55 protein-coding genes and 1 pseudogene (1 of these 56 running past the window's edge) are annotated in these 57,017 nt (G+C 62.9%); 31 read left to right on the top strand and 25 right to left on the bottom strand.

All coding sequences use genetic code 11. The annotated features are described in order from the left end of the window. The 4 genes from ACV4UY_RS05115 to ACV4UY_RS05100 all read right to left on the bottom strand — a co-directional run. On the bottom strand, window positions 1-167 hold the beginning of the coding sequence (locus ACV4UY_RS05115; protein ID WP_491606573.1) for an O-acetyl-ADP-ribose deacetylase. 358 nt of this gene lie to the left of the window's left edge; 167 of the gene's 525 nt are visible here — the first part of the coding sequence; it begins with the start codon at window positions 165-167; its stop codon lies off the left edge, out of view. Between the two features lie 4 nt (window positions 168-171). Further along, on the bottom strand, window positions 172-696 hold the full coding sequence (mobB, locus tag ACV4UY_RS05110) for a molybdopterin-guanine dinucleotide biosynthesis protein B (protein WP_491606572.1): 525 nt from the start codon (window positions 694-696) through the stop codon (window positions 172-174). A gap of 4 nt (window positions 697-700) precedes the next feature. Beyond that, window positions 701-952, bottom strand: coding sequence for a molybdopterin converting factor subunit 1 (gene moaD, locus ACV4UY_RS05105; protein ID WP_491606571.1), 252 nt, complete (start codon window positions 950-952; stop codon window positions 701-703). Window positions 953-1,122: 170 nt separating this feature from the next. Next, on the bottom strand, window positions 1,123-1,722 hold the full coding sequence (locus ACV4UY_RS05100; protein WP_491606570.1) for a hypothetical protein: 600 nt from the start codon (window positions 1,720-1,722) through the stop codon (window positions 1,123-1,125). Window positions 1,723-2,342: 620 nt separating this feature from the next. On the opposite strand from ACV4UY_RS05100, the gene ACV4UY_RS05095 reads away from it, so the two are divergent. The 19 genes from ACV4UY_RS05095 (at window position 2,343) to ACV4UY_RS05005 (ending at window position 21,891) form a co-directional block, all read left to right on the top strand. Beyond that, the gene (locus tag ACV4UY_RS05095) at window positions 2,343-3,182 is read left to right on the top strand and encodes a TIGR00282 family metallophosphoesterase (RefSeq protein WP_491606569.1); all 840 of its coding nucleotides are present in this window, start codon (window positions 2,343-2,345) and stop codon (window positions 3,180-3,182) included. 29 nt (window positions 3,183-3,211) lie between these two features. After that, window positions 3,212-3,937 (top strand): phosphoribosylaminoimidazolesuccinocarboxamide synthase, encoded by a 726-nt coding sequence (purC, locus tag ACV4UY_RS05090; RefSeq protein WP_491606568.1) that lies wholly within the window; start codon window positions 3,212-3,214, stop codon window positions 3,935-3,937. Then, a complete protein-coding gene (purL, locus tag ACV4UY_RS05085; protein WP_491606567.1) occupies window positions 3,934-7,767 on the top strand; it encodes a phosphoribosylformylglycinamidine synthase in 3,834 nt (1,277 codons plus the stop codon). The genes purC and purL overlap by 4 nt, the downstream gene beginning before the upstream one ends. A gap of 28 nt (window positions 7,768-7,795) precedes the next feature. Continuing rightward, window positions 7,796-8,419, top strand: coding sequence for a hypothetical protein (locus tag ACV4UY_RS05080; RefSeq protein WP_491606566.1), 624 nt, complete (start codon window positions 7,796-7,798; stop codon window positions 8,417-8,419). Next, window positions 8,416-9,003, top strand: coding sequence for a Maf family protein (locus ACV4UY_RS05075; RefSeq protein WP_491606565.1), 588 nt, complete (start codon window positions 8,416-8,418; stop codon window positions 9,001-9,003). Before ACV4UY_RS05080 ends, ACV4UY_RS05075 begins: the two co-directional genes overlap by 4 nt. Continuing rightward, the gene (locus ACV4UY_RS05070) at window positions 9,000-10,976 is read left to right on the top strand and encodes a sensor histidine kinase (protein ID WP_491606564.1); all 1,977 of its coding nucleotides are present in this window, start codon (window positions 9,000-9,002) and stop codon (window positions 10,974-10,976) included. The genes ACV4UY_RS05075 and ACV4UY_RS05070 overlap by 4 nt, the downstream gene beginning before the upstream one ends. Window positions 10,977-11,001: 25 nt before the next feature. Next, window positions 11,002-12,024 (top strand): DUF3369 domain-containing protein, encoded by a 1,023-nt coding sequence (locus ACV4UY_RS05065; protein WP_491606563.1) that lies wholly within the window; start codon window positions 11,002-11,004, stop codon window positions 12,022-12,024. Between the two features lie 51 nt (window positions 12,025-12,075). Further along, window positions 12,076-12,915, top strand: coding sequence for a sulfurtransferase (locus ACV4UY_RS05060; protein WP_491606562.1), 840 nt, complete (start codon window positions 12,076-12,078; stop codon window positions 12,913-12,915). A 20-nt stretch (window positions 12,916-12,935) separates the two neighbouring features. Then, complete coding sequence (ffh, locus tag ACV4UY_RS05055; protein ID WP_491606561.1) at window positions 12,936-14,387, top strand: signal recognition particle protein; 1,452 nt, start codon at window positions 12,936-12,938, stop codon at window positions 14,385-14,387. A gap of 61 nt (window positions 14,388-14,448) precedes the next feature. Then, window positions 14,449-14,571 carry a hypothetical protein gene (locus ACV4UY_RS05050; protein ID WP_491606560.1) on the top strand — a complete coding sequence of 41 codons (123 nt, stop codon included), beginning with the start codon at window positions 14,449-14,451 and terminating at the stop codon, window positions 14,569-14,571. A gap of 147 nt (window positions 14,572-14,718) precedes the next feature. Next, window positions 14,719-15,831 (top strand): FtsH protease activity modulator HflK, encoded by a 1,113-nt coding sequence (gene hflK, locus ACV4UY_RS05045; RefSeq protein ID WP_491606559.1) that lies wholly within the window; start codon window positions 14,719-14,721, stop codon window positions 15,829-15,831. Next, window positions 15,828-16,703 carry a protease modulator HflC gene (gene hflC, locus ACV4UY_RS05040; RefSeq protein ID WP_491606558.1) on the top strand — a complete coding sequence of 292 codons (876 nt, stop codon included), beginning with the start codon at window positions 15,828-15,830 and terminating at the stop codon, window positions 16,701-16,703. Before hflK ends, hflC begins: the two co-directional genes overlap by 4 nt. 115 nt (window positions 16,704-16,818) lie before the next feature. Continuing rightward, window positions 16,819-17,004, top strand: a complete 186-nt coding sequence (locus tag ACV4UY_RS05035) for a DUF2065 domain-containing protein (protein WP_491606557.1) — start codon at window positions 16,819-16,821, stop codon at window positions 17,002-17,004. 5 nt (window positions 17,005-17,009) lie between these two features. After that, on the top strand, window positions 17,010-17,633 hold the full coding sequence (locus ACV4UY_RS05030; protein WP_491606556.1) for a DUF177 domain-containing protein: 624 nt from the start codon (window positions 17,010-17,012) through the stop codon (window positions 17,631-17,633). A gap of 78 nt (window positions 17,634-17,711) precedes the next feature. Then, complete coding sequence (gene rpmF, locus ACV4UY_RS05025; RefSeq protein ID WP_420905418.1) at window positions 17,712-17,891, top strand: 50S ribosomal protein L32; 180 nt, start codon at window positions 17,712-17,714, stop codon at window positions 17,889-17,891. Between the two features lie 37 nt (window positions 17,892-17,928). Next, window positions 17,929-18,975 carry a phosphate acyltransferase PlsX gene (gene plsX / locus ACV4UY_RS05020; RefSeq protein ID WP_491606555.1) on the top strand — a complete coding sequence of 349 codons (1,047 nt, stop codon included), beginning with the start codon at window positions 17,929-17,931 and terminating at the stop codon, window positions 18,973-18,975. Beyond that, on the top strand, window positions 18,963-19,946 hold the full coding sequence (locus ACV4UY_RS05015; RefSeq protein WP_491606554.1) for a beta-ketoacyl-ACP synthase III: 984 nt from the start codon (window positions 18,963-18,965) through the stop codon (window positions 19,944-19,946). The genes plsX and ACV4UY_RS05015 overlap by 13 nt, the downstream gene beginning before the upstream one ends. Window positions 19,947-20,013: 67 nt before the next feature. Then, the gene (locus ACV4UY_RS05010; RefSeq protein ID WP_491606553.1) at window positions 20,014-20,868 is read left to right on the top strand and encodes a formyltetrahydrofolate deformylase; all 855 of its coding nucleotides are present in this window, start codon (window positions 20,014-20,016) and stop codon (window positions 20,866-20,868) included. A 33-nt stretch (window positions 20,869-20,901) separates the two neighbouring features. Then, window positions 20,902-21,891 (top strand): ketopantoate reductase family protein, encoded by a 990-nt coding sequence (locus tag ACV4UY_RS05005; protein WP_491606552.1) that lies wholly within the window; start codon window positions 20,902-20,904, stop codon window positions 21,889-21,891. Window positions 21,892-21,906: 15 nt separating this feature from the next. On the opposite strand, the gene ACV4UY_RS05000 is transcribed toward ACV4UY_RS05005, so the two are convergent. The 8 genes from ACV4UY_RS05000 to ACV4UY_RS04965 all read right to left on the bottom strand — a co-directional run bounded on the left by ACV4UY_RS05000 (window position 21,907) and on the right by ACV4UY_RS04965 (window position 28,193). Further along, window positions 21,907-22,050, bottom strand: a complete 144-nt coding sequence (locus ACV4UY_RS05000) for a hypothetical protein (protein WP_491606551.1) — start codon at window positions 22,048-22,050, stop codon at window positions 21,907-21,909. A 345-nt stretch (window positions 22,051-22,395) separates the two neighbouring features. Beyond that, complete coding sequence (locus tag ACV4UY_RS04995; protein WP_491606550.1) at window positions 22,396-22,809, bottom strand: hypothetical protein; 414 nt, start codon at window positions 22,807-22,809, stop codon at window positions 22,396-22,398. A 29-nt stretch (window positions 22,810-22,838) separates the two neighbouring features. Continuing rightward, a complete protein-coding gene (locus tag ACV4UY_RS04990; RefSeq protein WP_491606549.1) occupies window positions 22,839-23,567 on the bottom strand; it encodes a flagellar motor protein MotB in 729 nt (242 codons plus the stop codon). Window positions 23,568-23,611: 44 nt separating this feature from the next. Then, on the bottom strand, window positions 23,612-24,367 hold the full coding sequence (locus tag ACV4UY_RS04985) for a motility protein A (protein ID WP_491606548.1): 756 nt from the start codon (window positions 24,365-24,367) through the stop codon (window positions 23,612-23,614). 276 nt (window positions 24,368-24,643) lie between these two features. After that, window positions 24,644-26,323, bottom strand: coding sequence for a glutamine--tRNA ligase/YqeY domain fusion protein (locus tag ACV4UY_RS04980; protein ID WP_491606547.1), 1,680 nt, complete (start codon window positions 26,321-26,323; stop codon window positions 24,644-24,646). A gap of 69 nt (window positions 26,324-26,392) precedes the next feature. Then, complete coding sequence (locus tag ACV4UY_RS04975; protein ID WP_491606546.1) at window positions 26,393-26,776, bottom strand: hypothetical protein; 384 nt, start codon at window positions 26,774-26,776, stop codon at window positions 26,393-26,395. Between the two features lie 75 nt (window positions 26,777-26,851). Continuing rightward, a complete protein-coding gene (locus ACV4UY_RS04970; RefSeq protein ID WP_491606545.1) occupies window positions 26,852-27,163 on the bottom strand; it encodes an EscU/YscU/HrcU family type III secretion system export apparatus switch protein in 312 nt (103 codons plus the stop codon). Window positions 27,164-27,176: 13 nt separating this feature from the next. Further along, a complete protein-coding gene (locus ACV4UY_RS04965; RefSeq protein WP_491606544.1) occupies window positions 27,177-28,193 on the bottom strand; it encodes a CorA family divalent cation transporter in 1,017 nt (338 codons plus the stop codon). A gap of 464 nt (window positions 28,194-28,657) precedes the next feature. Here ACV4UY_RS04965 and ACV4UY_RS04960 point away from each other — a divergent pair, with 464 nt between their 5' ends. From ACV4UY_RS04960 to ACV4UY_RS04950, 3 genes are all read left to right on the top strand, one after another. After that, complete coding sequence (locus ACV4UY_RS04960; protein WP_491606543.1) at window positions 28,658-29,095, top strand: type IV pilin protein; 438 nt, start codon at window positions 28,658-28,660, stop codon at window positions 29,093-29,095. Between the two features lie 98 nt (window positions 29,096-29,193). Beyond that, window positions 29,194-31,023: a magnesium transporter gene (gene mgtE / locus ACV4UY_RS04955; protein ID WP_491606542.1), complete on the top strand. Its 1,830-nt coding sequence runs from the start codon at window positions 29,194-29,196 to the stop codon at window positions 31,021-31,023. Window positions 31,024-31,086: 63 nt separating this feature from the next. After that, window positions 31,087-32,085: a CorA family divalent cation transporter gene (locus tag ACV4UY_RS04950; RefSeq protein ID WP_491606541.1), complete on the top strand. Its 999-nt coding sequence runs from the start codon at window positions 31,087-31,089 to the stop codon at window positions 32,083-32,085. A 198-nt stretch (window positions 32,086-32,283) separates the two neighbouring features. Here ACV4UY_RS04950 and mgtE (ACV4UY_RS04945) read toward each other — a convergent pair whose 3' ends face one another. Continuing rightward, window positions 32,284-33,681, bottom strand: a complete 1,398-nt coding sequence (mgtE, locus tag ACV4UY_RS04945; RefSeq protein WP_491606540.1) for a magnesium transporter — start codon at window positions 33,679-33,681, stop codon at window positions 32,284-32,286. Between the two features lie 63 nt (window positions 33,682-33,744). Next, on the bottom strand, window positions 33,745-35,142 hold the full coding sequence (gene mgtE, locus ACV4UY_RS04940; protein ID WP_491606539.1) for a magnesium transporter: 1,398 nt from the start codon (window positions 35,140-35,142) through the stop codon (window positions 33,745-33,747). Between the two features lie 629 nt (window positions 35,143-35,771). Here mgtE (ACV4UY_RS04940) and ACV4UY_RS04935 point away from each other — a divergent pair. Further along, the gene (locus ACV4UY_RS04935) at window positions 35,772-36,623 is read left to right on the top strand and encodes a universal stress protein (protein WP_491606538.1); all 852 of its coding nucleotides are present in this window, start codon (window positions 35,772-35,774) and stop codon (window positions 36,621-36,623) included. A 263-nt stretch (window positions 36,624-36,886) separates the two neighbouring features. Here ACV4UY_RS04935 and ACV4UY_RS04930 read toward each other — a convergent pair whose 3' ends face one another. From ACV4UY_RS04930 to flhA, 6 genes are all read right to left on the bottom strand, one after another. After that, window positions 36,887-38,038 (bottom strand): flagellar hook-length control protein FliK, encoded by a 1,152-nt coding sequence (locus ACV4UY_RS04930; RefSeq protein ID WP_491606537.1) that lies wholly within the window; start codon window positions 38,036-38,038, stop codon window positions 36,887-36,889. Window positions 38,039-38,155: 117 nt separating this feature from the next. Next, a complete protein-coding gene (locus tag ACV4UY_RS04925; protein WP_491606536.1) occupies window positions 38,156-38,656 on the bottom strand; it encodes a hypothetical protein in 501 nt (166 codons plus the stop codon). After that, window positions 38,653-39,447 (bottom strand): FliA/WhiG family RNA polymerase sigma factor, encoded by a 795-nt coding sequence (locus ACV4UY_RS04920; RefSeq protein WP_491606535.1) that lies wholly within the window; start codon window positions 39,445-39,447, stop codon window positions 38,653-38,655. The genes ACV4UY_RS04925 and ACV4UY_RS04920 overlap by 4 nt, the downstream gene beginning before the upstream one ends. A 5-nt stretch (window positions 39,448-39,452) precedes the next feature. Further along, window positions 39,453-40,403, bottom strand: a complete 951-nt coding sequence (locus ACV4UY_RS04915; RefSeq protein WP_491606534.1) for a MinD/ParA family protein — start codon at window positions 40,401-40,403, stop codon at window positions 39,453-39,455. Between the two features lie 133 nt (window positions 40,404-40,536). Then, a complete protein-coding gene (gene flhF, locus ACV4UY_RS04910; protein ID WP_491606533.1) occupies window positions 40,537-41,736 on the bottom strand; it encodes a flagellar biosynthesis GTPase FlhF in 1,200 nt (399 codons plus the stop codon). 42 nt (window positions 41,737-41,778) lie between these two features. Further along, on the bottom strand, window positions 41,779-43,854 hold the full coding sequence (gene flhA, locus ACV4UY_RS04905; RefSeq protein ID WP_491606532.1) for a flagellar biosynthesis protein FlhA: 2,076 nt from the start codon (window positions 43,852-43,854) through the stop codon (window positions 41,779-41,781). A gap of 228 nt (window positions 43,855-44,082) precedes the next feature. On the opposite strand from flhA, the gene metX reads away from it, so the two are divergent. The 4 genes from metX (at window position 44,083) to ACV4UY_RS04885 (ending at window position 48,438) form a co-directional block, all read left to right on the top strand. Further along, entirely contained in the window at window positions 44,083-45,270 is a 1,188-nt protein-coding gene (gene metX / locus ACV4UY_RS04900) for a homoserine O-acetyltransferase MetX (protein ID WP_491606531.1), read from the top strand. Between the two features lie 22 nt (window positions 45,271-45,292). Continuing rightward, complete coding sequence (locus ACV4UY_RS04895) at window positions 45,293-45,886, top strand: TetR/AcrR family transcriptional regulator (RefSeq protein WP_491606530.1); 594 nt, start codon at window positions 45,293-45,295, stop codon at window positions 45,884-45,886. Between the two features lie 72 nt (window positions 45,887-45,958). After that, the gene (locus ACV4UY_RS04890) at window positions 45,959-47,947 is read left to right on the top strand and encodes a monovalent cation:proton antiporter family protein (RefSeq protein WP_491606529.1); all 1,989 of its coding nucleotides are present in this window, start codon (window positions 45,959-45,961) and stop codon (window positions 47,945-47,947) included. Continuing rightward, a complete protein-coding gene (locus tag ACV4UY_RS04885; protein ID WP_491606528.1) occupies window positions 47,935-48,438 on the top strand; it encodes a DUF3124 domain-containing protein in 504 nt (167 codons plus the stop codon). The genes ACV4UY_RS04890 and ACV4UY_RS04885 overlap by 13 nt, the downstream gene beginning before the upstream one ends. Before the next feature lie 133 nt (window positions 48,439-48,571). Here ACV4UY_RS04885 and ACV4UY_RS04880 read toward each other — a convergent pair whose 3' ends face one another. From ACV4UY_RS04880 to ACV4UY_RS04870, 3 genes are all read right to left on the bottom strand, one after another. After that, window positions 48,572-49,318 (bottom strand): class I SAM-dependent methyltransferase, encoded by a 747-nt coding sequence (locus ACV4UY_RS04880; protein ID WP_491606527.1) that lies wholly within the window; start codon window positions 49,316-49,318, stop codon window positions 48,572-48,574. A 53-nt stretch (window positions 49,319-49,371) separates the two neighbouring features. Continuing rightward, the gene (gene xerD / locus ACV4UY_RS04875) at window positions 49,372-50,283 is read right to left on the bottom strand and encodes a site-specific tyrosine recombinase XerD (protein WP_491606526.1); all 912 of its coding nucleotides are present in this window, start codon (window positions 50,281-50,283) and stop codon (window positions 49,372-49,374) included. 108 nt (window positions 50,284-50,391) lie between these two features. After that, a complete protein-coding gene (locus ACV4UY_RS04870) occupies window positions 50,392-51,144 on the bottom strand; it encodes a class I SAM-dependent methyltransferase (RefSeq protein ID WP_491606525.1) in 753 nt (250 codons plus the stop codon). A 79-nt stretch (window positions 51,145-51,223) separates the two neighbouring features. Here ACV4UY_RS04870 and gloB point away from each other — a divergent pair, with 79 nt between their 5' ends. The 4 genes from gloB to ACV4UY_RS04850 all read left to right on the top strand — a co-directional run bounded on the left by gloB (window position 51,224) and on the right by ACV4UY_RS04850 (window position 55,294). Further along, the gene (gloB, locus tag ACV4UY_RS04865) at window positions 51,224-51,994 is read left to right on the top strand and encodes a hydroxyacylglutathione hydrolase (RefSeq protein ID WP_491606524.1); all 771 of its coding nucleotides are present in this window, start codon (window positions 51,224-51,226) and stop codon (window positions 51,992-51,994) included. Between the two features lie 124 nt (window positions 51,995-52,118). Beyond that, window positions 52,119-54,182 (top strand): methyl-accepting chemotaxis protein, encoded by a 2,064-nt coding sequence (locus ACV4UY_RS04860; protein WP_491606523.1) that lies wholly within the window; start codon window positions 52,119-52,121, stop codon window positions 54,180-54,182. A gap of 101 nt (window positions 54,183-54,283) precedes the next feature. Beyond that, window positions 54,284-54,808 (top strand): chemotaxis protein CheW, encoded by a 525-nt coding sequence (locus ACV4UY_RS04855; protein ID WP_491606522.1) that lies wholly within the window; start codon window positions 54,284-54,286, stop codon window positions 54,806-54,808. Between the two features lie 186 nt (window positions 54,809-54,994). Continuing rightward, window positions 54,995-55,294, top strand: coding sequence for an STAS domain-containing protein (locus tag ACV4UY_RS04850; RefSeq protein WP_491606521.1), 300 nt, complete (start codon window positions 54,995-54,997; stop codon window positions 55,292-55,294). Window positions 55,295-55,364: 70 nt separating this feature from the next. Here the strand turns inward: ACV4UY_RS04850 and ACV4UY_RS04845 are convergent, their stop codons facing one another. Beyond that, complete coding sequence (locus ACV4UY_RS04845) at window positions 55,365-56,108, bottom strand: energy-coupling factor transporter transmembrane component T family protein (RefSeq protein WP_491606520.1); 744 nt, start codon at window positions 56,106-56,108, stop codon at window positions 55,365-55,367. Further along, a pseudogene (locus ACV4UY_RS04840) lies at window positions 56,105-57,017 on the bottom strand (hypothetical protein); the annotation flags it as partial. The pseudogene ACV4UY_RS04840 and the gene ACV4UY_RS04845, both read right to left, overlap by 4 nt.

Here is a 57,017-nt window from a genome sequence, read left to right as displayed (position 1 = left end):
TCGCGACGGATCCGTTGACACGCCTCGAGAATCGCCGGACCGCCGGCGCGATGGATCGCCCCATCCACGCCCCCTCCTCCGAGCAGCGAAGCGTTGGCCGCATTGACGATGGCATCCGTCACCAGTCGGGTGATATCCCCGGTCAGGATCTTCAAGGTATTGGTCATCGCGTCACGCTCCAGCCTGGTCGGAAGTCAGTCGGGCGCGAATGAACCCGGCCACCCGGGCCGGATCGTTCAAGGGAAGTTGCGGCGGATCGGCGTCTGGCTCCGGGTCGTCGGTGGCGATGGCCACGATCCGGCTCAACCGGTCGAGCAGATCGTTGGCCGGGGTGTCGCGACGCCGCACGACGATCTTGTCGTGATCCTCCTCCTTGTACCCCTCCACCAGGATCAGATCGTGACCGGCCAGACGCGCCACCTGCTCGGCGAGGGTGGGTTCCGGCAGATCGCCCAGATCCTGGATCAGAAACCAGCGTTGCGGGCAGGCGAAAAGCACGCTCCGGGCCCCGGCCTGACGGAAGCGATGGGTATCCTTGCCGGGGATGTCCGGATCGGCGGGGTGGTGGCCATGTTTGATGGCCGCGACCTTGAGGCCCGCGGCGACCAGATGGCCGATCACCCGCTCCATGAGGGTGGTTTTGCCCGTGCCGCTCGGGGCGACGAAACCGATCACCGGCGGAAGGGAGGGTGTCATGGGCTCACCCTCCGCTCACGGGGGGAAAGATGGCGATCTCGTCGCTGTCGGCCACCGGATCGCCGGGCTGGGCGTAACGTTGATTGACCGCGATGCGCAGGGTCGGATGGTGGAGGAGTTCGGCATGGGCCGCGGTGCGCGTGGCCAGAAAGGCACGCAGCGCGGCCACGGTGGTGACCTCCTCGGGCAGGGAAATCGACTCCGAGGCCACGCCGATCTTCTCGCGCACCCAGGAGAAATAACGCAACAGAGCCATGGTGGTTCGTGCTCCTTGGACGGATGATTTGGAATCCACGCGGAGCGGATCACGATACGGAGTCGGCGGGCCTGGTTCAAGGGCAGCTCCCGGCCCGCCGTCAGAACGGCTCGAACGCCTCGTCTTCGTTGATCGCCGGGAACCTCAAAAGAGAAGCTCCCGGCCCGCCGTCAGAACGGCTCGAACTCCTCGTCCTGTTGATCGCCGGGAACCTCGGGACCGGCGATGGCCAACCGGCGATTGGACGGGGCACGCGGGTGGTGGTCGTCGGCGTGGGCCGAGAACGAGACCAGTGGCATCAAGGCGTTGACCGGCGGGGCGTGCAGCGGGGGCGGAGCATTTTTCACCAACTCTTCGGAACGGCTGGTGGTTTCGCGGATCACCGCCAGTTCGGCGGCCAGTTCGCGGGTCTGCTCGACCTGGGTGATCAGCAGGCTCTCCAGACGCAGGGTTTCACTCTTGCGTCCCTCCTCGGCGGCCTGGATCAGGCCGGAGAGGTGGCTGACCAGTTCGTGTTGTTCGCGCCGGGCGGCGTGGTGACGCCAGAGCCCCACCCCGAGCAGACCGAAACCGCTCCCCAGCGACAGGGTGAGCAGATCGAGCGCGCCATGCAGACGGGCCACCAGCAGTCCGAATTCCGGGATCGGAAGTCCATCCTGGGCCAGACGCAGGGTATGCGCCTCCAGATCGGTCACCGTGGACACGGAGACCCCCAGTCCCGCGCCGACCAGAAGCAGAAAAAGTGCGATGACGGGTAGAAATCGACTCAAGGATGACTCTCCATGTGGGCGGCGAGTTGGTTTCTTTAAAGAGAATACCCAGGATTCCTCCCCATTTCAAGCTGTCAATAATCACGATCGCGCGTTTTTCCCCATGCGATCCCATTCCAATTCGCGCGCGTTTGGAGATCCCATGGCAAGGAATCGCCCACCCACCTTTGACGGTGCGGGGGGCTCCGCTCATCAGGCAAGTCAGGAAAATGTCAAGAACCCTTTTCCCTGCCTCGACTCGAATGGTATGCTGGGGAAGAGTCGAGGCTTGTAACGAAACACACGCCATTTTTCCCCGCAATGCATCACCAATATAATCGGGGCGAAGCCTGCTTTGAGAGGCTGTTTGGTGATTCCATTCATGGAATCACCAAACCTGCACGAATCGAAACAATCGATTCGTGCTTCTCAAATTGCTGCGCAATTGGGCGGGCCATGAATGGCCCGCGTCGGCTGTTTGACACATGCCAAACAGCCTTTAGAATCGTCTTCGATCCGTTTGGAATCGTCTTCGATCCGTTTCATCCACTCCCCTTGAGGATTGCCGATCGATCTTTCCGTGTTGCCTGGCAACGCGTCACGAAAGATGCGATCGCACTTTTATGGACAGGCGGTTGTCGATGCGCAATCACGCTCGAACCCGAACCCTCGGCGTGCTTTTGATCGGAGATGTCTTCGGGCGTCCGGGTCGGAGCGCCGTGGCGCGTCATCTCCCCGAAATCAAGGCGTTGAGCGGCGCGGATTTCGTGATCGCCAACGGCGAGAATGCCGCCGCCGGCGTGGGCATCACCCCGGAGGTGGCCGGCGAACTGTTCAAGGCCGGCGTGGACGTGATCACCACCGGCAACCACGTCTGGCGCCACGTCAAGGAAATCGCGCCCTTCATGGAGGAGCGCAAAACCCTGTTGCGGCCCCTCAACTACCCCCCCGGCGCGCCGGGACGGGGCTTTGGCATCTATCCGACCGCCGGCGGCACCCGCATCGGGGTGATGAACCTCCAGGGACGGGTCTTCATGGAAGATCTGGACTGCCCGTTCCGAAGCGCGGACGCGGTGCTGGACATCGCCCGACTCGGGCGGGACGCGGATCTGTGGATCGTGGATCTGCACGCCGAGGCCTCCTCGGAAAAAATGGCCCTGGCCCTCCATCTGGATGGCCGGGTGACGGCGGTGGTGGGAACCCATACCCATGTGCCCACCGCCGATCATCGGGTGTTGAAACAGGGCACCGGTTTCATCACCGACGTGGGCATGACCGGTTGTTACGACTCGATCATCGGCATGCGCGCCGATACGGTGATGCCCAAATTCGTGACCAAAATGCCCACCCGCTTCGAGCCGGCGGGAGGCGAGGCGATGTTGTGCGGCGTTCTGATCCGCGCCGACGCGGCGACCGGACGGTGCCAGGAGATGATCCCGGTTCGCGTGGGCGAGGGTTTGAGTGTGCGTTGTTCGTTTTAATCCAATGCAGCAATAGGGATGTTTCAATCATGGAAAAGAGGGAAAAACTCTACGAGGGCAAGGCCAAGGCCATCTTTGCCACCGACGACCCGAATCACTTCATCCAGTATTTCAAGGATGACGCGACCGCCTTCAACGGCGTCAAGAAAGGGACCATCGCCGACAAGGGGGTGATCAACAACCTGGTCACCTCCAAGCTCATGACCATCCTCGACGCGGTGGGCATTCCGACCCATTTCGTCCAACGCCTCAACGACCGCGAACAACTGATCCGCAAGGTGTCGATCATTCCGATCGAGGTGGTGGTGCGCAACGTGGCCGCCGGTTCCATGTCGAAGCGCCTGGGGGTGCCCGAGGGTCAACAACTCCCCCGTCCGGTGCTCGAATTCTACTACAAGGCCGATGCCCTGGATGACCCGTTGATCGTCCGCGACCACGCCCTGGTTTTCGGCTGGGCCACGGAAGCCGAGCTGGCCTGGATCGAGGCCGCCGTCAAACGGATCAACGACGTGCTGATCGGCTTCTTCGCCAACATCGGCATCCGCCTGGTCGATTACAAACTCGAATTCGGTCGTCTGGCCTCGGATCCCTCCCAGGTGGTGCTGGCCGACGAGATCTCCCCGGACACCTGCCGGCTGTGGGATTTCGTCACGAACGAAAAACTGGACAAGGACCGCTTCCGCCGTGATCTGGGCGGCGTGGTGGAGGCCTACCAGGAGGTGGCACGGCGCATGGGAGTCTCTGGGGAGTCATGAGCACGCGCCCGGTACTCGTCTGGCCGGGTGAGGTGTGCGACTCCCGGTTGCGGCTTTCGTTCTGGCCCGATGATCTGGATCTGCCGGTCTTCGTGGCCCGGTACGTCTATTTCGTCGCCGCCAACGAACCGCTGACCGCCGACGGGCGGGAGCGGCTCGCCGCCCTGCTCAACGCCCAGCCCCGCGAGTTGGCGCTGCATCGTTTCGTCTCGCCGCCGCTGGTGGTGATTCCGCGGCTGGGCACCATCTCTCCCTGGTCCACCAAGGCCACCGAGATCGTGCGCGGCTGCGGCCTCACCGCCGTCACCCGCATCGAACGCGGGGTGTTGCACGACTTCGGCGACCAACGGGTCAACCGGGCGCAACGGGAACGGCTCATGCCGCTCCTGCACGACCGCATGACCCAATCGGTCTGTTCGGATCTGGTGGAGGCCATGGGACTCTTCGCCCAGGGCGAGGCGCGCCCCCTGGTCCAGGTTCCGGTCCCCACGCTCGAGAAGGTCAACGTCGCGCTGGGACTGGCCCTCTCCCCGGAAGAGATCCGCTATCTGGCCGACCACTTCGGCAAGGTGGGACGGGATCCGACCGATGTCGAACTCATGATGTTCGCCCAGGCCAACTCCGAGCACTGCCGGCACAAGATCTTCAATGCCGCCTGGGTGCTCGACGGTCGCGCACAAACGGAAACCCTGTTCGGCATGATCCGCGAAACCGAGGCCAGAACCCCGGATCCGGCCCTGTCGGCCTATCGGGACAACGCCGCCGTGATGCGCGGCGGTCCCGGCGCCCGTTTCGCGCCGGACGAGGAAGGGGTCTACCGGGCCACGCCCGCCGCACTCCACGTACTGATGAAGGTGGAGACCCACAACCACCCGACCGCCATCGCCCCCTTTCCGGGCGCGGCCACCGGTTCGGGCGGGGAGATCCGCGACGAGGGGGCCACCGGACGCGGTTCCCGTCCCAAGGCGGGGCTGTGCGGCTTTTCGGTCTCCAACCTCAATCTCCCGGACGCGATCCAGCCCTGGGAAGAACCCTACGGCAAGCCGGAACGGATCGTCTCGGCCCTCGAGATCATGATCGAGGGACCGCTGGGGGCCGCGGCCTTCAACAACGAATTCGGACGCCCGAACCTCTCCGGCTATTTCCGCACCTTCGAACAGAAGGTGGGCGGCGAGGTGCGCGGCTATCACAAACCCATCATGGTGGCCGGCGGACTCGGCGCCATCGAGCCCGAACAGATCGAAAAACAGCCCCTGGCGCCGGGTTCCCTGGTGATCCAGATCGGCGGACCGGCGATGCTGATCGGTCTGGGGGGCGGGGCCGCCTCGTCCCAGACGAGCGGAGTCTCCCTGGCGGAGCTGGATTTCGCCTCGGTGCAGCGCGAAAACGCCGAGATGCAGCGCCGCTGCCAGGAGGTGATCAACACCTGTCTGCATCACGAGGGCGGCAACCCGATCCTGTCGATCCACGATGTCGGTGCCGGCGGCCTTTCCAACGCCGTGCCCGAACTCCTGCACGGTGGCGGCGTGGGCGGTCGGCTCGACCTGGCCCGCGTGCCCAACGACGACCCCACCATGTCGCCGATGGAAGTGTGGTGCAACGAGGCCCAGGAGCGCTATGTGCTGGCCATCGCGCCGGAACACGAACCCCTGTTCGCCGCGTTCTGCGCCCGTGAGCGCTGCCCGTTCCGGGTGCTGGGCGTGGCCACCGCCGAACCGGTCCTGCACCTGATGGACAGCCGCACGGGCGAGGTATCCATCGATCTGCCCATGGAGGTGCTCCTGGGCAAACCGCCGCGCATGCTGCGCGACACCCGCAACCGCGTGCCGCTGCGCATCTCCTTCGACACCCGCGGCATCGATCTGGTCGAGGCCGCCGAACGGGTGTTGCGTCTGCCGACCGTGGCGGACAAGGGCTTTCTGATCACCATCGGCGATCGCACCGTGACCGGACTGGTCCATCGCGACCAGATGGTGGGACCGTGGCAGGTGGCGGTGGCCGACGCGGCGGTGACGCTGCGCGATTATCAGGGATATGCCGGCGAGGCGATGGCCATGGGCGAGCGCACCCCGGTGGCGCTGCTCGATCCGGCGGCCTCGGCGCGTCTGGCCGTGGGCGAGGCGTTGACCAACCTCCTGTCCGCGCCGGTCAAGGCGCTGGAGAGCGTAAAACTCTCGGCCAACTGGATGGCCGCCGCCTCCCATCCGGGCGAGGACGCGGCCCTGTTCGCGGCGGTGCGCGCCGTGGGGATGGAGCTGTGTCCGGCCCTGGGGATCGGCATTCCGGTGGGCAAGGATTCGCTCTCCATGAAGAGCGTCTGGCGCGATCACGGCGCGGAACGGTCCGTCACCGCGCCGGTCTCCCTGATCGTCTCCGCCTTCGCGGTGGTCGAGGATGTGCGCGGCGCGCTCACCCCGCAACTGCGCCTGGACGCCGGCCCGACCGACCTTCTGCTCATCGATCTGGGACGCGGACGCGACCGGTTGGGCGGCTCGGCCCTGGCCCAGGTCTACCGCCAGATGGGGGATGAACCGCCGGATCTGGACGATCCCGTGGCCTTCAAGAATTTCTTCAACGAAGTGCGCGCCCTGGCCGATGAAAAGATCATTCTCGCTTATCACGATCGCGCCGACGGCGGACTGTTCGTCACGCTGTGCGAGATGGCCTTCGCGAGCGGTTGCGGAGTGGAGATCGCCCTGGATGGCCTGGGTCGGGATCCCCTGGCGGCGCTCTTCGCCGAGGAGTTGGGCGCGGTGGTGCAGGTACGCCGCGCACACCTGGAGACCACCCGCGACCGCCTGGCCCGCCTGGGCATCCTGGCCGCACGACTCGGCGAGCCGGTGCCGGGCACCCGGTTGGGTTTTTTCCATGCCGGTCGGGAGATCCTGAACGGCGACCGGATCCGCTACCGCCGGCTCTGGTCGGAGACCGGCTGGCGCATCCGCGCCCTGCGCGACGATCCGGTCTGCGCCCGCCAGGAGTACGACACCCTGCAAGATGGATCCGATCCAGGATTGTCGGTGCGGGTGCCGTTCGAAATCCCGGCCCCGATGATCGCCACCGGCGCCCGTCCCGAGGTGCTGATCCTGCGCGAGCAGGGAGTGAACGGCCATGTGGAGATGGCGGCGGCGTTCCATGCCGCCGGTTTCGATCCGGTGGACGCCACCATGACCGACCTGGCCAACGGTCGGATCAGACTGGAAAACCATCGCGGACTGGCGGCCTGTGGCGGTTTCTCCTATGGCGACGTGCTCGGCGCCGGACAGGGGTGGGCCCGCTCGATTCTCTTCAACGACACCCTGCGCGAGGCCTTCCGGAGCTTCTTCCACCGTCCGGACACCTTCTCCCTCGGGGTGTGCAACGGCTGTCAAATGATGAGCACCCTCGCCGAACTGATCCCCGGCGCCGAAGGGTGGCCCCGCTTCGTGCGCAACCGGAGTGGTCGCTTCGAGGCGCGGGTCGCGCGGGTGGAGATCGGCGACTCTCCCTCGGTGCTCCTGGCCGGCATGGAAGGTGCACGACTGCTGGTACCCTGCGCCCACGGCGAGGGACGCGCCAACGCCCGTCTGGCGGACACGGGACGGATTGCCTTGCGCTATGTGGACAACCGTGGCAACGTGACCGAACACTATCCCGCCAATCCGAACGGTTCGCCCGCCGGAATCGCGGGGGTGACCAGTCAGGATGGTCGCGTGACCATCCTGATGCCCCATCCCGAACGGGTGTTCCGCTGGGTCCAGAACTCCTGGATCCCGGATGGCGCGCGGGGCGATGCCGGTCCCTGGGCACGGATGTTCGCCAATGCCAAAAGCTGGCTGGATGGGATGTAAGACGTATTGAAGGTGGCGGGTGAGAGCCATGGACGAACAGGAAGTCGAAAATGTGGACGAGGAAGGAACCGCGAAACCGGGCAGGAAGAAAATCCTTCTGCTGGGGGGTGCGGTCATCGCCCTGTTGTTGCTTTTGGGCGGTGGATGGCTGTTCTACACCAAGCTCGGCGCCATCAAGGACTCCTCCGAGGCCGAACAGGCCCATCGCGAGGCCACGGAAGCCGAAAAGAAACTGCGTCTGTCCGGCCCGCTGAAGGGAGTCCCGGCGGGTATCGAAGGTCCGGAACCCCCACCGGTCACCCTGGCCAAGGATGGGGTGAGCGTCGATCAATTGGCGATCTTCATTCTGGAGAGCGGAGAGCGGCGCGTGCAGGGACGGGTTTACAACCACGGCAACCAGCCGCTGATCGCGGCACGGGTGCAGATCGAATTCCTGGGCAACGCCGGCGAGGTGCTCACCGCCCGTCCGGTCAACCCGCTGGTGATCTCCGGCGGGATCTTCGGCGATCAGTCGGAGAGCCTCCCGTCCGGCTCGGGACGCAGTTTCCTGGTCACCACCGACGATCTGCCGGCCAACTGGAACGGCAAACTCTCCGCCAAGATCATGGGCGCCCAGTTCGGACGCCCGGTGACGGAGGAAGCGCGGCGATGAGCCTGGTGGCCCCGCTCGTCCTGGCCTCGACCTCGATCTACCGCCGCCAGCTCCTCGAACGTCTCGGCGTCCCCTTCGCGGTCGCCTCCCCGGAGACCGACGAAACCCGCCTGCCCGACGAACCCCCGGAAACGCTCGTGCAACGCCTGGCTGAGGCCAAGGCCCGTGCCGTGGCCGAGCGGTTTCCGGATGCGGTGATCATCGCCTCGGATCAGGTGGCGGTGATCGATGGCCGGGTGCTCGGCAAACCCGGCTCCCCTGAAAACGCCGCCGCCCAACTGCGTCTCGCCTCGGGACGCGAGGTGGTGTTTCACAACGGTCTGGCGCTCCTTGCCCCGGTCGAGCCCCGCCTGCAACGGGCATTGATCCTGTTTCGCGTTCATTTTCGTCCGCTGCGTGACGACACCATCCAGCGTTACCTGGAACGGGACCGCCCGTTCGATTGCGCGGGCGGGTTCAAATCCGAACAGCTGGGCATCGCCCTCTTCTCCCGCATGGAAGGGGAGGATCCCACCGCCTTGATGGGGCTCCCCCTGATCGCCCTGACCGGCATGCTCGAACGCATCGGGATGCCGGTGGTGTGAAGATCTGGCGGCTTGCGCGTCTCCTGATCTGGCGGATCGGACGCCTGCGACACACGGTGCCGTTGACGGTCCAGGCACTCCTCATCACCGGTGCCGCCGGAGCCTTTTTCTGGTTCTTCCAGGATGCCCTGCACGCCCGGCGCATGGAATCGCTGGTGCAGCACCATCTGCTCGCCGAGATGCGCCGCGACGCCCAGATCGACTGGATCCGGCTGGACGAACGGTTGCGCGCCCAGGAACGGGTGGTGCGCTGGCTGGTGGAACGCGCCGAATTCTCCGAGGCCTTCGACCAGCGCGACGCAGCCGGCTGGCTGGTGGAGGAGCCCCAGGACGATCTCTCCCGAGAGCCGTCCGAAACCACCCTGGTCTGGTTTCCCGCGCGGCGCATCACCCGTGAGTTGGGGTATGAGGTCCATGCGCTGCTCACCGACGGCTCGGGACGCGCACGGGCCTTCGTGGCCGCGCGCGGCAAGGCCCAGCCCGGATTGTCCCTCCAACCCTTCATCGACGCCTGTCTGGCCCACGAAGTCAGAAGCGCGGTGCGTCACGATCAGGGGATTCCCCATTTTCTCACCTGCGCGGACCTGCGCCATGCCGATGGCCGAGCCAAGGCGCTGCTGGTGTTGATCGCTCCGCTCGACGACGACTTTCTGCAATCGTTCCACGCCGAATGGTATCAGGATGGCATTCTGGCCTTTCTCGATGAGGCCGGGGAACGGGTCATGGCGAGCAGTCGCCCGGAGCGGATTCCGGCCAGAACTCTCCTGTCGTCCCTGCACGCCGATCACCTGATCTTCGGCAAGGAGCTTGGCGCGGAAACCTATTCGGCCACCATGTTCCTGCGGTTCGTGGGGTTGCTGCCCAAGGAGCGACTCGACGCCTTGACCACCACCCTGGTCGGCGAGGGCCGGAGCGAATGGGCCGCCGGCCTGTTTCTCCTGATCGCCCTGTTCGTCGGCATCATCTATTGGCTGGGCCGGATGATGCGCTCGGTGACCCAGAAAATGGTCTCCTTTGCCCGCCAGAGGCTCAATCTGACCCTTTCCACCGCCGTGCCCGGCAACGCCCTGCAACAGTTCATCGACCAATTCGAGATCCTTACCCAGGAGATCGAGGAGGCCCGCGCCCGCGAGGCCGAGGCTTCGGAACGACTCGCCCAGAGCAATCGGGCCCTGGAGTCGTCGTTGACCATGTTGAAGCGCACCCATGCCCAACTGCTCTCCTCGGAGAAGATGGCCGCCCTCGGCGGTCTGGTGGCCGGGGTGGCCCACGAGATCAACACTCCGGTGGGAATCGGCGTCACCGCGGCCTCGTTTCTGGAAAACCGCACCCGAGAGTGCCGAAGCCGCTACGACGAAGGGAAACTGGCCCGCGCCGATCTGGAAGGATACCTTCAGGACGCCTCGGACTCCTCGGCCATGATCCTCTCCAACCTGATGCGTGCCGCCGAACTGGTGCGCGGTTTCAAGCAGGTGGCGGTGGATACCAGCAGCGAAGCGTGCCGGAGTTTCGACTTCGCCACCCTGATCCGGCAGATCCTGCAAAGCCTCCACCCCCGTCTCAAGAAAACACCCCACCAGATCGAGGTGATCTGCCCGGAAGAGTTGACCTATTTCGGGCGACCCGACGTTTTTTCCCAGATCGTGACCAATTTTGTGATAAATTCATTGCTGCATGGCTTTGCCGATGATCGGACCGGTCGGATCACGATCACCGTCGAGTCGCGTGGTGACCAGATCCTTCTGCGTTACGCGGATGATGGCCTGGGCATGGGGGAAGAGGAGCGAAAACGGATCTTCGAACCCTTCTTCACCACGGCGCGCCACAAGGGGGGGAGCGGTTTGGGGATGCACATCGTCTACAACCTGGTCAGCGGGCCCTTGGGCGGCGAAATCGAATGCCGCTCCACGCCCGGCGCGGGCGCAAGCTTCACGATCACGTTTCCAGCCAGCCGCGAACATTCCAAGGATTGATTCCCTGCTTTAAGGATGGAGTAGCATGAGCGACCTTCTTTTTGCCGATGATGCCGCCCCGCGTCCGTCGGACGGAACCGGACGCCTGCCCGAATCGAATGCCTGGAAACTGATGATCGTCGATGACGACCCGGACGTGCATGCCTTGAGCACCATGGTGCTGCGCACCTTCCGTTTCGAGGGACGGGGCCTGCGGTTTCTGCACGGCTACTCACGGGCCGATGCCGAACGTCTGATGCACGAACACCCGGATACCGCGGTGCTGCTCCTGGACGTGGTGATGGAGAGCGATCAGGCGGGACTCGAGGCGGTCCGTTTCATTCGCGAAACCTTGCGCAATCGCTTCGTGCGCATCATCCTGCGCACCGGTCAGCCGGGTCACGCGCCGGAACAACGGGTGATCCTGGATTACGACATCAACGATTACAAGGAGAAAACCGATCTCACCGATATCCGCCTGACCACGGCGGTGATCACGGCGTTGCGCTCCTACCGCGACATGATGGTGATCGAACAGAACCGCAAAGGGTTGCAAAAAATCATCCAGGCCACCGGAAGCCTGTTCGAGCCGCGCTCGATCCGCAAACTGGCCAACGGCGTGCTCACGCAACTGGTGTCGATTCTGGGCCTGGACGAAAGCGCCCTCTATGCCCAGGGGTCGGGATTCGCGGTCAACGGCGATGGCGGACGCCTGGTGCTGTATGCCGGAACCGGACGCTACACGGACCGGATCGGCGAGCCGGTCGAAGCGGTGGTCGATCCCGATACCCTGGTCTTGATCCAGCGCTCCCTGGAGAGCCGGGAGAGCCTGTTCGAGGAGGATCGCTTCGTGGGCTATTTCCAGACCCGCCAGGGGTCGGTGAACCTGCTGCATCTGCGCGGTGCCGGCCCGTTCGGGGAGTGGGACCGGGAGTTGATCCAGCTCTACTCCACCAACGTCGGGCTGGCATTCGACCATGTGTTGCTCAATCGGGAGATCTTCGGCGCCCTGGGTCGGGGCGATCCGGTGGCCATGGCGGAGATCATGGCCGATCACGGGGAGGGGTGATCCGCTTTGAGCGGGACAGGTCTGGAATTCATCGGAGGGGATGATCTTGGCATGAACGGTTTGGATTTTCGGTCCGGTTTCGTGACCGCGGATTGGTTGTTGGAGCATCTGGGGCGTACCGGGCTCCGTCTGGTGCAGGTGGGCGGAGAGAGTCACTATCCACGCCTGCACCTGCCGGGCGCGGTTCTGGTGACCTATCCGGAGTTCACCGCGCAACGGGATGGGCTGCCGGCCATGTTTCCGGAACTGGTGGATCTGGAACGGCTGTTCGGACGCCTCGGAATCGGTGTCCAAACCCCGGTGGTGGTGTATGATCTGGTGGGCGGAACCGACGCGGCACGCTTCGCCTGGACCCTGGCCCGCGCCGGACACGCGGGGTCCCGCGCGATTCTGGATGGCGGGCTGCCGGTCTGGTATCAACGCCAACTGCTGCTGGATTCGGCCATCCCCCACATCGAGGCCGAGACCTTCACGGCCCGTCCGGACGAGAGGTGGGAGGCGGATCGGGAACAGGTGCTGGCCACCATCGCCAGCCACGCGGAGGGGGTGCTGCTCGATGCCCGCTCGCGCAACGAATACCTGGGGCTCACCCTGCGCGGACCGCGTGGCCATCTGCCCGGCGCCGTGCATCTGGACTGGATCGACACCCTGATGGGACGTCAGGATCCCCGTCTGCAATCCGACGAGGCGCTGCGTGCGCTGTACGCCGCCATCGGCATCGACGATCCGACGCGCGAGGTGATCGTCTACTGCGAAACCGCCCATCGCGCCGCGCACACCTGGGCGGTGTTGCGTCATCTCGGCTGGGAGAAGGTGCGTCTCTACGACGGCTCGATCTCCGAATGGCGCCTGTACGACCTGCCGGTGGTGGCCGGCGACACGCCCCGTTAGGGGATCTTTGGAGGATAGCCATGTTCGATTCCCTCTCCGACCGCCTGGAAGCGGTCTTCAAGAAACTCAAGGGCCAGGGTTCGCTCAACGAGAAGAACATCCGCGACGCCATGCGCGAGGTGCGCATGGCCCTGCTCGAGGCGGATGTCCATCTCGACGTGGTCAAATCCTTCGTCGCCAGGGTGCGGGAGAAATCCCTCGGCCAGGAGGTGATGGGCTCCCTCACCCCCGGTCAGCAGGTGGTTCACCTGGTCCACAAGGAGCTGATCCATGTCATGGGCGGAATCAACGAACGGTTGAACCTCGCCGCCCAACCGCCGGTCGTGGTGCTGATGGTCGGACTCCAGGGGTCGGGCAAGACCACCACCACCGCCAAACTCGCCAAGCGCCTGATGGAAAAGGAGCGCCGCAAGCCGCTGCTGGCCTCCCTGGATGTCTATCGTCCCGCGGCCATGGACCAGCTCGCCACGGTGGGCAGCTCGGTCGGCGCCAAGGTGATGCCCACCTCGCCGGGCGAGGATCCGCGCGAGATCGCCAAACGGGCTTTGCAAACCGCCCGCACCGGCGGTTACGACGTGCTGCTGCTGGATACCGCCGGACGTCTGCATGTCGATGCCGAGTTGATGAACGAACTGGTGGATGTGGCCGCCCTGGTCAAACCCACCGAAACCCTGCTGGTGGTGGACTCGATGACCGGTCAGGACGCGGTCAACGTGGCGCGCAACTTCGACGAGAAGCTCTCCCTGACCGGCGTGATCCTCACCAAGACCGATGGCGATGCCCGCGGCGGCGCGGCGTTGTCGGTACGACACGTCACCGGCAAGCCGATCAAGTTCCTGGGCACCGGCGAAACCATGGAAGGTCTGGAACCGTTCCATCCGGACCGGGTTGCCTCGCGTATCCTCGGCATGGGCGATATCCTCTCCCTGGTCGAAAACGTGATGGAGAAGGTCGATCTCAAGGAGACCTCGAAATTACAGGAGAAACTCCTCTCCTCGACCTTCTCCCTGGAAGATTTCCTGGCCCAGATGCGCCAGATCAAGAAGATGGGCCCTCTGGAGGAGATCATGGGCATGATCCCAGGGGTGAAACAGGCGATGAAAGGGCGCGACATGGCGGTGAACGAAAAGCACCTGCGTCGCGTGGAGGCGATCATCCTCTCCATGACCCCCACCGAACGGCGCAAGCATCAGATCATCAACGCCTCGCGCAAGAAGCGCATCGCCATGGGTTCCGGCACCACGGTCCAGGAGGTGAATCAACTGTTGAAACAATTCATCCAGACCCAGACCCTGATGAAACGGTTCGGAAAACTCGGCGGCAAGGGGTTCATGCGCGGCTTTCCCGGACTGGGGGGCGGGGGCGGCCTCCCCGGACTGGGGGGCGGGGGCGGTCTCCCCGGACTGGGGGGCGGGGGCGGTTTTCCGGGCGCGGGGCTGTTCGGTGGCAACAAACCACCAGGCATGCCCTGAACAATCGGGGAACCTCCAGAGTCCCTGATGCCGCCGCGATGCCATGGACATTCGGATCCAGATGGAAAACGCGCTCCTGCGTCCCATCCTGCTCAAGGCCATGGAGAATGCCGGACGGCACGGGAGGAAAACCGATCGGGCGCTGGATGCCGGAGCGCTTGCCGAGGTGCTCGGCGACACCTGAACGGATTTGGTTCGGAAGATCGCGGCCAACGCTTTACTTGCCCGGATCTTTGTGGGAAAATGTACGGTTTATCCAGTCATCCGCCCGATGGCGTTTGACGCGGATCGCTGATTGACGTTCATACCTTGAACGAGGAGTGTGCAAACCATGGCGTGGAACGATGGTGGTGGCAATCCGGGTCCCTGGGGGCCGAGCGGTGGCGTGCCCCCGCAACCACCCGATATCGATCAGATTTTCCAGCTTCTGCGCGAGCGTTTCCAGGGTGGAAATCCGCTCGCGCGGGCCTGGCCGATCGTGCTCGCATTGGCGCTGCTCGTCTGGATGGCCACCGGCATCTACGTGGTCGGACCGGACGAAAACGGTGTGGTGTTGCGTTTCGGGCGGCATGTGGAGACCACCGGTCCCGGTCCCCATTGGCGTCTTCCCTACCCGATCGCCACGGTGCTCACCCCGAAGGTGACCAAGGTGGAGCGGATCGAGATCGGTTACCGGACCCGTTCACGGGGCGACACCCGTTCGGGTGGCGACGAGGTGGATGTTCCCGCCGAGTCCCTGATGCTCACCGGCGATGAGAACATCATCGACATCGACATGAGCGTCCAGTACCGTATCAAGGATGGGGGCGCGGCCAACAATCTGTTCAATCTGCGCAACCCCTCGACCGATCGCCACAAGGTGGTGCGCGACGCGGCGGAATCGGCGATCCGGCAGGTGATCGGTCGCAACGAAATCGACAGCGCCCTGACCGCCGGCAAGGAGAAGATCCAGTCCGATGCCAAGCTGACCATGCAGAAAATCCTGGACAGCTACAACAGCGGCATCACCATCGTCACGGTGCAGCTCCAGAAAGTTTCGCCGCCGCCCGAGGTGGTGCACGCCTTCAAGGACGTGGCCAGCGCGCGGGAGGACCGCGAACGGGCGATCAACGAGGCCCAGGGGTATGCCAACGACATCCTGCCCAAGGCCAAGGGCGAGGCGGCCAAGCAAATCCAGGAGGCCGAGGCCTATCGCGCCGCCAAGGTGACCCGTGCCCAGGGCGACATACACCGTTTTCTGGCGATTCTCAAGGAGTACGAGAAGGCGCGTGACATCACCGAAACCCGCCTTTATCTGGAGGCCATGGAGGAGGTGTTGAGCGGCGTGAACAAGGTGATCGTCGAGCCGCGGGCCGGACACAATCTGCTGCCTTACATGCCGATTCCGGCGCCAGGTGGCGTTCGGGGCGGCGCCGCGCCGGCCAAGGGGGAGGCGACGCCATGAACAAGAATCTTTCCCTGGGGCTCTCCCTGGTGGGGGTGGCGATTCTGGTGCTGGTCACCCAGTCGGTCTACACCGTGGCGCAGTGGCGTCAGGCGCTGGTGGTGCAGCTGGGCAAGCCGGTGGAGCCGGCCATCACCGAGCCGGGGCTCCATTTCAAGTTCCCGTTTCTGCAAGAGGTCCACTTCTTCGATCGCCGCCTGTTGGAGTTCGATCAGGAGCCGCAGGAGATCCTGTCGGCGGACAAGAAAAACCTCAAGGTGGACAGCTATTCGCGCTGGCGCATCGTCGATCCGTTGAAGTTCTTCCAGACCGTGCGCGACGAGAACGGTGCCGCCGACCGGCTCAACGACATCATCTACTCCAACATCCGCGAGGTGTTGGGGCAGTTCACCATGATGGAGATCGTCTCGGCCTCCCGTTCGGATCTGACCCAGCGCATCCGCGAGCAGACCAACGTCCAGGCCAACAAGTACGGCATCGAAATCATCGACGTGCGCATCAAACGGACCGATCTGCCCGCGGAGAACTCCAAGGCGGTGTTCCGGCGCATGCAGACCGAACGTGAACGCCAGGCCAAGCAGTACCGGGCCCAGGGCGAGGAGGAGGCGGTCAAGATTCGCTCCAAGGCGGTGCGCGAACGGGAGGTGCTGCTCGCCGAGGCCTACAAGTCGGCCCAGGAGATCCGGGGCGAGGGGGACGCCGAGGCCACCAAGGTCTATGCCGAGGCCTATCAGGCCGATCCGCGTTTCTACCAGTTCACCCGGACCCTGGAGGCCTATGCCAAGTCCATGGGCAAGGATTCGACCACCGTGGTGCTGGAACCTTCGGGTTTCTTCCGCTATCTGCAAGGGTTGACGCCGCCGGGTCGCTGATTCGCGTGGGGCTCTCGTGACGGGTATGAAACCGGTGCATGCATGGGGAACGCGGGCGACACGCGGGAGGGGCATGAAACGTGATCGGTGATGCCGGCAGTCGGATCGAGGTGGCATGAAGGATTTCTTGAGTATCCTGGGCATGGTGCTGATCGTGGAAGGGGTGCCCTATTTCCTGGCTCCCGAGCGGATGCGGCGTTGGGTACTGGCGATCGCCGAACTGCCGGAAGGGATGTTGCGACGTACCGGATTCCTGCTCATGGCAGTGGGGTTGTGGTTGGTCTATCTGGCACGCGGGTGACGACGATGGCACCTCTCGGCATGGACGAAGATCGGGACGACGACGCTTTCCAGCCGCGCTGGGAGTTGCTGGGCGACACACCCCGCGCCCTGGGGAGTGTCACCCTGGATCTGAACCACCTGCTGCATCGCGCCCAGCCCTGGAAGGCCAACGGCGTGTTTGGCCAGGAGGATTTCACCGAACTGGCCGAGGCCGGCGCTCTGGAAGGCCGGGCCGAGCTGCTGCTCGAGGCCAGACCGGTGCGTCAGGAAGGACGGTGGATCGCGCGGGTACGGGGATTCTGTCGCGCCACGCTGCGTTTGACCTGCGTGCGCTGCCTGGTTGACTTTTCCGCGCCCCTGGAGGCGGAAATCGATGCCGCCTTCGCGGTCGGAAGCGACCCGGCGGTCAAAAACAAAAGCTGGCGCTTCGAGGAGGATGTCGAATATCTGCCGGATGGTGTGCTCACGCTCTCCCATCTGGTCGAAGAGGAGTTGTTGCTTACCCTGCCCATGAACCCGGTCTGCGTCTCCGGGTGTGCTGGACTGTGTGCGGGGTGTGGGGCGGATCTCAATCGCGCTCCGTGTACCTGCCGTGAAAGCGAGCCGCAAGGCCCGTTCGCGGCGTTGAAATCGTTGCGATCCACCTGATTCGCGCCTCCCTGGGACGCGGGAAGACGAAAATCGCATGAACACGTTGGTTTGATCTTAAAAGCAAGGAGAACACCCATGGCCGTACCCAAAAAGAAAGTTTCCTCCGCGCGTGGCGGCATGCGTCGCGCCCACAGTGCCCTGACCGCCCCGGCGTTGTCGCTCTGCCCGAACTGCCAGGAGCCGCGCCCCCCACACAAGGTGTGCCCCCACTGCGGGTGGTACAAGGGTCGCGAGGTGGTGGCAGTCAAGGAGTAAGGGGCGTACCCCGCCTCCGCGCAAGGGACGACCGATCGTGACCATTCGCATCGCGCTGGATGCCATGGGGGGCGACAAGGCTCCAGCAGCCCCCATCGAGGGGGCTGTCCTGGCCTTGGGACAGCACCCCGGATGCGCCTTCACCCTGGTGGGACAGCCTGAGGTGATCGCCACCGAACTCGCGCGCATCGGCGCGGATCCGGGACGGTTCGTCATCCATCCGGCCAGCGAGGTGGTCGGCATGGCGGACAAACCCTCCGTGGCCCTGCGCACCAAAAAGGACTCCTCGATGCGGGTGGGCGCCAATCTGGTCAAGAGCGGCGCGGCGGATGCCTTCGTCTCCTCGGGCAACACCGGGGCACTCATGGCCACGGCCCGCTATGTCCTCAAGACCCTCCCCGGCGTCGATCGACCGGCCATCATGGCGGTCATGCCCTCAATCACCGGTCAAACCCTGATGCTCGATGTCGGGGCCAATGTCGATTGCTCGGCGGATCATCTCTGTCAGTTCGCCCTGATGGGCAAGGTCTATGCGTCGGCGGTGATGGGACTGAAAAAACCGCGCATCGGTCTTCTCAACATCGGCGAGGAGGAGATCAAGGGCAACGAGGTGGTCAAGGAGGCCGGCGAACGGCTCAAGGCCGATGGCGGCGATGGCTACATCGGCAATGTCGAGGCCTCGGAAATCTTCGCCGGTGGGGTGGACGTGGTGGTGTGCGACGGCTTCGTCGGCAACGTCACCTTGAAAACCATCGAGGGGATGGCGCGCATGTTGACCCATTTCCTCAAAGAGTCGTTCGGTGCTTCGGTCTGGACCAAACTCGGCTATCTGGCCGCCCGTCCCGCCATGACCAGTTTCCGTTCACGGGTCGATCCGCGCAAATACAACGGCGCGATCCTGCTGGGACTCAACGGCATCGTGGTCAAGAGTCACGGCGGGGCGGATCCGTATGCCTTCAGCCGGGCCATCGGCGTGGCCGTGGATCTGGCCGCCAATCGTGTCAACGAAAAGATTCGCCGCGACATCGCGGCCCATGCCGGCGTTTCCGCCGGAAACGGGGGAGAGCAGGCATGTCCAGGTTGAGGGCGCGCATCATCGGCACCGGTTCCCATCTCCCGGAAAAACGGCTCACCAACCACGATCTGGCCCGGATGGTCGATACCTCCGACGAATGGATCTTTTCACGCACCGGGATCCGCGAACGACGCATCGCCGCCGAAGGGGAGTACACCTCGGATCTGGCCGCGCAGGCGGGTCGCAACGCCATCCAGGCCGCCGGCATCGACGCCGCCACCATCGATCTGATCCTCGTCGCCACCACCACCCCGGATCTGGTCTTCCCCTCCACCGCCTCGATCGTTCAGCACAAACTGGGACTCTCCCACACCCGCATGCCGGCCTTCGACGTGCAGGCGGTGTGCGCCGGGTTCATGCACGCCCTCTCCGTGGCCGATCAGTTCATTCGCGCCGGCAGCTGCTGGCGGGTGCTGGTGATCGGCGCCGAGACCGCCTCGCGCATCCTCGACTGGAACGATCGCGGCACCTGCATCCTGTTCGGCGATGGCGCGGGCGCCGTGCTGCTCGAGGCGGAACTGGATGGCGAACGCGGACTGCTCTCCACCCATCTGCATGCCGACGGCTCGCAGATCGACCTGTTGCTCACCGACGGCGGGATCTCCCGCGGTCCGGCGCCGGGCGGCGGCATGGGGGTGATCCGCATGCAGGGCAACGAGGTGTTCAAGCAGGCGGTCAAGGCCATGGAGTCCTGCGTGGACGAGACCCTGTCCGCCAACCAGATCTCCAAGGAGCAGGTGGATTGGCTGGTGCCCCATCAGGCCAACATCCGCATCATCCAGAGCACGGCCAAACGGTTGGGCATGCCGATGGAACGGGTGGCGGTGACCGTGGACCGGCATGGCAACACCTCGGCGGCGAGCGTGCCCCTGGCCCTCGACGAGGTGGTGCGGGACGGCAGGATCCAGGCCGGTCAACGGGTGATGATGGTGGCTTTTGGCGGCGGCTTCACCTGGGGATCGGCGCTGGTGCGCTGGTGAGGATCAACCCGGGAGGGGTTGGCAGGTTGATTCGGCCTGGTTGTTCGACATCGGTTGGACGTTTCCCATGACCAAACCATCCTCGGAAATCATCTTTCTCGGCCACTGTCCGGACCGTGTGGGTCTGGATGCGCGCATCACCGGCTTTTTCGCCGACGAACTTTTCAACATCCTCGACCTCTCCCAGCACTCGGAACGGGGACGCTTTTTCATCCGTATCGAGGGGAGCGAAGAGGGCTCGCCCCAGTCCATTCAGACCTGGACCGAAAAGTTCTTTCCGATCGCCCGCGAACTGGACATGGCCTATTCGTTCCACGATCCGCTGGAACGGTTGCGGGTGGTGATGTTCTGTTCCAAGACCCTGCCCTGCCCGCTGGAGGTGCTCTCCCGCTGGTTGAGCGGCGAAATGCGCATCGATCTGCGCGCGGTGGTGAGCAACCATCTGGCGATCGAACCGATCATTCGCAAGCTCGATCTCCCCTTTTATCACACCCCGACCACCGGCGACGCGAGCCTGTTCGAGCCGATGCAGATCCGCATCATCGAGCAGCACAGCCCGGACCTGATCGTGCTGGCCCGTTACATGAAAATCCTCTCGCCCCATTTCCTGGGCGAGGTGCGCACGCCAATCATCAACATCCACCACTCCTTCCTCCCCTCGTTCATCGGCAACGACCCGTATGAACAGGCTTACCGGCGCGGGGTGAAGCTGATCGGCGCCACGGCCCATTTCGTCACCTGTGATCTGGACGAGGGACCGATCATCCATCAGGATGTGGTGCGAATCGGTCATCAGTTCTCGGTGACCGACATGAAGCAGGTGGGCGCGGACATCGAAAAGCAGGTACTCGCCTCGGCCTTGCGCAAGTTCACGGAACGCAAGATCATTCAGTGGCAGGGCCGGACGGTGGTGTTTCACTAGAGACGACCAATCCCCACCCACGCAGGAGGGTCCATGATCCCCCACTCCCCGATGCAAACCGCCACGCTCGACGCCCCTTTGTCCCCACCCACGCCTACGGTGCTGGTGATCGGCGCCGGTGCGGTTGGCGGCTTCTACGGCGCTGCCCTGGCGCGCGCGGGGGCGCATGTCACCACCCTGCACCGCTCCGATTACGAACAGGTGCGCCAGCACGGCATGCGCATCGACGGGCTGGATCGTCAGGAGATCTTCCATCCCCATCGGGTGATCGACCGGCTCGAGGCCCTGCCCGACCCGCCCGATTTTCTGCTGGTGAGCCTCAAGGCCCTGCCCGACCCGCCGGTGGCCGAGATCATCCGTCCGGCGGTTGGCGATCGAACCGCCATCATCCTGCTGCAAAACGGCCTCGACATCGAGGAACCGGTCCAAACCGCCTTTCCGGAACACGAAATCATCGCCGGTCTGGCCTTCGTCTGCCTGCAAAAGATCGCGCCGGGCCATATCCGCCATCTCTGTCACGGCAAGATCACCCTGGGGCGCCACCCCTCCGGCATCTCGCCCAAGGTGCGACAACTGGCGGAATTGTTCACCGCCGCCGGCCTCCCCTGTCAGATCACCGACACCCCGGCACGGGCACGCTGGATCAAGCTGGTCTGGAACGCCGCCTTCAACCCGACTTCGGTGCTGGCCGGGGATCGGACCACCGAGGAGATTCTGCGTCTGCCCGAGGGGGAGAAGCTGGTACGCGACATCATGCGTGAGGTGATCGAGATCGCCGCGGCCCACGGTCACGACCTGCCGGAAGGGTTGATCGAGGCCCATCTGGAGGCCACGCGCTCGATTCCCCCCTATCATACCAGCATGGCGCTCGACCACCTGGCGGGTCGAGCCATGGAGATCGACGCGATCCTGGGCGCAGCGGTACGCGCCGCCCGTCGCGTCGGTCGTTCCGCGCCGCTTCTGGAGGGGCTGTGGGCCCTGATGAGACTTCTGGAAGGAGAGGGTATCGAAAAATCCGGATGAATCAGAGGAAACGCGCTACCCGTGGCGGATCCAGGAGACCAGGATCAGCACCTGCACCACGGTCATCAGAATCAGACCGTAAGCCCCACCCACGTACAGGGCATTGAGGATTTTGACGGTGACATTCGAGCCCTCGACCACGTTCTGCTCGCTGCTCATCTCCAGCTTGACTCCTCATGTTTGGCGTGCGGGGTGACAAACGGACCCAAATGGGGGGAAGATGCCCCCAACGCCACCCGACCATGGACCACGATTTCGGACGTTCCCCGGGACGGGTGGGATCGGTTCCGGTTCGCGATCCGGAGCCACCCCAAACCCCGAATCACGAACCGTTGCCTGCTTGACGCATGCTCCACCATCAAGCAAAAAGCAAACCAGATTTCCAAAAAAATCAGGCCGGTTTCCCGCGCCAAATCCAAAAACGAAAACAGGGTCCGACCGGAATCGAACCCTGTTTTCAGATGATCTGGCCTGCCCGTGACGGCTGTCTGGCGAGGCGACGGATCAGTTTTTCAGATGCATCAGGAAGGTGGCGATGGAGTTGCCAGCCGGCAGCACCGCCATGGAGAAGAGGGTCACCACCACGACCAGGAGAAGCGCCACGCTCAGATGATCGTCCTTGCGCCGCAGCCGCATGCCGTTGAGGATCAACCCCCCGATGGCCACCAGGGCGGTCAACCACAGAAAGAACCAGCTCAAGGTCAGCAGGTCGCGATTCCAGTTTCTGGCGACCCCCATGTTCATGATCCGGTGAAAGAACGACTCATCCGCCGGCTTGGCGTTCTGGGCGAAATACATGCCCATGGACCAGAACAGGAAGCTCACCCACTTGCACCAGAGCAAGGGGTTGCCAGCCGGATTGAGGAGTGTTTTGCGCCGCTCCTTGCGGCGGACCACCACTTCTTCCTGAGCAGCCATGGTCAAGTCCCCTCCAAATCAAGCAAGAATCATTGGTCGGCAGGCACGGACGAGTCACCCTCGCCCCGAGCCTCGGAAGTCCGCATGACGCCGATCTCCACCACGAATTCGTGGGGATCGTGGCGCGCGCCTGGCACTTCACCCGGCTTGCGAGCCGGAGAGACCACGCGTACGCGGCGTGGGTCGATGCCACCCTCGCCGATCAGGAACTCGGCGATCGCCTGAGCCTCGACCACGCCGGCGGCCCAGGGGTTGAGGAGTCCGGCCAGATGCGGCGGTGGTGACGGATCCGGCAGACCGGTCACCTGGATCTCGTTGCGCAGGCTTTGCAACATGGTGGCGATCTGACTCAATTTTAGCTTACTTTCCGGATGAATTTCCAGCGTTTTCGGTTTGAACAGCGTTTTCTTGGAGAGTTTCAGAAAGATGCCGGATTCGGTCTCCTTAAGCTCCGCCTCGCCGTTGTCCACCAGGTTGTTCACCATCAGATCCAACTTCTCGATCAACTGCACCAGCTTGATCTCCTGTTGAAAATCCACGCTCACGAGGGAATCGCCACCCACGGGATTGACCTGTTCCGAGCGGTTCAGGCCAAAGGCATTCTTCATGGTTCCCTGCAACTTCTTGAACTTCGTGGCGTTCACCGTGGACATCGAGAACAGAATCACGAAAAGACAGAGCAGCAGCGTGGCCATGTCCGCCCAGGAGATGAACCAAAGCGGGGTTCCCTTTTTACAGGTTGGACATTTCTTTGCCATTCTCGGGCATCCTTAATCTGGTGCTGGATCCACGCCTCGATTGATCAGGCGGTCAGTTCGCGATGCTTGCGCGACAGGGCCGAGATCAGGGACTTTTCCAGGATACGCGGGTTGACGCCCCGTTGAATCCCCTGCACGCCATCCATGACCAGTTCGTAGATGACCGATTCGTGGGTGCTGTAGTGATGCAGTTTGATGCCGAAGGGGATCACGATGATGTTGGCGACGATGGCGCCGTACATGGTGGCCAGGAGCGCGGTGGCCATCGAGGGGCCGATCGCATCCGGGTTGGAAAGGTTGGAGAGCAGTTCCACCATGCCGATGAGCGTACCCACCATACCCATGGCCGGTCCGGCCTCACCCATGCTTTCGAACATCACCACCCCGACGTGGTGGCGGACCTGCATGTACTCCATCTCCTTGGTGAGGATCTCGCGCAGGTAGGCCGGATCCACGCCATCGACGCAGAAGGTGATGGCGGTTTTCAGGACCGGGTGATGGATCTGCACCTTCTCCAGGGCCAGGATACCCTCCTTGCGGGCGATGTTGGAGCAGTTGATGATCTGCTCGATGATCTCCTTCGGATGCTCCTTGGGAATCTTGAACAGCTTGGAGAGGATCGCCATGGTGTTCATGATGTCCTCGATGTTGAATTTCACGAAGGTACTGGCGATCAGACCACCGACCACGACGATGAAGGCGTGCATGCTCCAGAACAGGCCCAGGTTGTGCCCCATCAGACCGAAGACGATCAGTGTGGCCAGAACCAGGCCGATGACGGTAGAGATATCCAGTTTCATTGTGTGTACCCCAGAGCTGGTCAAAATGCCAAAATCCTGACGAACCGAACCGGAATCCGTCGCAGAACGGAGCCAGTCGCCCGGAAAATCGGCGCATGTCATCCACTATCGACACGCGATCGATGGCCAAGCAGTAGCAATACTGCAACAAACAGACCAAACAGGGTGACACCAGGATGAAAATCAGGGGGCGATGCGGGAGGAGTTTGGAAGGGGAAAAGGGACCATGAAGCCTCAACCGGAAGCTCCACGGTCCCCATCAGGTCACAACCAGACTTACAGTTTCTGCTCGATCTTCGCCCACCCATCCCGCAACCCGACCGCCCGGTTGAAGACCGGATGGGTGGGGGTGGAGTCCGGATCCCGGTGGAAGTAACCGAGCCGTTCGAACTGATACGGCAACGGCTGCCCGCCCTCGGCCAGAGCCGGTTCGAAGCGACAGCCATCCAGCACCTCGATCGATTCCGGACTGACATGCTCGACGATATCCCCCTTGAGGGCATCGGGTTCGGGGACCGAAAAGAGCGGATTGTACAGCCGCGCCTCTCCCGCCACGGAGCGGGTCGCAGAGACCCAGTGAATCACGCCAGCCACCTTGCGACCCACCGGATTGGCGTTCAGGGTGGCCGGATCGTGATCGCAACGCAACTCGACGATGCGACCGGTGGCCGGATCCTTCACCACCTCGCGACAGCGGATCACATAGGCATTGCGCAGGCGCACCTCGCCGCCGCTCACCAGCCGCTTGAACTGCTTGGGCGCGCTCTCGCGGAAATCATCCTCTTCGATGAAGATTTCGCGGGTGAAATGGATGGTGCGCCGGCCCATGGCCTCGTTCTGGGGGTGATTCGGCGCGACGATCGACGCCTCGTACCCTTCGGGCAACGAATCGATCACCACCTTCAAAGGCCGCAACACCGCCATGGTACGCGGCGCACGCGCATCCAGATCGCTTCTCAGACAGGTTTCGAGCAGGGTGTGCTCGACCCGGTTCGGGGACTTGGAGATGCCGATCAGACGACAGAACTCACGGATCGACTCCGGCGTGTAGCCGCGCCGACGCAGACCGGAGATGGTCGGCATGCGCGGATCGTCCCAGCCCGAGACCACCTTGGATTGCACCAGGGCGTTGAGTTTGCGCTTGCTCATCACCGTGTACTCGAGCGACAGGCGGGAGAACTCGATCTGACGCGGACGGCACGGGATATCCAGTTGATCGAGGATCCAGTCGTAGAGCGGACGGTGATCCTCGAACTCCAGGGTGCAGAGCGAATGGGTGACGCACTCCAGGGCATCGGAGATGCCGTGCGCGTAATCGTAGGTGGGATAGATCAGCCAGTCGTCACCGGTGCGATGGTGCGAGACGCGCCGGATGCGATACAAGGCTGGATCGCGCATGTTGATGTTCGGGGAGGCCATGTCGATCCTGGCGCGCAACACCCGCGACCCATCCGGGAACTCCCCGGCCCGCATGCGTCGGAACAAATCGAGATTCTCGGCCACGCTCCGCTCCCGATACGGGCTGTTGCGTCCCGGTTCGGTCAGCGTGCCACGATAGTCGCGCATCTCGTCGGCGGTCAGATCGCACACATACGCCACCCCCTTTTCGATCAACTCTTCGGCGAAACGGTAGAGTTCCCCGAAATAGTCCGACGCATAGTATTTGCGATCCTCCCAGTCAAACCCCAACCAGCGCACATCCTCCTGGATCGAATCGACATACTCCACATCCTCCTTGGCCGGATTGGTGTCGTCGAAACGCAGGTTGCACCGGCCACCCGGATTCTCCGCAGCCACGCCAAAGTTCAGACAGATCGACTTGGCATGGCCGATGTGCAGATAACCGTTGGGTTCGGGTGGAAAACGGGTCTGCAGGCGACCCTCGTTGATGCCGTGGGCCAGATCGTGGGCGATGATGTCGCGAATGAAATCCGCGGAGGGGGTGATGTCGTTCATGAGCGTTTTTATGAATCGTGTTCCGAAATGGTGTTGTGGGAAGTCCGGGGTGGGAAATATTAATGAATCCTACTCCGATCCCGCGTCCACGGCAACCGACGGCGACAAGCTCTCCTGCCTTTCCGCGATCTGACGGATGCGTTCACGAATATCGTTCAGGGTGACGTCCAGGGATTGCAACAGGTCGTTCTGATTGGCGTAGATGCGGGCGCTCTCCTCTTCCTGCTCCTCGATGCGGCGCAACAGCTCCCCCTGACGGGTAGCCAACCCCTCGATCAGCTGACTCGGCCAGGCCGCGGCGAAACGGTCCAACTGCTCGCGGGTGGCGCGCTCGAGTTCGTCCATGCGGCGCAGCAGCTTGGCCTGACGCTGATAGAGATGATCGATGCGCGCATGCACCTCGCCGGCGAGCAGATCACAATCCGTGGGGTCACACTTTTTTTCCCTGGCCATGTTTCGCCTCCAACCCGCCCTGCCCCGCCGGCCCCTTTCACCCGGCCAAACGCAGCCACCTTAACATAAGGACACTCAGTGAGGAAAGTTCTTGTTCAACCGATAGACATACGCCAACACCTCGGCCACGGCCTTGTAGAGATCGGGCGGGATCACGTCCCCCACCGGCACCTTGCCCAACAGGTTCACCAGATCCGGATCCTCCATCAGGGTGACACCCGCCTCGCGGGCCTTTTTCAGGATGGTCTCGGCGACCAGTCCCCGGCCCGAGGCGGTGACGCGCGGCGCGGCATCCCTGGCGCGCTGATAGCGCAACGCCACCGCCCGACGCTGATGCACCGGCAACTCCGAGTCATTCTCCTCCTCCTTGACCTTGGCCGCGCACATCGCATCCTCCCGGTCACAACCATCCAAGCCGTTTGAAAATCCACACCTCGATCAGACCGATGACCATCAGCAACACCCCCTCCATCACGAACCCCTGCTGGCTCGGGAACCAGGTACTGTCGGCATTGAGGAACAATCCGCTGACATTGCTCCCGAACCAGCCCACCACGAACGAGAGTGGCATGAAGAAGGCCGACATCATGGTGAGTTTGAACAGCAGGTCGTTCAACCCCTCGCTGATGGCGTTGGCCACCGAATCCTGGATGATCCCGGCGGTATCGCGGATCTCGTCGAGATCCTCGAGCTGGCGGGTGGACTCGTTGACCACCTCGGCCAGACGCGACCTGAGCGATTCATCCACCCAGGGGAGTTCATCGGCCAGAAGACGGGCGATTGCCTCCCTCTGCGGGGCCAGATAGCGACGCATGGCCACGGCGGCCACGCGCAGATCCCCGAGCCGCTGGCGGATCCGGGGTCCATTCCGACGGGTCTCGTAGGGTTCGTGTTCGGTCAGGGTGTAGGTTTCCAGCTCTTCGAGCTGATCGTCCATGCGCTCCAGGGTCGAGCCGATGCGCGTGGTGAGCTGTTCCAGAAACGCCAGCAGCAGCTCACCCGGCGACCGGGGACCGGTTCCATACTCCATGGTCCGGCGGATCTCGTCGATGAAGGCGATCGGACGTCCGCGCAGGCTGACGATGCCGATGTCATCCACCCACATGCGCAAGGCCACCATGTCGTGGTAGTCGTGGCCGCGGTTTTCGTTGACACTGCGCAGCATCAGGACCGCGCCATCCTGAAAGCGGGTGTAACGGGGTCGGGTTTCGTGAGCCAGGAGCGCCTTGACCGCGCATTCGTCGATGGCCGAGCGCCCCTTGATCCAGTCGATGGCCAGCTCGGAGCGATGGTGGAGATGCAACCAGAAATGGCCGAGGGAGAAGATGTTGGTTGACCCCACCTCGTTCCAGGCAAGCCCCCGTCCCGCGTTCTGGGCATCGAAGCGCCAGGCGTGAATCAATGGATCGGTGGACATTGGCCTGAGACTCCTTGAATCTTCCTGCGACCAAGCACCCCGCCTGACGGCTGAACCGACTGGAGGCTTGGACCAAAGAAGAAAATCAAGCAAAATCCGGACCGGAAATTAACGTTAGATCGCAATTTATCATAATCTGGGAGTTTGTGAAATATTTTTCACATTTATACCTTAAATGGTTGTGCTGCATCGCAAAATAATTATAAAATTCATATATCTCCACACCCCGATCCAATCCTCGAAAAAAATACGTGGCCGCTGTCGTCCCAACGAAATCTTTCCTTGACAAATCATTCCATCTATTAAAGAATATTTCGAGTTGCTCCATCGTGATTCACCCTGTCCAACCCCCTGGATCTCTCGGAAAATCAGCCTGACCCAATCCGTCGCAACCCAAACGGTTGTGAAATAAATTTATTTTATTTTGGACATCATAAACTTAAGATGTCAACGGAGCTGCCATCATGAATACCTCGATGATCGTCATCCTGGGACTGATCCTCGCATCCCTGATCACCGGCGTCGGTGTCTACGACTACCGCTACAGCCAACGGCTGGCGCAAACCGCCAAAATCGAAGAACAACGCGCCGATGGTCGCGACGCCCTGCTCGATCTGGCCAAACGCCAGGAAATTCTCTTCGCCAGATCCAAGGCCTACACCACCGATCTGGCCGCCCTCGGCTATGCGGATGTCGCGGATCTGAGCGTCTTCTCCCCCAAAAAATTCTACAAACTGGTGATCCTTTCCGCCGACGAGAACACCTATGCCCTCGCCGCCGAACCCCAGGACGAACAGCTCGCCGACACCAAATGCGGCGGCCTGACCCTCACCAAGCAGGGCATGGCCAAAAACGCGCGCGGCCCGGACGGCACAGCCTGCTGGCAACCGCCGGAAAGCTGATCCCACGCGCCACGAACATCTTCCGGAGCCCCTCTTTCGGCTCCAGGAAGGTCACTCCCGGTATCCACACCCCTTTCATCCATCCCTTGGGAGGCGCCATGGCCCAGGATCGCATCGGCGTGATGCTCGAGACGGTTTCCCGTCTGCACCGCAAACAATCGTTGCCCCATCTGGAAAACCTGCTCGGAAAAACCTCGGACACCGATCTGATCGCTCTGTTCAAGATCATGCGCGACGAGGAGAGCGCACGCATCCTGCCCCTCCTGCCGCGCGTCAAGGCGATCCGGGTGCTGCGCGCCCTCTCCACGGATCAACGGGCCCACCTCGTCTCCCTGGCCGAAATCCGCGAGATCCTGCCGATCCTCGAAGAACTGCCCCCCGACGAGTTGAACCAGCTGGCCAGTCGCGTCGAAAAAAACAAACAGGCCCAGATTCAAATGCTGCTCAGCATGCGGCAACGTCCCACCACCCTGATCGACGACCGGATGATGGGACGCTCCGCCGAGGATGGCGCCGACGCCACATCGAAGAGCGAATCCAGTCCAAGCGTCGAGAAAACCACTCCGAACGAGCGCGCACCGCAAAATCTCGAAAAGGCCCAGATGTTGTTCGAAAACATCCAGACCTTCCACGCCAAGGCCGCCAACCGCACGCTCCAGAACATCCTGGCCAAGGCCTATCCCGCAGATCTGGCCTCTGCCTTCGAAATGTTCCCGCCGGAGATCGTTCCGGAACTGTTTCTGCGGATCCAGGAGAACGATCAGCGCGCCAAGGTGCTGGGTGAACTCGGCGAAGCGTTGCAACAGGCGGTGGTCGAGGCCTGTCGCCTCGAATCGCTCCCCCCGGTGGTCGCCCGCATGGCCCCGGACAAGCGCACCGATCTGTTCAGCCACCTCGACAAGGAGGTGGCCGAAAAAATCATCGCCCAGCTCGATCAGGAGACCAAGACCGAAATCGAAAACCTCCTGCAATACCCCCCGGAGAGCGCGGGCGGCATCATGACCTCGCAGTTCTTCGCCCTGCCCGAGGATACCCTGGTCTCGGAGGCGATCGCGGCGGTGCGCACCCTGCCTACCTACGAGATGGTCTTCTACCTCTATGTCACCGACGAATCGGGACGCCTGACCGGGGTCAGCTCCCTGCGCCAACTGCTGCTGGCCAACCCGCGCAAACCGCTGCGCGAGATGATGAACACCCGCGTCGTCCAGATCCATACCCACGCCCCCCAGGAGGAGGTGGTGGAGATCGTCCGCCATTACCGTCTGCTCGGCATCCCGGTGGTGGATGAAATGGGGGTGATGGTTGGTCTGGTGACCGTGGACGACATCTTCCCGGTCTTCCAGGAAGAGGTCACCGAGGACATGCTGAAAATGGCCGGCGCCCACAGCGACGAGATCGAGGCCGACTCCTCCCTGCCGATCGTGCGCATCCGTCTGCCCTGGCTGATGCTGGTGTTCGTGGGTGGCGTGACGGGGGTCGGCATCTACCACTATTTCGAACAGGAGGTGCTGGAGATGATCTCCATGATCTACTTCCTGCCCGTGGTCACGGCCCTGGCCGGCAATGTGGGCAACCAGTCGGCCACCGTGGTGATCCGGGGGTTGCGCACCGGCGAAATCAAGGCCAATGCCTTCTGGAAAGTGTTCCCGCGCGAGGTCGGCGCCGGGTTCCTGATGGGCATCCTGGCAGGTGTTCTCCTGGGAATCACCGCCTACATCCTGTTCCGGAACATCGATCTGGTGCAGGTCGTGGCCACCGCCGCCACCCTGACCATCACCCTGAGCAGCATCCTCGCCACCACGGTGCCTCTGCTCCTGGGACGCAAGGGCGGGGATCCGACCGCGCTGACCGGCCCGATGCTCACCACCATCATCGATGTCTGCGGAATCGCCAGTTACTTCCTGATCGCTCACATTTTCATCGATTGACCGTTGACTTGACGGATCCGCATCGAAAACTCTCCAACCCACGGCAACGAATGGAGGCGCGCCATGAGCAGTGAAGCCGGATCGATCTACGCCTATCAGATCGACAAACAAGGCAAGGCCCAGGCCATCGGATGGCACGAGATCCGCACCTGGAAACCGGAAAACGGCTACTTCTGGCTGGTGAGCCGCCCGGAAGGGGAAGAGACGCGCCGCTGGTTGCAAAACGAAAGCGGACTCGATCCCCAGGTGGTCGCCACGCTCCTGCACGACGACAACCGCCCGCAAACCACCTTCACCGCCGAGGGAACCCTGATCACCCTGCGCGCCGTGAACCAAAGCCGCGTCAACGAGGATGACGACGACCTGATCGGCGTCAACATCTGGGTGGACCAGACACGCATCATCGTGATCCGCATGAAGAAAATCCTGGCCTGCGACGACGTGCGCAACGAACTCAAGGAGGGGCAGGTTCCCCGCGACACCGGGGAACTCTTCTCCCGGCTCATGGACCGGATCATGACCCGCCTTGGCCCCTTCACCAGCCGCATCGACCACGAACTCGACCTGCTGGAAGACCGGATCCTGCTGGCGGCCAAGATCGGCACCACCCAGCAGGAGCTTTCGGTGATGCGCCACCGCATCATCACCGCGCGCCGTTATCTGATGCCCCAACACGGGGTGCTCAGCTCGCTGTACGGCGACCGCGCCTTCTGGCTCTCGGACCCCTGCAAGCGGCAACTGCGCGAGGCCAACAGCCACATCAACCGCGCCATCGAGGACATCAACTCCTGTCGCGAGCATGCCGCCCTGTTGCAGGACGAGATCATGGCCCGTCTCGATCGCAACATGAACCGCACCATGAAGATCATCGCAGTCTTCACCGCCTTCCTGTTGCCGATGAACGCGGTGACGAGTCTGCTGGGCACCAACATCGAGGGGATTCCCGGCCAGGCCGGCACCAACACCCCGTATGGCTTTCTGTTCGAATGCATCGGACTGTTCGCGCTGATGGTGCTCTGCTACCTCGTCTTCAAGCGGTTGAAGTGGTTCGAGGAGGATTGAGACACGACGCCAGACAAAACGGTTCGCACCCGACCGGTCCCATCGTCGGTTTTCCCGCCCGCACGATCCGAACCAACGCGCCAAACAACGCCCGATCCCCGACGCACACGAAAAAGCCCACTTCGGTTTCCGAAGTGGGCTTTTTCGTGTGCGGACCACCGACCGTCCCCGCGCGCGGGACGGTCACGACGGCACGCGCTACAGTTTGAACACCATGAAGGCCACGGTCAGATAGTTGATCGAGCCCACCATGTCGATGAAGGCCAGCGCCAACGGCCCGGCGGCCACCGCCGGATCCGCGCCGAGACGCTTGAAAAAGAAGGGCAACGACATGGCGATGGCCGCCGAACAGGTGATGCTCAACAGCATCGCGATGCCAAGCGTGACCGAAAGCAGCGGATTCTGGAAGATCAGATACGAGGCCCCGGCCAGACAGAGACCATACACCCCCCCTTGAATGATGTTGATGCCGAGTTCCTTGAACAGCAACCGGAAAAAATGGGCGTTGTGGATGGTGCCCAAGGCCAGGCCGCGCACCACCACGGCACCGGTCTGACTCCCCGCGTTGCCCGACATGCCGATGACGATCGGGAAGAAAAAGGCCAGTTGCACCACCTTTTCCAAGGTCTGCTCAAACCCTTCCAGGATCGCCGAGACCAGGATGTAGGCGATGAAGGCGGTGATCAGCCAGGGAACGCGGGTCCGGAAGATCTTGAACGGCGACTGGGCCAGGACATTGGTATCCTTGGAGCCGATACCGGCCATCTTCAGGATGGAATTGGTGTTCTCCTCCTGGATGATCTCGATGAGATTGTCGATGGTGATCTGTCCGACCAGCACGCCGAATTCGTCCACCACCGGCATAGCCAGCAGGCGATAGCGGCTGATGAGGTTGGCCACCGTGCCCTGGGGGGTATCGACATGCACCTTGATCAGACGGGTCTGGGTGAACTCCCGCAAGGTCTTTTTCGGATCGGCCACGATCAGACGCCGCAGCGAGCAGACACCGATCAGCCGCTGCATGTCGTCGAGGACATAGAGATAGAAGATCGCGTCGTGGGAAGAGAGTGCCTGGATCGCCAGGATGGCATCGCCGGCGGTGGTCTGATCCGACATGGCGATGATGTTGGTCTCCATGAGGCTGCCGGCGGTTCCCGGCGTATAGATGATCTCGTCGCCATCCCCGGAGGATTTTTCGAAGCGGTTCAATATCTGGGAGAGCCGCTCGGCCACCTCCGGATCCAGACCGGTGAGGGCCATCTGCCGCACCTCCGGCGGAAGGGTGTCGAGGATGGTTCTGATCTGTTCGCCGGGACAGTTGGAGACCACGTAACGACGATGGTCGTCATCGAGTTCGGTCAACACCTGCGCGGCATGCTCGGGAGGGGCGATCCGGCAGAAAAGTTCCATGGCGCGCGGGCCGGGAAAGCCGTTCAACACCTCGCCGAGGTCGGCGGGCTTGAGTTTGCTCAACAGTTGGGTCAAATGGGCGGTCGCCCCGCGCCGGTGCAGACGCACGATCGCCTCGGCGATGTTGCTGTTCTTGGGGGCGGGTTTGGCCGCTGCCTTATTGTCATCCAGAACCATCATGGCCATGGCGGAATCCTCATCGATTTCAAGAGAGTCGTTATCGAGTCGTCGAAAGGGACGAAAGCGGTCTCACAAGCCATAGACCGCCGTGGCGATCAACAGATAGTTGATCACCCCGAGCACATCGACCGTGGTCAACACATAGGGGCCACCGCCCACCGCCGGATCATGCCCCATTTTCTGGAGCAGCAAGGGCAGACTCGAAGCGATCACCCCGGCATAGGTGATGTTGCTCAGGATACTGATCCCCACCACGAAGGCAAGCGTCGTGCTCTTGAAGACCACCAGCGCGTAGCCGGAGAGACAGGCGCCGTAGAACAGACCGATGAGAACGCCGGTCTGGGTCTCCTTGAAGAGGAGCGCGAAGTAGTCGCTCACCTGGATCACGCCGGTGGCCAGACCGCGCACCGCCACCACGGCGGTCTGACTGCCGACATTGCCGGCCATGCCGAAGATCATCGGCATGAAGAAGCTCAACTGGATCACCTTGGACATGGTATCCTCGAAATGACCCAGGATCCACGCCGCGGCCAAACCGCCCAGGAATGGCGCCACCAGCCAGGGAAGCCGGGTGCGCGCCACGCTGGTGATCGATTCGGAGAGCAGGCTGAGTTTATGTTCGGCATCGGCGCCCACCGATTTCATCATCGATTCGGTATCCGCGTTTTGAATCACATGGATCAGATCGTCCACGGTGATGATGCCGCGCATCACCCCCAGATCGTTGACCACCGGGATGGCCATGAGATCCATTTCGGTGACGATCTTGGCGGCCTCGGTCTGGGGGGTATCGACGTTCACGGTGTGGACCCGATCGTCCATGATGTCGCGCACCAGGCGATCCGGAGGGGAGAGAAGCAGCCGTTTCAACGAGCTGACGCCGATGAGCCGCTGCTGTTCGTCGAGCACGTAGACGTAGAAAACGAACTCGTGGTAGTCCAGATCGCGCACGGCCTGCAGCGCCTGCTTGGCGGTGGTGGTCTCCTCGATGGCGAAGAACTGGGAGTTCATGATGTGACCGGCGGTATCCGGAAGGTATTGCAGCAGGGTCTGCACCTCCTTCTGGGTCTCCCGGTCCAGGGCATTCATGATGTGTTGGCCGACCTCGGGATTGAGCTGACCGAGAATGTGTCCGCGGGTATCCGGCGGCAGGCTCTCCAGGATCGGCACGACGCGTTCCAGGCTGCACACCGAAATGATGTGGATCTGGAAATCCTCGTTGAGTTCCTTGAGGGTTTCGCCGGCGTGCTGGGGCGCGGTGATCAGGTGGAAGATGTCCGCCGCCTCGTCGAGATCCTCGGAGGTGTTGATCACCTGGGCGATATCGGCGGGCAGGAGTTTGTCGAGAATGCGCGAGAGCTGGGCAGTGGCCCCCTTGCGGTAGAGGCGACGGATCATCTCCACGAATCGGGGGGCTTGACCGGTCTCCATGGGTGCTTGCGGTTCGTCAACCACGATCATGCTCATGTCGCGTCCTTCCTGGCCAAGAATGGAATATCCGATGAACGAAAGAAACCTTGCATGATGGGGGGATCCCCCTCACCCCGACCCCGGACCTCCCTTGCGGGCATTCCAGAGTCAAAAAGGGTGGCGGGAGGTTTGGGACGCACCGATGCGCAGAGCTGCCGCGTCAAAGAAAAATGCACGCGACAACGAAACAAACGCACTCTCGGAAGTTATTGCGGAGCAATAACCCTTTTTCAGGAAGCTTTTGGAAACAGGATCCCTGACGAGACGTTCAATCAGGTTTGGGAATGGACTCTGGCGGGCTTTGCAAGGGAGGGGGAATGCGGATGGCGGAACGGATTCAGGCCATGTCACCCTCCTGACGGCGCGTCAGAGTCACCAAACTCGGTGCGTCCACATACCCTCCGTTAAAAGTTAATACTTTTCACAGTTTAGCAAATCATGGGGATCATGTCAATAGATTCTGTTAAGATTGTGAAAAAAAATTCTCTGAATTGAGACAAAACCAGAACAGAAACTTGAACTGCCTGGATGCCATCTGCTATTCTGATGGCCAGAATACCGATGAACCGTAAATAACAACTACTATTCAATCAAGCAAACAATACGAATCAAGAAAGAGGCACTCCATGATCGACACCGATGTCGCGATGACGGATCCCTGCAAAGTCGTGCTGCTGGCCACCGACGGGTCGGAATTCTCCGCCGGGGTTGAATCCGTGGGCCTCGAACTGGCGCAACACAGCCAATCCCATCTCCACATGCTCCGCCTGCTCCTGGCCGAACCCGGCACCGACGCCTCGATCGTCGAAGAACAGGATGCCAACCTCAAACTCGATCAGATCGCCAACCAGTGCCTGGCCACCGGCATCGAGCACTCCCGCCTGATCCGCCCCGCCGAGGATCCCACCACCGGCATCCTGACCGCCGCACGGGAGATCAACGCCCAACTGGTCATCGTGGGCCGACGCGGACGCCGGGGACTGGCCAAGAACAACGTCGGCGAAGCCACCACCAAACTCCTCGACAAACTGGAGTGCTCGGTCCTGGTCGTGCCGCGCCTCTTCTCCTTCTGGAGCAGTGGCGTCCTGCTGGTGATCGATCCGGACGAAACCGCCGGCGACCAGGCCGCCCTGGTGGCGATCCGCCTGGCCCACGGGGCCAACATCCCCTTGACCATCCTGCTGGTCGTGGATGAAAAGGATGAAGCGTGTCGCGATGCCAATCTGACCGTCAACCGACTGGTGGCCCTGGCGCAACTGCACGGGGTGACCGCCGAAGGACTGGTGCATGGCGGCGATCTCGACGAGGTGGTCCTGGAGGTGGCCCGACAACGAACCGACGACCTGATCGTCTGCGAACCGCGTGACCGTTCCATGTTCGACCGGCTTTTCAACATCAACGATCTGGTGAAGCTGATCGGCAAGGCCAACTGCCCGGTTCTGGTGGTCAAGGGCACCCCAAAAACCGATCAGGCGTGAACCACGAACCCCACGCCGCCTCTCGCGCTTGCAGCGCCCGCGACACACCCGGCGCGCCGCTCCTTCATCGAACGAGCGGGCGTTGTCGCACCATCCGGGGGATCACTTCGGGCAGCGCATCGGCCTCACCGGAACGGTCTCGAGTTCCGGGGTAAGATGGACGTTGGTGGCATGAAGGACGCCTGGGATATCCCTGCCTGACACCAAAAACAATATTCATTATCAGACAGATCATTGTATCCAAAAAAACGATTGAACCATCCTCACGCCTCGGTATGAAAACCGCTCCCCAGGCCGAGGAATCGGGCCCGCTCGGCCTGCATGCCGCCCGCGCCGAGCATGGCCAGATCGAGGGAGTGGAGCGGTACGCCGGCTTCCAACAAGGCGCCGCGCAACGCCCCCACCCCACCGCGCAGCGCCACCAGCGAGGCCTCCTCCTGGGCCGAAATCGCCACCCGCACCATCCCCGCCCCATGCTCGAGCCGGGCCTGCACCATGCCCATGCGGGTCATGTTCAACGACAGCAGCACGGAGAGCAGCGACCCGTCCCCGGATTTCCCATCCTTCCGGCGCCGGTCGCGTTCGCGGCGCCACACCGCCTCGCCCAGTCCGCCATCGTTCATCCAGAACAGACGATAGCCCAACAGATAGACCCCCTCCTCCGGTGAGGCCGCCGCCTGGGGGAGGATGTGCTGCAACGCCAGCAGATCCCCGAGCCGCTGCAAGGCATGACGCGCGCCGGCCACCTCGGCGGTCACCTCCTCGCGGGTGGCCGGGGTGACGTTGCTGGCGGTCCGGGTCGGCTCGTGACGCAGATGTTCGGCGGCCTGACGCACCAGCCGCACCGCGTCCGCCACCTCCTGGCGACTGCCGGCCTCGAGCACCCGCGTCAACCCGGCGAGATCCCCTTTCATCAGATCGCCCAGTCCCACATTCGGCAGGGCCCGTTGCAGCACCCCGGCCAGGGTTTCGCGACCCGCCACCAGCACCCCGGAGCGTCCGCCCGCCAGCAACGCCGACTCCCCCGCCGCACCGGTGGCGCCACGGGCCAGACCCGAAAGCACCATCAGCCGTCCCAGCAACTCCGGCCCGCGCGCCAGACTCTGTTCGGCGGTCTGGGCAAGTTGCACCGCCCCGCCCGATTCGCTCGCCACCAGCCGCACGCTCACCTCCGGGGTCAGGCGGGTTACCTCCAGGGTCACCTGTTCACCGGGTTGCAGGGCGCGTCCACCGGAAAACGCAATGCCGGAACCATTGGGAAAACGGATCACCCCCTGGCCATCCGCGCCCACATTCGCGACGCGACCGACCAGCATCTGGCCTTCGAAAAGTTTCGGAATGTCGGGCGCGGAGAACGGGGTGGAGGAGACAGGGCCGCTTTCGCCGGGGGATGGCGGGATGAAGGAGAGAATCATCGCGGACCGGGGGTTGGGACAAGGAGGAGTTGGTCAGGAGGATGCGTCCGGAAGCCGGGGTCCGTGGGTTGAGTCAGACCCCCGGACCCCGAAACGACGAACAATGCGGGTTACCCTTTAATCGCGCTCATCCTGCTGGTTGCGGTGGAGACGCTTGAGCAGACTCACCTCCTCGACCGCCAGACCGGTCTCGGTGACCACCCGATCCTCGTCCACACCGTTGGAAAGCAGCAGACGGGCCTCGCGATAGGCATCGGACATGCTCGCGGGCTGGCCGGATTCGGTCATCTTGGCGGAATGCCCCATGGGCATGCCCATCCCCATGTTGCCCGGATTGGGACGGGACATGTAGTGCAGATCGGCCTGGATCCCCTGGAGATCCTTTTTCAACTGCTCGGGAATGGTCCGGATCGCCTCGCCGAGACGTGCCTCCAGAGCGGCGACCTCGCGATGCATGGCATTGATGCACTCGGCAGGATCGAACGGCTCCACATCCGGCTCGGAGGGCGTGGTGGCCCTGGTCTCCTCGCGCAGCTTCTGCACCTGCTGGAACACCATGAAAACGGCCAAATAAAGGACCAGGAAACAGACGACAACGAGAAGATTCCAAATGTTCACGAGATTCGCCCCAATACCCGTTTCATCCGCGCCCGCATGCGCATGGCGGCCTTGCTGTGCAGTTGGGAGATGCGCGACTCGGTGAGTCCGAGCACCTCCCCGATTTCACTCATGGTCAACTCTTCGAAATAGTACAGCGTCACGACCAGTCGTTCCTTGTCCGGCAGGGAGGAGATCGCCTCGGAGAGGGCCAGACGCAACTGTTGCAGGCCGATGCTCTCCACCGGATCGATGATCTCCGGATCCGCGAGCATCTCCAAAACGTCCCACTCCTCCTCGTCCAGGGAGGGGCGCAGGTCGTCGAAGGAGAGAATGGCGATGCCGCGCACCGCGTCGAGATTGCGATAGAATTCATCCAGGGTCAGGCCGAGATGGGCGGCCACCTCCTGATCCTCGACCGACTTGCCCATCTGCCCTTCGAGCAGCAGATAGGTCTCCTGGATATGGGCCGCGGTCTGACGCACCGCACGCGGCACCCAGTCCATGGAGCGCAACTCATCGAGAATCGCGCCGCGCACCCGGAATTCGGCATAGGTCTGGAACTTGATGCCCCGATGCGGATCGAACTTGGACACCGCGTCGATGAGTCCCAGGATCCCCACCTGGACCAGATCGTCGATGTCCACCGATTGGGGGAGCTTCATCGAGATGCGGCTGGCCACGTACTTGACGATCGGCGCGTACTTGAGGATCACCTCGTCACGACTCAGCCCCTCCCAGGTCGAGCCCTGATCGTTGTCCGCCGGATCCTTGGGGCTTTCCGCCCGTTTCTGGGTAACCGCCGCCACCATGGCCCCTACGACTCCGAATGCATGAGCGTATCGTCGAGCAGACGCCGCCAGAAGAAGATCATCCGGCCCTCCTCGTGACGTTTCTCGCGCCACAGACGCATCAGGCTGGTGGCGATCTTCTGGAACGATTTGGAAACCGGCGCCTCCGGATGGGTGATGGAGACCGGTTTCTGCACCCGCACCGACTGGGCCAGAAGCGCGTCCTCGGGGACCGAACCCACGAAATTGAGCACCACGTTCAAGAACTTGTCCGCCACCTGCGCCAGGGTGCGAAAGACATCCTTGGCCTCGGCCTCGTCCCGCGCCTGGTTGACCACCAGGTCGAAATGGGAGGCGCGATGGTTCAGAAACAGCACCTTCATCAGGGCATAGGCATCGGTGACGCTGGTCGGATCCGGGGTGGCGATCACCATGATCCGCTCCACGGCCAGCACGAAAAAGCGGACGTTCTCGGAGATGCCGGCGCCGGTATCCACCAGCACCACGTCGAAATCGGCGTTCCAGCGGTCGATGTGATCCATCAGGGAGAGCTTCTGCTCCTCGGTGAGCGCGGAGAGTCCGGCCACGCCCGAGGCCGCCGGCAGGATGGTGATCCCCTCCGGTCCCTGGATCGCCACCTGGTCCAGGGTCAGGCGATCCTCGAGCACGTCCTGGATGGTGAATTGCGGCGCCTCGATGCCCAACACCACGTCGATGTTGGCCAGGCCGAGATCCGCGTCGATCAGGAGCACCTTGAGTCCCTGGCGGGCATACTGGATGGCGAGGTTGACCGTGATCAGGGTCTTGCCGACGCCACCCTTGCCGCTGGTGATGGCCATGGTGTGAGGTACCTTGCGTTGCGACAACTCCTCGTTCACCGGCGGGGCGGAAAGCGCGCCCTTGACCATCCCACCCGCCTTGCGGCGCTCGGCCAACTCTTTCAACGTCGCGACTTGATTGTCCAGGTCCTTGATCATGACTCCCCCGCCACACCGCCATCCCGTTGATCGGGACCCGCCGGTTCAGCACGGAAAAAGGGTGAATTTCTTTTCATAACTCACAAGTTCTAGCAATTCGCATTCCAAGCGTGAAGCGGGCATCTCCACCCGATCACTGTTCCAGATCGCGCTCTTCCAGAAACCAGCGCGCCATGGTCTTGGGCGACATCCAACCGAGGTTCTCCGGCACCCGCTGGCCATCGGTATACATGGTCAGGGGCAGTCCGGCGCGCACCGCCACGTTGAGGATGCCGCCGTAGGTGACGGTCTCGTCGAGCTTGGTGAAGATCAATCCGGTCGGTTTCAACACCGAAAAGCGCCGGAAGATCGCCTGTTGCTCGGTTTCACGCACGTTGGCGGCCATGGTCAGGATCACCTCGCGGTCATCCCCCATGATCGGCAACAGCCCGGCGGTGGAGTTGACCTGACGACGGTTGTAGGGGCTCGAGCCCACGGTATCGACCAGCACGAAATCGCAGCGGTTGAGCGAATGCAGCCCGGCCTTCACCTCCGACAGGGTGCGCGCCACCACCAGACGCACCTGCAACAGCTTGGCATAGGTCTCCAGCTGCGCCACCGCGCCGACACGGAAGGTGTCCAGGGTGATCATGCCCACCGAACGCTGACGGTTCAGGATCAGATCCGCCGCCAGTTTGGCGAGCGTGGTGGTCTTGCCGACCCCGGTCGGACCCACCAGCACGATCACCCGCGACTTGCCATCGAGGGGATCGCGGAACTTCAAGGTCCGGGCAAAGGCCACATCCAGGCCGCGCTCCTTGCCGGTCTGATCCATCATGGCGATCTTGCGGGCGATCGGCTCTTCCACGCCATGCATCAGCATGGTGCCGTAGTGACGCTTGCCCATCATGTCGAGTCCCGAGGCGTCGCCCACGATCGGGAACTCCGGAGGAAGATCCCCCAGGGTCGGCACGATCGGCGTGGGCATCGGCATGTCGGCATCGCGTCCGCGCGCCGTCGGGGCCACTGGCGCGACCCGAGAGGTGGACCGCTCTGCGGACCGGGCCATCGGACGGACCGGTGGTGCCTCATCCCCGTCCATGTCGATCGGATCATCCACCACCGCCGAGAAGCGTCCCGCCTCGGCGCGCGCCGCGCCTCCCCCCGCCGCGGACTGGGCCGCCGGGCTCGGGCAGGCGGTCACCTCGATCATCGTCTTGCCCATGGCCAGACCACCCGGTCCCTTCTCCCGGATGCTGCGGGTGGAGAGAATCACCGCGTCGGCGCCAAGTTGATCCTTGACGATCTGGAGCGCCTCGCGCATGTCGCGCGCCTGAAATTTGGAAATGTTCATGATACGGTCGGATCCTTGAACGGTTTTCTATCCATCATGCCATCACGAAAGCGTCACCGTGCCCAGAGAATGGACCGGGATGTTCGTGGGGATTTCGTTTTGCGACAGCACCGCCAGGTGTGGCAAAGTCGCCTCCGCCGCCTGCTTGAAGAACGGTCGCGCCCGTGCTCCGGTGATGATCACCGGCTGCTGCACATGGGCGGCGATGCGATCCACCGACTCGCGGATGCGCACCATCAGCAACCCGGCGGCCCTGGGCGCCAGGGAGAGATAAGAGCCGTACTCGCCATCGACGATCGCCTCATTGACGAGATTCTCCGCGTCCGCGCCCAGGATCAACGCCGAAAGACGTCCCTCCTCGTCCAGATAGCGGGTCACCAGCGAACGGGCCAGGGCCTGACGGGAGAGTTCCACCAACTGCGACGGCTGCTTGACGACCCGGGCGTAGTCGGAGACGGTCTCCAGAATGGTGCTCATGTCGCGAATCGACACCCGCTCGCGCAGCAGCCCTTGCAGCACCTTTTGCAGCGTTCCCAGGGTGATGACGTGCGGGATCAACTCCTCGACCAGCTTGGGTTGTCCCTTGGCGGTCAGGTCGAGCAGGTTCTGCACCTCCTGGCGGTTGAGCATCTCGTGGGCATGGGTATGCACCAGTTCGGTGATGTGGGTGGCCAGCACCGTCGAGGGATCGACCACCGTGTAGCCCATCATCTCGGCGCGCTCCCGGTCGTTGCCGGAGATCCACAACGCCGGCAGTCCGAAAGCCGGCTCCACGGTCGGGGTGCCGTCGATCCGTCCCGAGACCGCACCGCCCTCCATGGCCAGGTATTGCGACGGCTTGAGTTCTCCGCGTCCCACCTCCACCCCGCGGATCATGAAGGCGTATTCGCCGGGACGGAATTGCAGGTTGTCCTTGATGTGGATCGGCGGCACCACGAAACCCATGTCCGAGGCGAACTGCTTGCGAATGGAACGGATCTTCTCCAACAACGTTCCCTGTTGGCTCTCATCCACCAGCGAGATCAGGCCATACCCCACATCCAGGCGCAACAGGTCCAGGGCCAGGAAATTCTCGATCGGCTCTTCGGTCAGGGCTTCGCTCTGGGCGCGGATGGTCTCGGTGCGGGCCTGGACCAGTTCCGACTTTTCCAGCCGCTTGAAGAGCATGTAGGCCCAACCGCCCATCAGGATCGCCAGCAGCGAGAACGGCACGGTGGGCATGCCGGGCAAAATGGCGAACAGACCGAGCACCGCGGCGCTCAGCAGGATCACCCGCGGTTGGGCGGTGATCTGGCCACCGACCTGATCGCCAAGGTTTTCGTCCGAAGAGGCGCGGGTGACCAGGAAACCGGCGGCGGTGGAGATCACCAGGGCCGGAATCTGCGCCACCAGACCGTCACCCACGGTGAGGATGGTGTAGATGTTGGCCGAATCGGCGGCAGAGAGGTTGTGCTGGCCGACGCCGATGATGAAACCGCCGATGATGTTGATGAAAACGATGATGATGCCGGCCACGGCATCCCCGCGCACGAACTTCGAGGCACCGTCCATGGCCCCGAAGAATTCCGACTCCTGTTCGATCTCGCGCCGCCGGGTCTTGGCCTCGGACTCGGAGATCAGACCGGAGTTCAGATCCGCGTCGATGGCCATCTGTTTGCCGGGCATCTTGTCCAGGGTGAAGCGGGCGGCCACCTCGGCGATGCGCCCGGCACCCTTGGTGATGACCACGAAGTTGATGATCACCAGGATCGCGAAGATGATCACACCCACCACCGGATTGCCCCCGACCACGAACTGGCCGAAGGAGCGGATCACCTCGCCGGCGGCCCCCTCGCCCTCGGCGCCGTGCAGGAGGATCAGACGGGTGGTGGCGATGTTGAGCGACAGCCGGAACATGGTGGTGATGAGCAACACGCTGGGAAAGGAGGAAAAATCCAGCGGTCGATGCACATAGACGGTCGTCAGAAGGATGACGATGGCCAGGGAGATGTTGACGGACAAGAAGACGTCCAACAGCCAGGATGGAATCGGAATGATCATGATGGCCAGCACCATGATGATGCCGACGGCCATGATGATATCGTTCAGTCCTTTGAATCGTTTCAAGAATTGTGTCATGCTTTTCTGGCTCCCACAAGTCCACGACGAGCGTCCGGATCCGGCCCGGAGAATCCCTGCCAGATATCAAGCAAATATCATGCCCAGGATTCGAAACCCTTTTCGCGCGCATCCCCCTTCCCTTCGCGCGCGCCATGACCTTACAATGTCGGATCAGGCAAGCCCGACGCGGCTTCGCGTCGAACATCGCCCATCCACCGCACCCTCGCGCATGGTCCAAGGAATCCGATGAACACCGCCGAATCATCGTCTCCCGGCTCGGTCGGGATCGTCCAGACCCGGTATGTGGAGCTGTTCTCCGATGGCCGCGCCCCCCTGCGCCTGGATTGCGGAGCCACGCTCGCGCCGGTACGGGTCGCCTTCGAAACCTACGGCACCCTGAACGCCGACAAGAGCAACGCCATTCTCATCTGCCATGCCCTCTCCGGTACCGCCCACGCCGCCGGTCGCCATCACGCCGACGATCGCAAACCCGGATGGTGGGACAACTTCATCGGACCCGGCAAACCCTTCGACACCGAACGGTTCTTCGTGATCTGCTCCAACAACCTCGGCGGCTGCGACGGCACCACCGGCCCGTCGAGCCTCGATCCGACCACCGGCAAACCCTTCGGTCTGCGCTTTCCGATGATCACCATCGCCGACATGGCCCGGCTGCAAAAAGGGCTGATCGATCATCTCGGCATTCCGCGCCTGCTGGCCGTGGCCGGCGGCTCCATGGGAGGGATGATCGCCCTCCAGTGGGCACTGGACTACCCCGATGTCCTGCGCGCTTGCGTCATCATCGCCTCCACGCCCCGCCTCTCGGCCCAGAACATCGCATTCAACGCCGTGGCGCGCCAGGCGATCATGGTCGATCCCAACTTCAACGGCGGCGACTACTACGGCGAGAACGTCCCGCGACCGGTCAACGGCCTGGCCCTGGCACGCATGGTGGCCCACATCACCTATCTCTCCGAAAAAGGGCTGCACGAAAAATTCGGTCGCCAGCTTCAGGATCGGTGCGAACTCTCCTTCGGTTTCGAACGCGACTTCGCGGTGGAAAGCTACCTCCACTATCAGGGCTCCTCGTTCGTCAACAAATTCGATGCCAACACCTACCTCTACATCACCAAGGCCATGGACTATTTCGATCCCTTCCCGGATCCGGAAACCACGGCCAAACAACTTCACAAGGTGGCGGCGCGCATGCTGGTGATCAGCTTCGACACCGACTGGCGTTTCGACACCTCCCGCTCCAAGGAGTTGGTCAAGATGCTCAACTGGCATCAGAAAAACGTCACCTTCGAGCAGTTCCGCTCCATCCACGGCCATGACGCCTTCCTGCTCGATGATCCGCTCTACATGGAGTCCCTGACCTCTTTCTTGAAACGGATGCACATGGAAACCCGGCATCCGACCCAAAGCGACCCCTGATCATCCGGAGGAGACCCGAACCATGGGACGCACCAGCGACGCCAAGGAACGTCTGATCCAGAGCGGCATGGAACTTCTGCACGCCGGCGGCTACGCGCGCGCCGGAGTCCAGGAGATCTGCGAGCGCGCCGGGGTGCGCAAAGGAAGTTTCTACCACTTCTTCGCCTCCAAGAGCGCCCTGGGACTGGCGGTTCTGGAACGGTTGCACGACGAATCCAGCCGCCTGCTCGCCGAGGCCCTGGCCCCGGATCTCCCCCCGGAGGGACGGATCGCGCGCCTCTTCGACCGGGCGGCGGAAATCCAGGAACTGTTCCTCACCGAGACCGGCGCGGTCAGGGGGTGTCCACTCGGCAACCTGGCCCTCGAGATGAGCAACGAGGACGAAACCTTCCGGCTCTATCTGACCCGCGTCCTGCGCGAGACCATCCACCACATCGAAGAGGCCATCGCCCCGCGCGAGGAGAGCAGGACCATGGCCGAGGCGATCCTCTCCCTGCTCGAAGGGGCGATCCTGCTGGCCAAGGCGGAAAACGATCCCGCGGTGATCCGACGCATGGGCGAGATGGCCGCGCGGATTCTCATGGCCCCGTTCTCCAGCACCTCCCTGCCGCCCTGATGCCCATGGACCATCCACCGCATGGACCTCGGGTTCCGTGCCTCACTCTTGCCAATTGAAGATCCTACGACCATGGGTATCGCGACCGACCTCATCATCATCGTTCTGGCTGCCCTGCTCGGCGGCGGCATCGCCAACCTGCTGCGCCAACCGCTGATTCTCGGCTACATCCTGGCCGGAGTGCTCGTGGGTCCGCACACCGGCGGCATCACCGTCACCCAGATCCACGACATCGAACTTCTGGCCGAGATCGGCGTGGCCCTGCTGCTCTTCGCCCTGGGCCTGGAGTTCTCCTTCAAGGAACTCCAGCCGGTGCGCCGCGTGGCGCTGATCGGCACCCCCATTCAACTGGTCGCATGCCTGGCGCTCGGATTCGGCGTGGGACGGTGGCTGGGATTCACCACCACCGTCTCGTTGTGGTTCGGGGCGATGATCTCCCTGTCGAGCACCATGGTAATCCTCAAAACCCTCATGAATCAGGGCTACATGGGCACCCTGTCGAGCCGCGTGATGATCGGCATGCTGATCGTCCAGGATCTGGCCGTGGTCCCGATGATGATCATCCTGCCGGAACTCGACAACCCGGACATGGGAATCTCGGTTCTGGGTTGGGCCGCGATCAAGGCGATCGCCTTTCTGGTCGTGATGCTGCTGCTGGGCAATCGCCTGCTGCCGTGGCTGATGCGCCACGTCGCCCGCTGGAACTCCCGCGAACTGTTCGTGCTGTCGCTTCTGGCCGTGGGGCTCGGGGTGGGCTACGCCACCTATCTGGTGGGACTCTCCTTTGCCCTCGGCGCCTTTGTCGCCGGCATGGTGCTGGCCGGCTCCCACTTCGGCCACCAGGCTTTGAACGACATCACTCCGGTACGCGATCTGTTCGCCATGCTGTTCTTCGTCTCGGTCGGCATGATGCTCGATCCAGGCTATTTGTTCAACCACCTCGGCCTGGTGCTCGGCCTTGTCCTGTTGGTCAGTCTGGGCAAGGGAACGATCTTCTTTATCGTGACGCGCCTGTTCGGCTACGGCAACGTCGTACCCTGGGCCGTGGGGCTGGGACTCTTCCAGATCGGCGAATTCGCCTTCATTCTGGCGCGCATCGGTCACGCCGAGGGCGCATTCGACGCCGATACCCACACCCTGTTCTTGACCGTGGCCATCGTCACCATGCTCGTCACGCCCCTCATCTCGGGACTGACCACCCCGCTCTATGCCCGGGTGCGCGACCGGACGCCCCAGCCGACGCATAACTTCGCCCCGCCCAAGGAGAGCCTGAACGGACACGTCGTGGTGATCGGAGCCGGACGGGTCGGCACGCAGATCGCCACGGTGCTGCGCCGCGCCGCGATCCCGCATGTGGTGGTGGAGATGGAGTTGGGCCGACTGGAGAAGCTGCACAACCAGGGATCGCCGGTGATCTACGGGGACGCCTCCAGCGACGTGGTGCTCCACGCCGCCCGGATCGACCAGGCGCGGCTGGCGCTGGTGACCCTGCCGGACCCGGTCGCCAGTCTGGCGGTGATCGCACACATCCGCGCGTCACGCCCCGATCTGCCGTTGATGACCCGGGCCACCGGCATCGACCACATCGAGGCGCTGCGCGAGGTGGAGGTGACCGAGGTGGTCTGGCCGCACCTGGAGGCCGGACTGGTGATGGCCCGACACGCCTTGACCCTTCTGGAACTGCCCGCCACGGCGATCCACCATCTGACCCAGCAGGTGCGCCACGAAAGCTACGCCGCCCTGGGGGAGAACGGCAACACCTTTCAAACCCTCAACCGCCTGCGCGAGGCCGAAGGATTGTTCGATCTGGAGTGGGTGGCGATTCAGGAGGGATCCACGCTTGAAGGAACCACCCTGGGAGGCTCCGAGGTGCGTACCCGTACCGGGGCATCGGTGTTGTGCGTTCTTCGGAACGGCGAGATCCACGACAATCCAGGGGCCGGATTCCGCTTCGAGGCAGGCGATCTGGTGGCCATGATCGGCACCCGCGAAGCGCGCGTTTCCTTTCACCACTCATGCCGATCCCAGGCGATCCCGGAGGCGATCCCATGCCCAATCTGAAACCCGTTCGCACCTTCGCGCTGCTCTTGGTCCTCTCGTTCGCCGCACCGACGAGCCTGCTCCGCGCCGACGATCCACCGCCCCTCTCGGCGGGTCAGACGCTTTACGTGCCAACCTACTCCTCGGTGTGGCACGGCAATCTCAACGAACGGGGCAGGCCCGCGGAGATCCTCCTTTCCGCGATGTTGAGCATGCGCAACACCGATCCAAAGTACAGCCTGACCCTCACCTCGGTGAAATATTACGATACCGCCGGCAAGCTGTTGCGAGAGTATCTCCAGGAACCGCGCACGCTCGGCCCCATGGGAACTGTGGCCTATTTCGTCGAGCATCAGGATCGGGAGGGGGGAACGGGCGCCAATTTCGTGGTGACCTGGCGGTCGGAACGGCCCATCAACCAGCCGATCGCCGAGACCGTGCAGGTCTATCACTGGGGAACCCAGGCCAAGGCATTCATCAGCCGGGGCCAGGCGATCCATTCGCACGACTGAACAGCCGGTCCGTGCGGACGGCGAAAAAACGCGTGACCCTTCTGGAACGGCCAAGCAATGGTGAGCCGGTCCGTGCGGGGGGCGGAGAAACCGGATCACGACCACCACGCCCCACTCTCGCACGCGGGCTGGCTCACCTCCCGACCCGCAACGAGAGCGGCCATGTCACGCGCCGCGACCGCTCCGGGTCGCCCCAGACGGCCCGGAGACCAGGGACCAACCGCTCCACCGGATCGACGCCATGCACCTGCCGATAGCGCGCCGTGGCCGACCAACTGGCAAAATAGCCCAACAACTGCTCCAGATTCCACGCCACCGTGATGGCGAACGCCGGCGGTTCGATGCCCTGAAACGGAAAAGGCAGATCGCGATAGCCATTTTCCACCAGACGCCGCTCGGGGGGCCAGTGGGGACCGACCTGGTTGGCATAGAAATCCCAGGCCAGGTCGTTCACCGCCTCGCCCTCGACCCGCAACACCCCGTAACACCAGGCCGCGCACACCCCGCCCGGTTTCAAGACCCGCCGAACCTCGGCCTGAAACGGCTCTGGATCAAACCAGTGGAGCGCCTGGGCCACGGTGACCAGATCCACCGAGGCGCTCTCCAGACCGCTCGCCTCGGCCCTGGCCTGGCGATAATCGATGCGCGGATGGGGTTGTGCCTGGGCGATCTGCTCGGCACTGGCATCGGTGGCCACCACCTTGGTGAAAAAGTCGGCCAGAGCCGCAGAGGCCTGTCCGCTGCCCGCGCCGCAATCCCAGGCCAGTTCGCGTTCCCGGCACTGTTCGGCCAGCCAGGCGAACAACTCGGGCGGATAGGTGGGACGACTGCGCGCGTAATGATCGGAAACGGTGGAGAAGTGATCCTTGAAGCCGTTCATCGTCGTTTGACTCCCTTCAGAATCGATGCGTTCGAAAAACCGCCCAGGGTCACTCACGACTCCCGCACGCGACCCGACCTGGGATGATACCGGGCATGCACCTGGCGCAGGCGATCGTTGGCCACATGGGTATAGATTTCGGTGGTGGTGACCTGGGCATGACCGAGGAGCATCTGCACCCCGCGCAGATCGGCGCCATGTTTGACCAGATGGGTGGCGAAGGAGTGGCGCAGACCGTGCGGGGAGATGGTCTTGAGGATCCCGGCCATGGCCGCGTGACGACGAATGAGGTACCAGAAGTTCTGGCGTGTCATCGCCTCGCCGCGCGCGGTGACGAAGAGGGCGTCGGTGGGCGGGCTTCCCGCCATCAGCAGCGGGCGGGCCTGGCGCACGTAGCGATCGAGCAGGGCCAGGGCAGGCGCGTGGACCAGCACCAGGCGCTCCTTGTCCCCCTTGCCGACCACCCGAAAGAATCCCGCCTCGGCATTCAGATCGCCAGAACCGATCGAGACCAGTTCGGACACGCGCATGCCGGTGGCATAAAGGATTTCGAGCATGGCGGCATCGCGCAGACCCAGCGGGGTGGCCCGATCCGGCGCGGCGAGCAGCGCTTCGACCTCGGACTCGTCGAGCACCTTGGGTAGGGTGCGTCGTTTCTTGGGTGCGGACAAGAGTCGGGACGGATCGTCGCCGCGCACCCCGCGCTCCAGCAGATGCCGGAACAGACGTCGCACCGCCGAGAGTTTGCGCGCCACGGAACTGGCCATCAGGCCGCGCTCGGCCAGATCGGCCAGCCACGCGGAGAGATCTTCACGGCTGGCGGTGGACAGATCGCCGCCATGCGCATGCAAAAAGGCCGTGAACGCCTCCAGATCGTTGCGGTAGGCGGTGATGGTGTGATCGGCCAGGCCCCGTTCCACCAGCAGTTCATCGAGAAAGGCTTGAATGCGTTCGAGATCAATCATAAACCGGTTTCCATGAACAGTGGGGCACGATCGGGACGGCTGGGCGGTTTTTTAGTGAACCGGTTCTCCAAACCCACCCCGAGGCAGCGCGACGGAACAGCGGACTATTCATAAACCGGTTTCTTCTCTTTCGCAGACGCGGTTGTTGCCGATCGGAACCGGGACACGGCGCGTTCTCTTGACCAAACGGCTTCCCGCATCGATCACCGGCACGGCATAAACCACTTTTTCGGCTTCACACAGGATCACCCCCCCGAGTGGGGCAAACCAGCGCGCGCCGGCCTTTTCCCAGGCCTGAGCCCCGCCCAGCCAGCTTTCCCCCTGAAAGGGGGGCATGAACAGGGCATAGCAGGACTGTCGGGAGAGAAACAGCGACTCTTCCAGGGTGACGCGCAACTGGCTCGGAGAGAACGGACGCCCCCAGCCGAACGGAGTCATGTCGCGCCTGGCCCACAGGCCGCCCCGGTTGGGCACCAGCACCAGAACCCGACCGCCAGGCACCAGAACGCGCCAGGTTTCACGCAAGGTTGCGCGCGGGGATTGCACACCCTCCAACAGATGGGTCATGATGATGCGGTCGAAGGACTCGTCCGGAAACGGCAGGGCATCGGGTCGCACCTGGGCGATGCGGTTGTCCCCACCCTTGGGCCAGCGCGCCACCCCCATTTCAGCGGGCGAGGCACCGAGGATCGCGCCCAGATGCGGGGTCAACGCCTTGAGATAGGGATGGGGAAAGCCGAATCCAAGGGTCCGCTCCGCGGGTCTGGCCCCCAGCCAGCGTCCCATCGAATCGGCGATCAGACGCGCGGCGGTCTCGCCCAGCGGGGTATTGTACCAACTCTGCAACCGGATCGCGTCCACGCGCCGCACCTAAACCGTCATGAGGATCGGGCGGCACCCACCGGTTCCACCCAATCCGACCATCCAAGGAGTCACCCCCATGTCCCAGCCCTCCCTGAACATTGAACCCGTACTCGTCGGTCGCGACAATCTCGTCTGGATGATCCCGACCGCCACGAAGGCCTATGCCGTCGTCGATCCCGGCGAAGCTGGCCCGGTCGTGGCTTTTCTCACCGCACGCCAGGCCACCCTTTCGCACATTCTCATCACCCATCACCACGGCGATCACATCGGCGGGGTCGAACCCTTGCGCACGCAGTATAGCCCCTTCGTCCTCGGCGCCGAGACCGACGCCCAACGCCTGCCATCGCTCGATCTGACCGTCCGCGAGGGTGACCGCGTGGCCTTGAACCGCACCCTCATGGCCGAGGTGATCGAACTCCCCGGTCACACCCTGGGTCACCTGGCCTACCGGGTCGGCGACGGACTCTTTAGTGGGGATACCCTGTTCGGTTTCGGCTGCGGACGTCTTTTCGAGGGAACGCCCACACAGATGTGGTCTTCTCTAAGCAAACTGCGTGCCTTGCCCGACAATACCCGGCTGTTCGCCGGCCATGAATACACCCTGGTCAATCTCGACTTCACCCGATCCCTGGACCCGGACAATCCAGAGTTGGACGAACTGCATCACCGGTTCATGACCATCCTTGATGATGGTGGTTTCACGCTCCCCCATCCGCTCCAACTGGAAAAACGACTCAACCCCTTCCTGAATGCCGACAACCCGGCATTTCTGGCGCGGATCGGGCTGGCGGGTCTGGATCCGATCTCGGCCTTTGCCACCCTGCGCGAACGCCGCAACCACTATTGATTTTGATCAATTCACGATGAACAGAAAGCTGGCAAGTTGACGAAATCATCGATAAGATGTATCAAGGAAATTTGTGACCACCCCTCACAATGAAAAATGACGAACCGCCAGGAGAATATCAATCATGAAAGATTTGAAATTGGGCATTAAACTCGGTGCCGGCTTTGGTCTGGTGCTGCTCTTGACCGCCTTTGTCGCCATGAGCGGCTACAGTGGCTTGATGGGACTGGCGGACCGCATCGACAAAAGCAACGACATGTCCATCATTCTGGAGCAGATCGCCAAAGCGGCCATCGCGGAAAAAAACTTCATCATCCGCAAGGATTTCAAACTGGTGGAGGATAACCAGAAAGCCCTCGACGCGCTGAAAAAACAGGCGATCATCGACCGGGACCAGAAATTCAATGCCGCGGAAGACAAGTCCGCCATGGATGAGGTGGTCAACCTGGCCGAGGGGTATGGCAAGGCTTTCGCCCAGTACGTCTCCCTGGAAAGGACCCGCAACGAAAGCCTGGCGCGCATCCGCGACATCGCCGACAACACGGTGCGCGTGGAAGCCACCAAGATGCAGGAGGATCAAGCCAAAAAACTGCACGAACTGCTCGCCCAACCTCTGGAGAACCCGGCGGACAAAGATGCCCAGGCCAAGCGATCGGCGGCCATCGAGGATCGCGCGATCAAGGCGGCCAAGGCTGGGCAACTCCTGATCGACTTCAAGGATGCCCGCATCGGCGAGAAAGAGATCTTTCTCACCAGTGGCCAGGATGAAAAACAGGTCCAACGCAACCGGGCCGGCTCTGACGGCGCCTTGAAAAATGCCAAGGAGTTGCTGGCAAGCTTCAAGCAGCCCTCCAACATCGATCAGGCCAAGAAGGTCATCGCCGGCATCGAGCAGTACCAGAAAGAGATGACCACCATGGTCGAGGCGATCAACGCCCAGAACAAGGCCGAGCAGGAGTTGGTCCAGGCTCGTCGCAAGGCCGAAGAGAAGGTCGATCATGTGGTCGAGGGACAAAAAGCCAAGGCTGCGGCCCTGATCCAATCCTCCTCCACCATGGTCACCCTGGCCAGCATCGGCGCGGTGCTGCTCGGGCTGATCATCGCCTTCCTGCTCACCCGGATCATCGTCTCCGCGCTCACCAAGGGTGTGGTGTTCGCCCGTGAGATCGCCGGGGGTGATCTCACCGCCACCATCGATCTGGAACAAAAGGACGAAGTGGGCCAGTTGGCCACAGCCTTGAAAGAGATGGCCGCCAAACTCCGCGAGGTGATCGGCGAGGTATCCGCCGCCGCCAGTCAGGTGTCGGCGGGCAGCAACGAAATCTCCAATGCCGCGCAAAATCTCTCCCAGGGAGCCACCGAACAGGCCGCCTCCATCGAGGAGACCTCCTCGGCCATGGAAGAAATGACCTCCAACATCCAGCAGAACAGCGACAACGCCAGCACCACTCAGACCATTGCCCAGAAGGCCTCCAAGGATGCCGAAGAGGGCGGACAGGCGGTCGGAGAGGCGGTGACCGCCATGAAGGAGATCGCGGCCAAGATCGGCATCATCGAAGAGATCGCCCGTCAGACCAACCTGTTGGCCCTGAACGCCGCCATCGAGGCGGCCCGGGCCGGCGAGCACGGCAAGGGCTTCGCGGTGGTGGCCGCCGAGGTGCGCAAACTGGCGGAACGCAGTCAGACCGCCGCCGGCGAGATCAGCCATCTCTCCTCCTCCAGCGTCGAGGTGGCGGAGCGGGCCGGCGGGATCATCAACAAACTGGTTCCAGACATCCAGAAGACCGCCGAGTTGATCCAGGAGATCGCCGCCGGCAGTCAGGAGCAGAATCAGGGGGCCAGTCAGATCAACCAGGCGATCCAGCAGTTGGATCAGGTGATCCAGCAGAATGCCGGCGCCTCCGAGGAGATGGCCGCCACCGCCGAGGAGTTGAGCGCCCAGGCGGACATCATGAACACCTCGATCTCCTTCTTCAAGATCGGCAACCACGGAACCACGGTCGCCCCGCGCGCCAAATCCGCCCCGACCCGCGCCAAGGCGGGCACCCCGGCCAGACTGCCGGCACCGACCGCCAAACATACCCCCAAGGCCCTGCCCGCGCCTGCCGCGAAATCGGCCAGGGGTGGTGGGGTCAATCTCGACATGGGAGCGGGTCGCCCTTCGGATGACGAGTTCGAGACCTTCTGATCAACGGTACGTCTCCGGGGAGCCCCATTTGTCCAGGCTCCTCGGAGTTCCCCATCCCGCGCAAGCGGGATCCCGTTCCTGAAAAACAAGGAGTACAGCTCATGCCCATTGCCGGACTGACCACGGTGACGCAATTTCTGACCTTTCACCTCGAGCAAGAGGTGTTCGCCATCGACATCTCCAAAATCAAGGAGGTTCTGGAGTACAGCGACGTCACCAAAATCCCGCGCACCCCGGATTTCATGTGCGGAGTGATCAATCTGCGCGGCAGCGTGGTGCCGGTGGTGGATCTGCGCGCCAAATTCGCCATGCCGCACAGCGAAAAAACCGTCAACACCTGCATCATCATCATCGACGTGATCCAGGAAGACGAAACCACGGTGATCGGTGCCATGGTCGATTCGGTGAAGGAAGTGATGGAACTCGACCCGAATCAGATCGAACCCGCGCCGCGCATCGGCACGGGGCTGCGTTCGGATTTCGTGCGTGGCATGGGCAAACAGGGGCAGCAGTTCGTGATTCTGCTCGATACCGATCGGCTCTTCTCCCACGAGGAACTGTCCGTGTTGCAGGATGCCGGAAGCAGGAGCGGGACAAAATCGTCCCAAGTCGAAAATGCCGCTTGATTGTCCTCTCCAAAGGGATTATTAACAGTAACGGAGCGTGCATTTCCTTGAAGGAGCCAGAAAACGACCGTTTTTGTTATAATGAAAATTATACTCAAAACGTTCATCCCCCTCCAAGGCGATCCCCCTCCAGAGGAACCCATCATTCGCTTTTGTGCCTTGTTCCAAAGTTCCAAGGAATACCCCATGCCGATCACCACCCATGAAGAGGGCAATACCGTCACCATTCTGTTGGACGACAAATTCGTCTTCAGTGACCATCGCGCCTTCCGCGGCACCTATCACGACCGCCCGTCGGCCACCCATTACATCGTCGATTTCCGACGCGTCTCCTACATGGACAGCTCAGCCCTGGGGATGTTGTTGCTGCTCAAGGAGGAGGGTGCCGGCGGGGACCGGACGCGCGTGAAACTCCTCCATTGCAACGAGCAGGTCAAGAAAATCCTGGAGGTCGCCAACTTCTCCCAGTTGTTCATCCTGGAGTGACCTGTTGTCGTGCCGGGGGGATTCCCGCCCCCGGCATGCCCCCCCAGCGACGATCATTCTGGTTATCCGATCACAATCCGATCCATGCCAGCCACAAAAGAGCCGGAGGCACGCTCCAGAACCACTCCCGCCACCCCATGACGGAAGTCATGCCAAAGGTCAGCTCAGGCAACCGGTCAAACCCCAACACCCGCAACCCCTCTTCACGTTGCCGCAGATCGATCAGCAAACCACGCAACAACGCCGCCGCGCCAAAAGCCAAGCGTTCCAGACGCTCGATCCCCCCCGATCCATCACGCTCGCCCTGACGCATGCGCATCTCCTGACGCACCCGGATCGTCTGTTCCTGAAAGCGCGTCAACCCGGTGAGACAAAAAACCAGGATCGACAAGCCACGCCGCACCGGAAGCCGGAACCTCTCCAGCCAACCGAGGTAGAAACCCAACCCGGAAGCCAGTGCCAGCGGCGTGATCATCCGACCCAGTGCCAGGGCCATGGCCACGAACAGCAGCAAACGCAGGGCCTGACTGAACCCCGCCAACATCCCCTCGCGGGTCACCCATGTCAGGCCAGACGCCAGAAACTCACCCGGTGTGAGCAACGCATGGGTCATGAAAAGAGCGAAAAACAGCCAGCGCAAACGGAAAAGGCCGCGTCCCAACTCCCGCCCGGAGAGAGACGCGGCCCGAATGACCACCAGGACCATGCCACACGCAATCCACCAATGCAGTGACACCAGATCCGCGGACAACACCACCGGCCACAACAAGCCGAACGCCAGCAACAAGGCCCGTGCGTCCCGATGCCCGCTCACCGGGTGATCCGCAGCTCCCGCTTTTTCGCCCCCTCCTCCACCTCGAAGGGAATGAACTCCCAGGCGGGGGCATGATCCTCCAGCGCGCCGGCGGAAGGCCTGGCAGCGGTCGTGTCGGCCTGAAAGGTCTCAAAATCGAACGAAACCATCTCGATCCCCTCCGTGCCGTGCTCGAACGGAGATCGCGCCGTGGCAACCGAGGCCGACGGATCGAACTCCCAGGCGTCGGGGGCGACATCCGCGGATTCAAGGCGCTCCACCAACGGTTCCGGCTCCCTTTCCACCGTCGCTTCGGCGACATCGGCCACCACCTCGACCGCTGGGACCACGGACGCGATCGGGGACGTCATGGAGTCGGCCACGGGCGAGAAACGCGGCGCTTCGGAGGGGGCTTCGGCCACGGGCGAGAAACGCGGCGCTTCGGAGGGGGCTTCGGCCACGGGCGAGAAACGCGGCGCTTCGGAGGGGATGGACACGGGCTCACCCTTTGAAAACGGTCTGGTCTGCTCAGGCGAGGCGACCAGGGCTTCGCGGGCGGCACGGTCCAGTTCGGCACGCAACGTCTCCTCGCTGGCCGTCAAGCCATCATCGATCCCCCATTCCCCGGCATCCAGACCCTCGAACCCGTCCAGGTCCCCGGCAACGCCCCAATCCGGATCCCCATTGAAGGCCGGTTCGCGCACCAGATCCAAACCGGTCACCTCCAGCGACGCCAGGAAAGCCTCGGCATCCCCCGTGTCCGCCGCGTCCAGCGCCATCGCGCTACGCCCGGCCTCGACGGCCTCGACCGCTCCCCGCCCGGCTTCGACCGCTCCCGATCCAGCCTCGACCGCTCCCCGCCCGACCTCGACCGTTCCCGATCCAGCCTCGACCGCTCCCCGCCCGACCTCGACCGTTCCCGATCCAGCC

It is taken from the genome of Candidatus Magnetaquiglobus sp. (genome assembly GCF_058402785.1).
This window is presented reverse-complemented; position numbering and strand designations above follow the sequence as displayed.

Bases quoted from the DNA above. Each gene is read 5' to 3' on its own strand.
- ACV4UY_RS04860 (WP_491606523.1), top strand. From the start codon at position 52,119: ATGAAAGATTTGAAATTGGGCATTAAACTCGGTGCCGGCTTTGGTCTG.
- ACV4UY_RS05095 (WP_491606569.1), top strand. From the start codon at position 2,343: ATGCGCAATCACGCTCGAACCCGAACCCTCGGCGTGCTTTTGATCGGA.
- purC (WP_491606568.1), top strand. From the start codon at position 3,212: ATGGAAAAGAGGGAAAAACTCTACGAGGGCAAGGCCAAGGCCATCTTT.
- hflC (WP_491606558.1), top strand. From the start codon at position 15,828: ATGAACAAGAATCTTTCCCTGGGGCTCTCCCTGGTGGGGGTGGCGATT.
- purL (WP_491606567.1), top strand. From the start codon at position 3,934: ATGAGCACGCGCCCGGTACTCGTCTGGCCGGGTGAGGTGTGCGACTCC.
- ACV4UY_RS04850 (WP_491606521.1), top strand. From the start codon at position 54,995: ATGCCGATCACCACCCATGAAGAGGGCAATACCGTCACCATTCTGTTG.
- ACV4UY_RS05075 (WP_491606565.1), top strand. From the start codon at position 8,416: ATGAGCCTGGTGGCCCCGCTCGTCCTGGCCTCGACCTCGATCTACCGC.
- ACV4UY_RS04995 (WP_491606550.1), bottom strand. From the start codon at position 22,809: ATGGCTGCTCAGGAAGAAGTGGTGGTCCGCCGCAAGGAGCGGCGCAAA.
- ACV4UY_RS04950 (WP_491606541.1), top strand. From the start codon at position 31,087: ATGAGCAGTGAAGCCGGATCGATCTACGCCTATCAGATCGACAAACAA.
- ACV4UY_RS04960 (WP_491606543.1), top strand. From the start codon at position 28,658: ATGAATACCTCGATGATCGTCATCCTGGGACTGATCCTCGCATCCCTG.
- ACV4UY_RS04975 (WP_491606546.1), bottom strand. From the start codon at position 26,776: ATGGCCAGGGAAAAAAAGTGTGACCCCACGGATTGTGATCTGCTCGCC.
- ffh (WP_491606561.1), top strand. From the start codon at position 12,936: ATGTTCGATTCCCTCTCCGACCGCCTGGAAGCGGTCTTCAAGAAACTC.
- ACV4UY_RS05065 (WP_491606563.1), top strand. From the start codon at position 11,002: ATGAGCGACCTTCTTTTTGCCGATGATGCCGCCCCGCGTCCGTCGGAC.
- flhA (WP_491606532.1), bottom strand. From the start codon at position 43,854: ATGACACAATTCTTGAAACGATTCAAAGGACTGAACGATATCATCATG.
- ACV4UY_RS05030 (WP_491606556.1), top strand. From the start codon at position 17,010: ATGGCACCTCTCGGCATGGACGAAGATCGGGACGACGACGCTTTCCAG.
- moaD (WP_491606571.1), bottom strand. From the start codon at position 952: ATGGCTCTGTTGCGTTATTTCTCCTGGGTGCGCGAGAAGATCGGCGTG.
- ACV4UY_RS05050 (WP_491606560.1), top strand. From the start codon at position 14,449: ATGGAAAACGCGCTCCTGCGTCCCATCCTGCTCAAGGCCATGGAGAAT.
- ACV4UY_RS04880 (WP_491606527.1), bottom strand. From the start codon at position 49,318: ATGAACGGCTTCAAGGATCACTTCTCCACCGTTTCCGATCATTACGCG.
- metX (WP_491606531.1), top strand. From the start codon at position 44,083: ATGAACACCGCCGAATCATCGTCTCCCGGCTCGGTCGGGATCGTCCAG.
- ACV4UY_RS04855 (WP_491606522.1), top strand. From the start codon at position 54,284: ATGCCCATTGCCGGACTGACCACGGTGACGCAATTTCTGACCTTTCAC.
- ACV4UY_RS05015 (WP_491606554.1), top strand. From the start codon at position 18,963: ATGTCCAGGTTGAGGGCGCGCATCATCGGCACCGGTTCCCATCTCCCG.
- ACV4UY_RS04970 (WP_491606545.1), bottom strand. From the start codon at position 27,163: ATGTGCGCGGCCAAGGTCAAGGAGGAGGAGAATGACTCGGAGTTGCCG.
- ACV4UY_RS05010 (WP_491606553.1), top strand. From the start codon at position 20,014: ATGACCAAACCATCCTCGGAAATCATCTTTCTCGGCCACTGTCCGGAC.
- ACV4UY_RS05035 (WP_491606557.1), top strand. From the start codon at position 16,819: ATGAAGGATTTCTTGAGTATCCTGGGCATGGTGCTGATCGTGGAAGGG.
- hflK (WP_491606559.1), top strand. From the start codon at position 14,719: ATGGCGTGGAACGATGGTGGTGGCAATCCGGGTCCCTGGGGGCCGAGC.
- mgtE (WP_491606542.1), top strand. From the start codon at position 29,194: ATGGCCCAGGATCGCATCGGCGTGATGCTCGAGACGGTTTCCCGTCTG.
- ACV4UY_RS04935 (WP_491606538.1), top strand. From the start codon at position 35,772: ATGATCGACACCGATGTCGCGATGACGGATCCCTGCAAAGTCGTGCTG.
- ACV4UY_RS04965 (WP_491606544.1), bottom strand. From the start codon at position 28,193: ATGTCCACCGATCCATTGATTCACGCCTGGCGCTTCGATGCCCAGAAC.
- ACV4UY_RS05060 (WP_491606562.1), top strand. From the start codon at position 12,076: ATGAACGGTTTGGATTTTCGGTCCGGTTTCGTGACCGCGGATTGGTTG.
- flhF (WP_491606533.1), bottom strand. From the start codon at position 41,736: ATGAACATTTCCAAATTTCAGGCGCGCGACATGCGCGAGGCGCTCCAG.
- xerD (WP_491606526.1), bottom strand. From the start codon at position 50,283: ATGATTGATCTCGAACGCATTCAAGCCTTTCTCGATGAACTGCTGGTG.
- ACV4UY_RS05080 (WP_491606566.1), top strand. From the start codon at position 7,796: ATGGACGAACAGGAAGTCGAAAATGTGGACGAGGAAGGAACCGCGAAA.
- ACV4UY_RS04990 (WP_491606549.1), bottom strand. From the start codon at position 23,567: ATGGCAAAGAAATGTCCAACCTGTAAAAAGGGAACCCCGCTTTGGTTC.
- ACV4UY_RS05005 (WP_491606552.1), top strand. From the start codon at position 20,902: ATGATCCCCCACTCCCCGATGCAAACCGCCACGCTCGACGCCCCTTTG.
- ACV4UY_RS04985 (WP_491606548.1), bottom strand. From the start codon at position 24,367: ATGAAACTGGATATCTCTACCGTCATCGGCCTGGTTCTGGCCACACTG.
- gloB (WP_491606524.1), top strand. From the start codon at position 51,224: ATGTCCCAGCCCTCCCTGAACATTGAACCCGTACTCGTCGGTCGCGAC.
- ACV4UY_RS04980 (WP_491606547.1), bottom strand. From the start codon at position 26,323: ATGAACGACATCACCCCCTCCGCGGATTTCATTCGCGACATCATCGCC.
- rpmF (WP_420905418.1), top strand. From the start codon at position 17,712: ATGGCCGTACCCAAAAAGAAAGTTTCCTCCGCGCGTGGCGGCATGCGT.
- mgtE (WP_491606540.1), bottom strand. From the start codon at position 33,681: ATGGCCATGATGGTTCTGGATGACAATAAGGCAGCGGCCAAACCCGCC.
- ACV4UY_RS04885 (WP_491606528.1), top strand. From the start codon at position 47,935: ATGCCCAATCTGAAACCCGTTCGCACCTTCGCGCTGCTCTTGGTCCTC.
- ACV4UY_RS04895 (WP_491606530.1), top strand. From the start codon at position 45,293: ATGGGACGCACCAGCGACGCCAAGGAACGTCTGATCCAGAGCGGCATG.
- ACV4UY_RS04930 (WP_491606537.1), bottom strand. From the start codon at position 38,038: ATGATTCTCTCCTTCATCCCGCCATCCCCCGGCGAAAGCGGCCCTGTC.
- ACV4UY_RS04915 (WP_491606534.1), bottom strand. From the start codon at position 40,403: ATGATCAAGGACCTGGACAATCAAGTCGCGACGTTGAAAGAGTTGGCC.
- ACV4UY_RS05000 (WP_491606551.1), bottom strand. From the start codon at position 22,050: ATGAGCAGCGAGCAGAACGTGGTCGAGGGCTCGAATGTCACCGTCAAA.
- mobB (WP_491606572.1), bottom strand. From the start codon at position 696: ATGACACCCTCCCTTCCGCCGGTGATCGGTTTCGTCGCCCCGAGCGGC.
- ACV4UY_RS04920 (WP_491606535.1), bottom strand. From the start codon at position 39,447: ATGGTGGCGGCGGTTACCCAGAAACGGGCGGAAAGCCCCAAGGATCCG.
- ACV4UY_RS04890 (WP_491606529.1), top strand. From the start codon at position 45,959: ATGGGTATCGCGACCGACCTCATCATCATCGTTCTGGCTGCCCTGCTC.
- mgtE (WP_491606539.1), bottom strand. From the start codon at position 35,142: ATGAGCATGATCGTGGTTGACGAACCGCAAGCACCCATGGAGACCGGT.